This is a genomic window from Mesorhizobium sp. ANAO-SY3R2 (assembly GCF_042466635.1).
In the GTDB taxonomy this organism is placed as follows: Bacteria; Pseudomonadota; Alphaproteobacteria; order Rhizobiales; family Rhizobiaceae; genus Aminobacter.
Window position 1 is genome coordinate 114,704 of sequence record NZ_CP159952.1, and the last position, 56,788, is coordinate 171,491.

53 protein-coding genes and 2 pseudogenes (2 of these 55 cut by a window edge) are annotated in these 56,788 nt (G+C 62.1%); 31 read left to right on the top strand and 24 right to left on the bottom strand.

Annotated elements, in window-relative coordinates; translation table 11 throughout:
• Together ABSY17_RS00915 and ABSY17_RS00920 are read right to left on the bottom strand one after the other, a co-directional pair.
• On the bottom strand, positions 1-814 hold the 5' portion of the coding sequence (locus ABSY17_RS00915; protein ID WP_378940862.1) for a lipid II:glycine glycyltransferase FemX. Its footprint begins 332 nt before the window's first position; only the first 814 of its 1,146 coding nucleotides appear in the window; its start codon is at positions 812-814; its stop codon lies off the left edge, out of view.
• 93 nt (positions 815-907) lie between these two features.
• The gene (locus tag ABSY17_RS00920; RefSeq protein ID WP_378940864.1) at positions 908-1,186 is read right to left on the bottom strand and encodes a polysaccharide biosynthesis C-terminal domain-containing protein; all 279 of its coding nucleotides are present in this window, start codon (positions 1,184-1,186) and stop codon (positions 908-910) included.
• A 14-nt stretch (positions 1,187-1,200) separates the two neighbouring features.
• Here ABSY17_RS00920 and ABSY17_RS00925 point away from each other — a divergent pair.
• Positions 1,201-1,900 (top strand): IS6 family transposase gene (locus ABSY17_RS00925; protein ID WP_378940866.1). Its coding sequence is split into 2 segments (ribosomal slippage): positions 1,201-1,455 and positions 1,457-1,900, totalling 699 coding nucleotides; the frame shifts between segments, so codons are not numbered across the junction.
• A 73-nt stretch (positions 1,901-1,973) separates the two neighbouring features.
• On the opposite strand, the gene ABSY17_RS00930 is transcribed toward ABSY17_RS00925, so the two are convergent.
• A complete protein-coding gene (locus ABSY17_RS00930; protein ID WP_378940868.1) occupies positions 1,974-2,699 on the bottom strand; it encodes a copper homeostasis protein CutC in 726 nt (241 codons plus the stop codon).
• A complete protein-coding gene (locus ABSY17_RS00935) occupies positions 2,692-3,606 on the bottom strand; it encodes an ROK family protein (RefSeq protein WP_378940870.1) in 915 nt (304 codons plus the stop codon). The genes ABSY17_RS00930 and ABSY17_RS00935 overlap by 8 nt, the downstream gene beginning before the upstream one ends.
• An 84-nt stretch (positions 3,607-3,690) precedes the next feature.
• On the opposite strand from ABSY17_RS00935, the gene ABSY17_RS00940 reads away from it, so the two are divergent.
• Positions 3,691-4,689: a LacI family DNA-binding transcriptional regulator gene (locus ABSY17_RS00940; protein ID WP_378940872.1), complete on the top strand. Its 999-nt coding sequence runs from the start codon at positions 3,691-3,693 to the stop codon at positions 4,687-4,689.
• A gap of 273 nt (positions 4,690-4,962) precedes the next feature.
• On the opposite strand, the gene ABSY17_RS00945 is transcribed toward ABSY17_RS00940, so the two are convergent.
• Genes ABSY17_RS00945 through ABSY17_RS00965 form a run of 5 tightly spaced genes read right to left on the bottom strand, consistent with a single transcriptional unit; the run spans position 4,963 to position 8,806 of the window.
• The gene (locus ABSY17_RS00945) at positions 4,963-5,760 is read right to left on the bottom strand and encodes a transporter substrate-binding domain-containing protein (RefSeq protein WP_378940874.1); all 798 of its coding nucleotides are present in this window, start codon (positions 5,758-5,760) and stop codon (positions 4,963-4,965) included.
• A gap of 36 nt (positions 5,761-5,796) precedes the next feature.
• Positions 5,797-6,720: an isoaspartyl peptidase/L-asparaginase gene (locus tag ABSY17_RS00950; RefSeq protein WP_378940876.1), complete on the bottom strand. Its 924-nt coding sequence runs from the start codon at positions 6,718-6,720 to the stop codon at positions 5,797-5,799.
• An 11-nt stretch (positions 6,721-6,731) separates the two neighbouring features.
• Positions 6,732-7,463 carry an amino acid ABC transporter ATP-binding protein gene (locus ABSY17_RS00955; RefSeq protein WP_378940878.1) on the bottom strand — a complete coding sequence of 244 codons (732 nt, stop codon included), beginning with the start codon at positions 7,461-7,463 and terminating at the stop codon, positions 6,732-6,734.
• Positions 7,464-8,135, bottom strand: a complete 672-nt coding sequence (locus tag ABSY17_RS00960; RefSeq protein ID WP_378940880.1) for an amino acid ABC transporter permease — start codon at positions 8,133-8,135, stop codon at positions 7,464-7,466.
• On the bottom strand, positions 8,135-8,806 hold the full coding sequence (locus ABSY17_RS00965; protein ID WP_378940882.1) for an amino acid ABC transporter permease: 672 nt from the start codon (positions 8,804-8,806) through the stop codon (positions 8,135-8,137). The genes ABSY17_RS00960 and ABSY17_RS00965 overlap by 1 nt, the downstream gene beginning before the upstream one ends.
• A gap of 462 nt (positions 8,807-9,268) precedes the next feature.
• Here ABSY17_RS00965 and ABSY17_RS00970 point away from each other — a divergent pair, with 462 nt between their 5' ends.
• Positions 9,269-10,945, top strand: coding sequence for an arylsulfatase (locus ABSY17_RS00970; protein WP_378940884.1), 1,677 nt, complete (start codon positions 9,269-9,271; stop codon positions 10,943-10,945).
• 42 nt (positions 10,946-10,987) lie between these two features.
• Here the strand turns inward: ABSY17_RS00970 and ABSY17_RS00975 are convergent, their stop codons facing one another.
• The gene (locus ABSY17_RS00975) at positions 10,988-11,533 is read right to left on the bottom strand and encodes a helix-turn-helix domain-containing protein (protein ID WP_378940886.1); all 546 of its coding nucleotides are present in this window, start codon (positions 11,531-11,533) and stop codon (positions 10,988-10,990) included.
• 258 nt (positions 11,534-11,791) lie between these two features.
• Here ABSY17_RS00975 and ABSY17_RS00980 point away from each other — a divergent pair, with 258 nt between their 5' ends.
• The 7 genes from ABSY17_RS00980 to ABSY17_RS01010 all read left to right on the top strand — a co-directional run bounded on the left by ABSY17_RS00980 (position 11,792) and on the right by ABSY17_RS01010 (position 20,725).
• Positions 11,792-13,534 (top strand): ABC transporter substrate-binding protein, encoded by a 1,743-nt coding sequence (locus tag ABSY17_RS00980; RefSeq protein ID WP_378940888.1) that lies wholly within the window; start codon positions 11,792-11,794, stop codon positions 13,532-13,534.
• 109 nt (positions 13,535-13,643) lie between these two features.
• Positions 13,644-15,491, top strand: coding sequence for an ABC transporter ATP-binding protein (locus ABSY17_RS00985; RefSeq protein WP_378940890.1), 1,848 nt, complete (start codon positions 13,644-13,646; stop codon positions 15,489-15,491).
• A complete protein-coding gene (locus ABSY17_RS00990; protein WP_378940892.1) occupies positions 15,488-16,456 on the top strand; it encodes an ABC transporter permease in 969 nt (322 codons plus the stop codon). Before ABSY17_RS00985 ends, ABSY17_RS00990 begins: the two co-directional genes overlap by 4 nt.
• Positions 16,453-17,406 carry an ABC transporter permease gene (locus ABSY17_RS00995; RefSeq protein WP_378940894.1) on the top strand — a complete coding sequence of 318 codons (954 nt, stop codon included), beginning with the start codon at positions 16,453-16,455 and terminating at the stop codon, positions 17,404-17,406. Before ABSY17_RS00990 ends, ABSY17_RS00995 begins: the two co-directional genes overlap by 4 nt.
• A gap of 9 nt (positions 17,407-17,415) precedes the next feature.
• Complete coding sequence (locus ABSY17_RS01000; protein ID WP_378940896.1) at positions 17,416-18,723, top strand: alpha/beta fold hydrolase; 1,308 nt, start codon at positions 17,416-17,418, stop codon at positions 18,721-18,723.
• Positions 18,724-18,739: 16 nt separating this feature from the next.
• Positions 18,740-20,542 (top strand): aminopeptidase P family protein, encoded by a 1,803-nt coding sequence (locus ABSY17_RS01005; RefSeq protein ID WP_378940898.1) that lies wholly within the window; start codon positions 18,740-18,742, stop codon positions 20,540-20,542.
• A 9-nt stretch (positions 20,543-20,551) separates the two neighbouring features.
• Positions 20,552-20,725: a hypothetical protein gene (locus ABSY17_RS01010; RefSeq protein WP_378941143.1), complete on the top strand. Its 174-nt coding sequence runs from the start codon at positions 20,552-20,554 to the stop codon at positions 20,723-20,725.
• A 103-nt stretch (positions 20,726-20,828) separates the two neighbouring features.
• Here ABSY17_RS01010 and ABSY17_RS01015 read toward each other — a convergent pair.
• Both ABSY17_RS01015 and ABSY17_RS01020 read right to left on the bottom strand, forming a co-directional pair.
• Positions 20,829-21,520, bottom strand: a pseudogene (locus ABSY17_RS01015) (IS6 family transposase); the annotation flags it as partial.
• A gap of 129 nt (positions 21,521-21,649) precedes the next feature.
• Positions 21,650-22,240, bottom strand: coding sequence for a TetR/AcrR family transcriptional regulator (locus ABSY17_RS01020; RefSeq protein WP_378940900.1), 591 nt, complete (start codon positions 22,238-22,240; stop codon positions 21,650-21,652).
• Positions 22,241-22,345: 105 nt separating this feature from the next.
• On the opposite strand from ABSY17_RS01020, the gene ABSY17_RS01025 reads away from it, so the two are divergent.
• The 5 genes from ABSY17_RS01025 to ABSY17_RS01045 all read left to right on the top strand — a co-directional run bounded on the left by ABSY17_RS01025 (position 22,346) and on the right by ABSY17_RS01045 (position 26,840).
• Positions 22,346-23,398, top strand: a complete 1,053-nt coding sequence (locus tag ABSY17_RS01025; RefSeq protein WP_378940902.1) for an SDR family oxidoreductase — start codon at positions 22,346-22,348, stop codon at positions 23,396-23,398.
• Between the two features lie 25 nt (positions 23,399-23,423).
• Entirely contained in the window at positions 23,424-23,828 is a 405-nt protein-coding gene (locus ABSY17_RS01030; RefSeq protein WP_378940904.1) for a nuclear transport factor 2 family protein, read from the top strand.
• A 500-nt stretch (positions 23,829-24,328) separates the two neighbouring features.
• Positions 24,329-25,363, top strand: coding sequence for a methionine ABC transporter ATP-binding protein (locus ABSY17_RS01035; protein WP_378941135.1), 1,035 nt, complete (start codon positions 24,329-24,331; stop codon positions 25,361-25,363).
• On the top strand, positions 25,353-26,021 hold the full coding sequence (locus ABSY17_RS01040) for a methionine ABC transporter permease (protein ID WP_378940906.1): 669 nt from the start codon (positions 25,353-25,355) through the stop codon (positions 26,019-26,021). Before ABSY17_RS01035 ends, ABSY17_RS01040 begins: the two co-directional genes overlap by 11 nt.
• Positions 26,022-26,063: 42 nt before the next feature.
• Positions 26,064-26,840, top strand: a complete 777-nt coding sequence (locus ABSY17_RS01045) for a MetQ/NlpA family ABC transporter substrate-binding protein (RefSeq protein WP_378940908.1) — start codon at positions 26,064-26,066, stop codon at positions 26,838-26,840.
• 446 nt (positions 26,841-27,286) lie between these two features.
• On the opposite strand, the gene ABSY17_RS01050 is transcribed toward ABSY17_RS01045, so the two are convergent.
• The 3 genes from ABSY17_RS01050 to ABSY17_RS01060 form a co-directional block, all read right to left on the bottom strand.
• Positions 27,287-31,135, bottom strand: a complete 3,849-nt coding sequence (locus ABSY17_RS01050; protein WP_378940910.1) for a putative Ig domain-containing protein — start codon at positions 31,133-31,135, stop codon at positions 27,287-27,289.
• Positions 31,136-31,537: 402 nt separating this feature from the next.
• A complete protein-coding gene (locus ABSY17_RS01055; RefSeq protein WP_378941137.1) occupies positions 31,538-32,767 on the bottom strand; it encodes a Fic family protein in 1,230 nt (409 codons plus the stop codon).
• Positions 32,768-32,956: 189 nt separating this feature from the next.
• Positions 32,957-34,504 (bottom strand): FAD-dependent oxidoreductase, encoded by a 1,548-nt coding sequence (locus tag ABSY17_RS01060; RefSeq protein ID WP_378940912.1) that lies wholly within the window; start codon positions 34,502-34,504, stop codon positions 32,957-32,959.
• 190 nt (positions 34,505-34,694) lie between these two features.
• On the opposite strand from ABSY17_RS01060, the gene folE reads away from it, so the two are divergent.
• The 5 genes and pseudogenes from folE to ABSY17_RS01085 all read left to right on the top strand — a co-directional run bounded on the left by folE (position 34,695) and on the right by ABSY17_RS01085 (position 37,203).
• Positions 34,695-35,357, top strand: coding sequence for a GTP cyclohydrolase I FolE (folE, locus tag ABSY17_RS01065; RefSeq protein WP_378940914.1), 663 nt, complete (start codon positions 34,695-34,697; stop codon positions 35,355-35,357).
• 68 nt (positions 35,358-35,425) lie between these two features.
• Positions 35,426-35,524, top strand: a pseudogene (locus ABSY17_RS01070) (sigma factor-like helix-turn-helix DNA-binding protein); the annotation flags it as partial.
• 417 nt (positions 35,525-35,941) lie between these two features.
• A complete protein-coding gene (locus tag ABSY17_RS01075) occupies positions 35,942-36,400 on the top strand; it encodes an RrF2 family transcriptional regulator (protein WP_378940916.1) in 459 nt (152 codons plus the stop codon).
• Complete coding sequence (locus ABSY17_RS01080) at positions 36,397-36,861, top strand: group III truncated hemoglobin (RefSeq protein WP_378940918.1); 465 nt, start codon at positions 36,397-36,399, stop codon at positions 36,859-36,861. Before ABSY17_RS01075 ends, ABSY17_RS01080 begins: the two co-directional genes overlap by 4 nt.
• A 141-nt stretch (positions 36,862-37,002) precedes the next feature.
• Positions 37,003-37,203: a DUF1858 domain-containing protein gene (locus ABSY17_RS01085; protein WP_378940920.1), complete on the top strand. Its 201-nt coding sequence runs from the start codon at positions 37,003-37,005 to the stop codon at positions 37,201-37,203.
• Positions 37,204-37,213: 10 nt separating this feature from the next.
• Here ABSY17_RS01085 and ABSY17_RS01090 read toward each other — a convergent pair whose 3' ends face one another.
• On the bottom strand, positions 37,214-37,918 hold the full coding sequence (locus ABSY17_RS01090) for a Crp/Fnr family transcriptional regulator (protein ID WP_378940922.1): 705 nt from the start codon (positions 37,916-37,918) through the stop codon (positions 37,214-37,216).
• Positions 37,919-38,068: 150 nt separating this feature from the next.
• On the opposite strand from ABSY17_RS01090, the gene ABSY17_RS01095 reads away from it, so the two are divergent.
• Both ABSY17_RS01095 and ABSY17_RS01100 read left to right on the top strand, forming a co-directional pair.
• Entirely contained in the window at positions 38,069-38,512 is a 444-nt protein-coding gene (locus tag ABSY17_RS01095) for a pseudoazurin (RefSeq protein WP_378940924.1), read from the top strand.
• Between the two features lie 84 nt (positions 38,513-38,596).
• Entirely contained in the window at positions 38,597-39,802 is a 1,206-nt protein-coding gene (locus ABSY17_RS01100) for an NnrS family protein (RefSeq protein WP_378940926.1), read from the top strand.
• Between the two features lie 127 nt (positions 39,803-39,929).
• Here the strand turns inward: ABSY17_RS01100 and ABSY17_RS01105 are convergent, their stop codons facing one another.
• The 4 genes from ABSY17_RS01105 to ABSY17_RS01120 form a co-directional block, all read right to left on the bottom strand.
• Complete coding sequence (locus tag ABSY17_RS01105) at positions 39,930-40,796, bottom strand: SUMF1/EgtB/PvdO family nonheme iron enzyme (protein WP_378940928.1); 867 nt, start codon at positions 40,794-40,796, stop codon at positions 39,930-39,932.
• Positions 40,797-40,869: 73 nt separating this feature from the next.
• On the bottom strand, positions 40,870-41,988 hold the full coding sequence (gene nirK / locus ABSY17_RS01110) for a copper-containing nitrite reductase (protein ID WP_378940930.1): 1,119 nt from the start codon (positions 41,986-41,988) through the stop codon (positions 40,870-40,872).
• A 203-nt stretch (positions 41,989-42,191) separates the two neighbouring features.
• Entirely contained in the window at positions 42,192-42,641 is a 450-nt protein-coding gene (locus ABSY17_RS01115; protein ID WP_378940932.1) for a hemerythrin domain-containing protein, read from the bottom strand.
• A 20-nt stretch (positions 42,642-42,661) separates the two neighbouring features.
• Complete coding sequence (locus tag ABSY17_RS01120) at positions 42,662-42,850, bottom strand: hypothetical protein (RefSeq protein WP_378941145.1); 189 nt, start codon at positions 42,848-42,850, stop codon at positions 42,662-42,664.
• A gap of 82 nt (positions 42,851-42,932) precedes the next feature.
• Between ABSY17_RS01120 and ABSY17_RS01125 the strand changes: the two genes are divergently transcribed.
• From ABSY17_RS01125 to ABSY17_RS01150, 6 genes are all read left to right on the top strand, one after another.
• Positions 42,933-43,487: a cytochrome c oxidase subunit 3 gene (locus tag ABSY17_RS01125; protein ID WP_378941139.1), complete on the top strand. Its 555-nt coding sequence runs from the start codon at positions 42,933-42,935 to the stop codon at positions 43,485-43,487.
• Between the two features lie 5 nt (positions 43,488-43,492).
• Entirely contained in the window at positions 43,493-43,771 is a 279-nt protein-coding gene (locus ABSY17_RS01130) for a cytochrome C oxidase subunit IV family protein (RefSeq protein WP_378940934.1), read from the top strand.
• A 159-nt stretch (positions 43,772-43,930) separates the two neighbouring features.
• Positions 43,931-44,383 carry a c-type cytochrome gene (locus tag ABSY17_RS01135; RefSeq protein WP_378940936.1) on the top strand — a complete coding sequence of 151 codons (453 nt, stop codon included), beginning with the start codon at positions 43,931-43,933 and terminating at the stop codon, positions 44,381-44,383.
• 18 nt (positions 44,384-44,401) lie between these two features.
• Positions 44,402-45,748 (top strand): cbb3-type cytochrome c oxidase subunit I, encoded by a 1,347-nt coding sequence (locus ABSY17_RS01140; protein ID WP_378940938.1) that lies wholly within the window; start codon positions 44,402-44,404, stop codon positions 45,746-45,748.
• Positions 45,749-45,816: 68 nt separating this feature from the next.
• Positions 45,817-46,629, top strand: a complete 813-nt coding sequence (locus ABSY17_RS01145; RefSeq protein WP_378940940.1) for a CbbQ/NirQ/NorQ/GpvN family protein — start codon at positions 45,817-45,819, stop codon at positions 46,627-46,629.
• 10 nt (positions 46,630-46,639) lie between these two features.
• Complete coding sequence (locus ABSY17_RS01150) at positions 46,640-48,541, top strand: nitric oxide reductase activation protein NorD (protein WP_378940942.1); 1,902 nt, start codon at positions 46,640-46,642, stop codon at positions 48,539-48,541.
• Positions 48,542-48,615: 74 nt separating this feature from the next.
• On the opposite strand, the gene hemN is transcribed toward ABSY17_RS01150, so the two are convergent.
• Positions 48,616-49,968 carry an oxygen-independent coproporphyrinogen III oxidase gene (hemN, locus tag ABSY17_RS01155; protein WP_378940944.1) on the bottom strand — a complete coding sequence of 451 codons (1,353 nt, stop codon included), beginning with the start codon at positions 49,966-49,968 and terminating at the stop codon, positions 48,616-48,618.
• 221 nt (positions 49,969-50,189) lie between these two features.
• On the opposite strand from hemN, the gene ABSY17_RS01160 reads away from it, so the two are divergent.
• Both ABSY17_RS01160 and ABSY17_RS01165 read left to right on the top strand, forming a co-directional pair.
• Positions 50,190-50,471: a DUF2249 domain-containing protein gene (locus tag ABSY17_RS01160; protein WP_378940946.1), complete on the top strand. Its 282-nt coding sequence runs from the start codon at positions 50,190-50,192 to the stop codon at positions 50,469-50,471.
• Between the two features lie 494 nt (positions 50,472-50,965).
• The gene (locus ABSY17_RS01165) at positions 50,966-51,955 is read left to right on the top strand and encodes an ankyrin repeat domain-containing protein (RefSeq protein ID WP_378940948.1); all 990 of its coding nucleotides are present in this window, start codon (positions 50,966-50,968) and stop codon (positions 51,953-51,955) included.
• Here ABSY17_RS01165 and ABSY17_RS01170 read toward each other — a convergent pair.
• The 3 genes from ABSY17_RS01170 to ABSY17_RS01180 all read right to left on the bottom strand — a co-directional run bounded on the left by ABSY17_RS01170 (position 51,937) and on the right by ABSY17_RS01180 (position 56,190).
• Positions 51,937-52,536: a c-type cytochrome gene (locus tag ABSY17_RS01170; protein ID WP_378940950.1), complete on the bottom strand. Its 600-nt coding sequence runs from the start codon at positions 52,534-52,536 to the stop codon at positions 51,937-51,939. The genes ABSY17_RS01165 and ABSY17_RS01170 overlap by 19 nt on opposite strands.
• Positions 52,537-52,600: 64 nt before the next feature.
• Positions 52,601-54,262: a pyrroloquinoline quinone-dependent dehydrogenase gene (locus ABSY17_RS01175; RefSeq protein ID WP_378941141.1), complete on the bottom strand. Its 1,662-nt coding sequence runs from the start codon at positions 54,260-54,262 to the stop codon at positions 52,601-52,603.
• 440 nt (positions 54,263-54,702) lie between these two features.
• Complete coding sequence (locus tag ABSY17_RS01180) at positions 54,703-56,190, bottom strand: PLP-dependent aminotransferase family protein (RefSeq protein WP_378940952.1); 1,488 nt, start codon at positions 56,188-56,190, stop codon at positions 54,703-54,705.
• A gap of 288 nt (positions 56,191-56,478) precedes the next feature.
• On the opposite strand from ABSY17_RS01180, the gene ABSY17_RS01185 reads away from it, so the two are divergent.
• Positions 56,479-56,788: the 5' end (the start) of an ABC transporter substrate-binding protein gene (locus ABSY17_RS01185; RefSeq protein WP_378940954.1), read on the top strand. Its footprint extends 809 nt past the window's final position; the window shows 310 of its 1,119 coding nt (coding positions 1-310); its start codon is at positions 56,479-56,481; the stop codon falls past the right edge of the window.

The following is a 56,788-nucleotide window of genomic DNA, read 5'->3' on the forward strand; positions in this document are numbered from 1 at the left end:
CTCCGAACAGGCCTACCGTTGCTCCGGCCACCAGCTTATCCCCATGATAGGCAACCACCAGCTTCGGCTTGAGCTTTTCGGGCAGTTTGGCGATCAACTCTCCGGTAAGATGGACCGGCGTGGTGCTGGAAAATTGCTTTCGCTCCATCATGGACACGTATAGTGCCTGAAAGGCTGCAATCTCCTCGGGGGCCTCAGTGATGTGGACATCGAGGGAATTGGCGAGCGCCTGACGCAGATTGTAGCGCCATTTCTGCGCAAGACTCTGCCGCTGGGCATCACCATCGAGAGTCGTGTTGACGATATAGCGTTCCGCGTCCTCGAGCTTGCGCCTTTGCACGAATCCCAGATCACGCAGCCAACCGCATTCCAGCGCGTGATAATCCGGATGCGGGCGGGTGAGGACGGTCAGGCAATGACCACGAGCCACGCAATATTCTTCGACCAGGGCTGCGATCATGGCGTGGTAGATTTCCGGGTCAGCCGTCTGCCCTTGCCGTCGCCAGAACGGGCCGAAGCGAAGGAATGCGAGACCGCGTCCGATCAGCGGCAGGCTGACGAGAGCAACGCGGGCCCCGGCAACCGGTTCACCGTTGCGGCGAAGGAGAAGATGGCTGTCGCGTCCCTTCCAATGGTTGCCAGCAAAGGTGGCGGTCTGTTCGGGGTGGATGTCGGCAAAATTGCTCGCGATCTCATCCCAATCCTCATCGGCAATGTTGTCGACCTCGACGCTATAGGATTTGCAAGTCGACCTCGAAACAATGCTGTTCGGCACAATGGCGTCATCGGGATAAATATTAGTTTTCTGAAACATTGCGATGGTTCCGGAGCATCCATGATGCATATACAGCGTCTCGGCACCTTTGGCCTGACTGATTGAATTCCGGTTAACCCTTATGGCGAGACTTTATGCAGCAGGCTCGCCAAAGGAATTTAATGCCCTGATGCCGAATTTCCTTCTAATAGTGAGATAGATCATCACGGATTCCAGCACGATACAGACAGTGGGGGCGAGAGCCGCACCTATGACGCCCCATACGGGAATGGGTGCGAAGCAGAGTACAAGGCTGCAGGCGAAGGCTGTGGCATAGATCGCGGCACAGGTACGTTGCAGGCCCATCATGTTCAGGAGGTTGTGCTGCAACGTTTTGAATACCGGCACTGTGGCAAGAGGAGCCTCCGACATTGTCGGAGGATTGAATGTTCAGGGGCCGCCAGTTCGACCCGTCCGTGATCCTGCTTTGCGTGCGCTGGTACCTGGCCTACTGTCTGAGCCTACGTGATCTGGAAGCGATAATGGCCGAGCGGGGCATTGCCGTCGACCACACGACCATTCGCCGTTGGACCGTCCGTTACGCACCGCTACTGCTGGAGCGTTTCAACCGACGCAAGCGTTGCGTGACCGGCAAATGGCATATCGACGAAACCTACATCAAGGTCCGCGGCCAGTGGATGTAGCTTTACCCGCGCCATCGACAGTGTCGGCGACACAGTCGAATTCTGGTTCAGCGAGCAGCGAGACCTGCCGTCGGCCAAGCAGTTTTTCCGAAAAGCGCTGGCGCGTCATGGCAGTCCCGACCGCGTCGTCATCGACGGTAGCCAGACCAATCAGGAGGCGATCGTTTCCTGTGACACCACAAATCGCTTGCAGGATCGCTCTCGGCGCCGGCTGAAGCCGATCCGGATCCGCAAGAGTAAATACCTGAACAACCGGATCGAACAGGACCATCGGCGCATCAAGCGCCGCGTCCGGCCAATGCTCGGCTTCAAATCACCAAGATCAGCCGCGATCATCCTGTCCGGTATCGAAATGGTTCACATGATGCGCAAGCGACAGGCGAGATATGCCTTCAATCCGAATCCGTCCCTGGCCGAGCAGCTCGAAATTCTTGCCGCATAATTGACCTCGGATAGCGCCACTTTGCGCTTCCAGTCAGCCGTTGCAACAAAACCCGAAATCCAGCCCGATTGTCTCAGGCGAGCCTCGCCTTCATTGTCCGGACGATCTCTTCGTCGGTGCGCTTTGGACGCTGCGAGACGAAGCCGAGGTCCAGCGCCTTTCCTGCAGTCGCGTCAGCGGCGACGGAGCAGGACGAGTGGATCTCGCGGAAGGGCAGCTGCGCCTGGATTGCACTGAGAGTTTCGAGATTGACCCCCGACCCAGGCATCATGGCAATGCGGCTGCCGGCGTGAGCAAAACAGGCGGCAAGCGCATCGAGCCCTTTCAGCGCCGTCGTTTCGCCGCCCGAAGTCAGGATGCGCTCGAAGCCCAGTTCGACAGCGAGGTCTATGGCCGGCGCAAAGTCGGGGCCGGCGAGGTCGAAGGCGCGGTGCAGCGTCATGCCCAGCCCCTGGGCATGTGCAACCAGCCTGGCGAGCACATCACGGTCGAGGCTGCCATCGGCGCGGCTGGCGCCGAGCACGACCCCTTCGAGACCCGATGCGCGCACCGCATCAATATCGGCCAGCATCGCGGTGAGATCGGCGTCGTCATAGATGAAATCGCCGGGCCGCGAACGGATCATGGCGTAGACCGGGATCGGCGCCTTGGCCGCCAGCGCCATCAGGCCCGGCGACGGGGTCAGCCCGCCGGTCTCGAGCGCCGAGCAGAGTTCAATGCGATCGGCGCCGCCTGATATCGCCGCTGCAAGACCCTGGGGGCTGTCGACGCAGACTTCGAGCAGGATGTTGTCAGACATGGGCAAGCTCCTGATGACCAAGCGCTGCCGCGCCGATCAGGCCGGGTTCGGTGGCGAGCGCCGCCTTGACCAGAAGCGGGTTGGCGGCGCGGCGCAGCGTGCGGCCGCGTACTTCGCGGTCGAGCGCTTCGATGAAATCGGGCGCATTGGACAGGCCGCCGCCGACCGGCACGACGGACGAACCGATGATGTTGAGCGTCAGCGCCAGCGGCACGCTGACCAGTTCGAGATAGATGTCGATGGTGCGGTTGGCCTTCGCCTCGCCTTCGCGCCAGCGCTCGATGATGTCGGTGCTCGACAGCACCTCGCCGCAGAGAAACTTGTGCAGCTTTTCCATACCGCGCGCGCCACCGATGGTGTCGACGCAGCCGGACTGGCCGCAGCCGCAGGCAAAGTGCGGCACGTCGACGGGCGGCTGGCCAACGCGTGTCTGCAGCGCCTTGCCATGCCCCCACTCGCCGGCATAACCGCCGGCGCCCGCAACGATGCGGCCGTCGATGACCAGCCCGCCGCCGACGCCGGTGCCCAAGATGACGCCGAAAACGTTGCGGTGGCCCTTGCCGGCGCCGCTGGTCGCTTCCGCCAGCGCGAAGCAATCGGCATCGTTGGCGATCCAGACCGGCAGGCTGATCACTCGCGCGAGGTCATCGGCGATCAGGCGGCCGTCGACGCAAGGGATGTTGGCGCATTTCAAGCTGCCGGAGGCGGGATCGACGACGCCGGCGATGGAGATGGATACACCTTTCGAGCGCCCCTCGCCGGTCGCGACGCGCTCGGCGATGACAGCGGCGAAGGCGTCGAAATCGTCGAGCGGTGTCGCCACCCGATCGAAGATCTCGATTTCGCCGGCCGATCGGGCGCGGGCGCTTTTTATCGTTGAACCGCCAATGTCGAAGCAGGTAATCATCAAATCAGTTCCCGATTGAATTCTGCGGCGGGGCGCCCCGGCCAGGACGCCGGATTTCAAGACCGACACTTAGCAAAGGCAGCAATGGACAGTTCGCGCAAACGACGCACTTTGCCGACCATCGCCGATGTCGCCGAGCTTGCCGGCGTATCGCGCGCCATCGCCTCGCGGGCGCTGTCGAGCGAAAGCCGCCCGGTCTCTGCCGACAAGCGCGCGCGCGTGCTTGAAGCAGCAGAAAAGCTCGGCTTCAAGCCCAATCTGCTGGCGCGCAGCCTGACCACCAAGACCGTCAATCTGATCGCGGTCATCGTCAACCACATCCACGACTTCTCCGACCTCGACCTGTTCGACCTGCTGATCGGCGAAATCCAGTCGATCGGCAAGCAGGTCATCTTCCTGCGCGTCGGCTCGGTCGAGCGCATTGAAGAGTTCCTGCGCAACGGCGTCGCCTACCATGTCGATGCAGCCCTAGTGTTCTCCGACTTCGCCGACGCCGAAAGCGTGCGCAAGATGTTCCGCAGCGACGACGTGCTGATGCTCAACGGCATGCATGACGGCTCCTCGCCCTCGGTCGTGCCCGATGAGGCCATCGGCATCGCCGAAGCGGTTGCCGACGCCGCCGGCAAGGGTGTCGGCACCGCGGCGCTCGTTACAGGTCGCGTGTCCTCGCCCGTCGAACAGAGCCGCATCGCCGCCTACAAGGCCGAAATGCAGCGGCACGGCATCCGCCTCGTTGCCGAACTGCGCGGCGATTATTCCTATGCCAGCGGCCGCCAGATGGCCCAGTCGGGCGACTGGCCCGATGTCGATGCAGTGTTCTGCACGTCGGACGCCATGGCCATGGGCGTGATGGACGTTCATCGCGCAGCACTCCCGCAAAACCGGCCCGTGCGCTTCAGGCTCTACGGCTTCGACAATCTGTCTCTGACCGATTTCGAAGCCTATCCGATCTCGTCCATCGGCTACGACAAGAAGGTCTATGTCGCCGAGATCCTGCGTTTCCTCACCCGACCGGACGAATTCGCCAACGGCAAGGCCGACGTGACGGTGCCGACCTTCTTCGTGCCGCGCTCGACGTCTTAGGTATTGTCGGTGCGTCCTTCGAGGCTCGCCCGCGAAACAATTCGATCCGGTCCGAATGGTCTGCGGGCTCGCACCTCAGGATGAGGACCGTGGGCGCCACCGGCGCTATTTGGGTAGAGCGAGAAAGTTCCGTCGGTGATCAAAGACAGCCCTTACAGGATAAAGCCGGGCTGGCACCCACGGTCCTCATCCTGAAGTGCGAGCGAAGCGAGCCTCGAAGGACGCACCACCTACCCCTCCCCCGATAGGGAGAGGGGCCTGGTTGGTAGCCGCTTACCAGAGCGGGGTCAGTGCCGGCGGGTTGGCGGTTTCGCCCCACCACTTCTTGTAGTTGGTCTCGTAGGCGCCGCTCTGGATGTAGTCTGACACGAACATGTCGATCCAGCGCACGAAACCATCGTCGCCCTTGGCAACCGCAATGCCGATCGGGTCGTTGGAGTGCAGGCCCGGCAGCGTCACCAGGTTTTCGTTCTTGGTGGCGAGATAGTCGAGCAGCGAGGAGTCCTCGATGGCCGCGTCGACACGCTTCTGCTGGAGCAGCAGCACGCCTTCGGGCGAGAAGTTGTCGGTGTAGACGAGCTCTGCCTGGGGAGCCGCCTTCTTGATGAAGGTTTCGCCGGTCGAGCCGCGGCCGACGACGATCTTCTTGCCGGCGAGGCCCTCAAGCGAGGTGATGCCGGCGTCCTTCTGGACGATGATGCGCAGGCCAGCGCGGTTGTAGGGGATCGAGAAATCCACCGACTTGGCGCGTTCGAGCGTCGCCGAGGTGTTGGCAACAGCAATGTCGATCTGGCCCGAGACCAGCATCGAGATGCGGGCGTCGCCCGACACGTCGACGAACTCGACCGGCACGCCGAGCTTCTCGGCGATCATGGTCGCGACGTCGACGTCATAGCCGACGGGGTTGTTCTGGGCGTCGCGGAAGCCGATCGGCTCGCCGCCGAGCGACACGCCGATGCGGACCGTGCCGCGCTCGCGGATCTCGTCGATCTTGCCGGCCTGGGCAGCGCCCGTGGCCGCGAGGCCGATGGCAAGCGCTGCGCCCGCCAGTTTCGCAATCAGGTTCTTCATTTTCCTCTCCCTTGAGTTTTAGAATGTAGATTCGTTTCAGGATGTGAACGGTTCGGCGAAGCGGTGTTCCGGTTCCGGCAGGCTTTCGTCCCAGTACCAGTAGCGGATCTGTTCTTCGCAATTCAGGCTGACGACCTTGTGGTTGCCATGAGCGTCGAGCGCGTGGATGACGACACCGGCCAGGAAGCCCTGCTTGAGCTCAAGCAGTTCCTCGACGGCAAGCGCGATTGCCGCGTCGAGCGAATAACCTAGCCGCATGGCAAGCACGATGGTGCGCGCGGTGCCGCAGCGCATGGTCATCTCGCCGGTGTGGGTGCAGGCGGCAGCGCCAAATCGGCTGTCGGCATAGAAGCCGGCGCCGGGAATGGGCGAATCGCCGAGACGGCCGGGATATTTCCACGCCCAGCCGGAGGTCGAGGTGACGACGTTGAGGCCGGCAGCATTGTCCTTGGACAGGAACACAGTGGTGTCGCGCACCCGCTCGGGGTCGGTGATGGTGCGGCTCAACGGCGCCAGCGGAATATCGGGGAACTTCGCCAGCTCGTCCGGCGAAAGCTCCTTTTCCAACCGCTCCCACCAGACGCGCTTGCTGTCCTCGTAGAGCGTCTCGTCGATGCCAAAGCCGATCTCGGTGGCGAAGCGGCGGGCGCCGTCGCCGGTGAGCATGACATGCGGCAGGCGCTTCAGCACCTCATGGGCGAGCGCCGACACAGGCAGCGTGTCGGGAACGGCGCCGACGGCGCCCACCTCGCGGGTGGTGCCGTCCATGACGCCGGCGTCGAACTCCATGCGGCCGAGCATGTTCGGCCAGCCGCCGAAGCCGACGGAACGCACCTTCACTTCACGCTCGACCTCGCCGATGCCGGCGACCATGGCGTCGAGGCCGTGGCTGCCGCCCTTCAGAAGGTCGACGCTCTTGGAGAAGCCGGGCCAGGCCTCGGAATTGGCAAGCAGGATCATTTCGGTCTTTTTCAGTCTTTGCGCATCTTGGAGAGGAACTGGGCGACGCGCGGCAGCGCCATGCCCTTGTCGGAGAAGAAGTCTTCGGTTGGCAGGTCGGCGATCATCTGCCCCTTGTCGAGGAAGGCGATGCGCGTGGAGATGGAACGGGCGAACTCGATCTCGTGAGTGACGAAGACCATGGTCGTGCCGCCCTTGGCGAGGTTGGCCAGGATCGACAGCACCTCCGCCGTCATCTCGGGATCGAGCGCGCTGGTGACCTCGTCGAGCAGCAGATAGCTCGGCTTCATGGCGAGCGCCCGGCAGATGCCGACACGCTGGCGCTGGCCGCCCGAGAGCTGCGCCGGATAGGCGTCGGCGCGATCGGAAAGCCCGACCGAACGCAGCAATTCGCGTGCCTCGGCCTCGGCCTGCTTGCGTGGGACCTTGAGCACCTCGACTGGGGCGAGCGCGATGTTCTGCACAGCGGTCATATGCGGATAGAGGTTGAACAGCTGGAACACCGTGCCCGAGCGTTTGCGCGCTTCGGCAAGCTCGCGCGGCTGGGAGACGTCGAAGCCGTCGACCGTGATCTTGCCGGCGTCGATCTTCTCGAGCCCGTTGATGCAGCGGATGAGCGTCGACTTGCCCGAACCGGACGAGCCGAGCACCGATACGACCTCGCCCTGGCGGATCTCGAGGTCGATGCCGTTGAGGACCGTGACGGCGCCGAAGGCTTTGCGCAGGCCGGCGATGCTGATCATTTACAGACCCTTCCAGGCGGTATGGGCGCGAAGCCGCTTCTCGAAGCGGGCACCGGCATAAGCCACCAGCTTGGCGGTGAGATAGTAGAGCGCGCCGACGGCGGCCCAGACGGCGAAGGGCTTCAGCGTGCGCAGGTTGAGGATGTTGCCGACCTTGGTGAGGTCCATCACGCCGATGACCGAGATCAGCGAGGTGACCTGCAACTGGTTGACCAGGAGGCCGGTCAGCGGGCCGATGGCGAAGGCCGCCGCCTGAGGCGCGATGACCCGGCGCAGGATCTGCCAGCGGGTGAGACCAAACACACGCGCGGCCTCGATCTGGTCGCGGCCGACCGACTCGATGGCCGAAACCGCGATGACATAGATGAAGGCCGCACTGTTGCCGGACAGGGTGATGACGGCGGCTTCCGTCGGCGTGACGTTGATCTTGAGGAAGGCCGGCAGGCCGAAGAAGACCAGGAACAGTTGCACCAGCACAGGCGAGTTCTTGAGCAATTCGGCGACAAAGGCGACGAGCTGAGCCAGCACCGGCACGCGGTAGAAGCGGATCACCGCCCAGAGCGTGCCGATGACCAGGCCGATCAGCGTGGTCGACACGAACAGCGCCACAGAAACGCCGAGCCCCTGCAGCAGGAGCACGAGATCGTAGGGCGTGAAATCGCCATAGCGCATCAGACCGCCCCTTCCGCCCGGTTGCGATTGAGGTGGCGGTGCAGCAAGCCGATCAGGATCGAGACGAACCAGGTCAGCGCCGCATAGGCGACGAGCAGGACGAAATAGACTTCGAAGGGCCTGAAGGTGTTGGACGCGACGATCTTGGCCGAGCCGGTCAGTTCGTTGAGCGTGATGGTGGAGAGGATCGACGAGGTCAGGATCAGGTTGATGAACACCGAGCCCAGCGGCCGAACCGAGGCGCGAAGCGCAAGGGGCATAACGATCTTGCGGAAAATCGTGCTCTTCTTCAGTCCGCTGACCTCAGCAGCCTCGATGATTCCAGGGTCGATCGCGAGGATGCCCGAGCGAATGACGTCAGAGGAGAAGGCGCCGCCGGCGATCGACATGGCGACCACGCCAGTGGTGAAGGCATCGATGTAGATGCCGATCTCGGGCAGCCCGAAATAGAAGAAGAACAGTTGCACGATGAAGGGGATGTTGCGGAAGATGTCGACATAAACAGCCGCCAGCCGTTTGAGCAGCGGCGAGGCCGAGGTGCGTGCAGCCGCGACCAGCAGGCCGATGACGAGGCTGCCAACGACGGCAAGCAGGCAGACCTGAAAGGTCAGCCACGCCCCTTCCAGCAGGAAGGGGATATGCTTGGCGAGGATCGACAGGTCGAACTTCAAGCAGCATGCATCCAAAAAGTGAAACCGGTTTCACTCTGGAGAAGGCCAAACAGGATGTCAACGGCCACCGGGCGACGCAAAGGCAGTTTTTCACATCGCGCTGGGCGTTGGTGCTGGTTAGCGCGCAGAGAACGAACAGCCCAGAGCGCGCAGTAACTGAAGTAACTGAGATGATCCTCGCCATTGCGGCCGCCACGGGAATTGCATCCGCACAGCACAGGACGCGCGCGTATGTAAACGCGGGCGAACCCAGACCTTCCGGTCGCTGAAGGGCAATAAGCGTACGCGCGGAAAATCTGGCAATTCGCGATCTGTCTCCTTGCCGATGCACGACAGCGGCACATCTACCAGCGTTTACGACCAAGCTCACGCATCCAACCAGTCTGGCCGGCCCTGGCCGGCAGTCTTGATAGGGAGATCAGTGACATGCGACCAGCAGCAAAAACTTGCATAGCAGCCGCAATGACACTCGGCACCTCACTGCTAGGCAGCACGGCGATGGTCCACGCACAGGACCAAGCCAAGCCCAACATCCTGTTCATCATGGGTGATGACATTGGCTGGATGCAACCGAGCATCTACCATCAAGGCCTCATGGTCGGCGAAACGCCTAACATCGACCGCATCGGCCAAGAGGGTGCGAAATTCATGACCTATTACGCCGAGCAGAGCTGCACGGCTGGTCGTACCGCCTTCATCACCGGCATGCAGCCGGTGCGTGTTGGCATGGTCCTACCGGAAATTCCGGGAAGCCCGTCCTATCTTCGGACCGGCACACCGACGATCGCTCGTTTCCTGCGCGATCTTGGCTACAACACCGGCGAGTTCGGCAAGAACCATCTCGGCGACCACACGGAGTCTCTGCCGACCGCACATGGCTTTCAGGAGTTTTGGGGATATCTCTATCACCTCGATGCCATGCAGGGTGTGAGCTTCCCCGACATCAACAAGACGCCGACCAAGCAGACCCTTGCGCCGCCTTGCAAGAACACACCGGTGCCGGGGCTTACCGAAGATCCGACGGCAGTCGACCCGGCGACCACAACATGCCTGACGCCGCCGCGCCCGATGCTGTCGTGCACATCCGCCGATGGGACTGCGGCCAATCAGACATGCAAGGACGAAGGGCCGCTTACACTTGAGCGCTCCAAGACGATTGACGAGGAGATTTCAGGCAAGGTCATCGACTTCCTTGACAGGAACGATCCCGAGAAAACCAAGAAGCCGTTCTTTGTCTGGTACAACCCGGCCCGCATGCACATCACCACGGTATTACCGGACAAGTATCTGGCTATGGTCGGCGAGCCCGGCGGCAAGGACTGGGGCGTCAACGAAGCCGGCATGAAGCAGATGGACGACAACATCGGCTACGTCTTGAAGAAGCTCGAGGAGATGGGAGAACTCGACAACACCATCGTCGTCTTCACCACAGACAACGGCGCCGAGACGATCACCTTTCCCGACGGCGGCACGACTCCGTTCAAGGGCGGCAAGCTGAGCACCTGGGAAGGTGGCATGCGGGCACCGCTGGTCGTGCGCTGGCCCGGCCATATCAAACCCGGAACGGTGAAGAATGACATCTTCGCGTCGCTTGACTGGCTGCCCACCTTCGTCGACATCGCCGGCGGTCCCAAGGGCAATGAGCTGAAGGCACAGATCGAGAAGGGCGAGTATCCCGGCATCGTGAAGACCACGCTCGACGGCGTCAATCAGCGCGCCTACCTCGAAGGAAAGTCGGAAAAGTCGGCACGCGATACGTTCCTCTACTATTCCGGCAAGGAGCCGTCCGCGGTCCGCTACAAGAACTGGAAGATGTATTTCGCCATGGTGTCTGACGCGCCGGCTGGCTTCATCTCAGGCGTGCAGCCATACTCCTGGACCCAGATCGTGAACATCAAACGTGACCCGTTCGAAACCTCGATCGGCCAGCAGATCAAGACGCTGTTCGGCATGGGCGGCGCGATCGCCTCTCCGTCGACGGCTTATGTCTATGACTGGAATATGCTGCCCATCGGGCAACAGTTGTGGCTCAAGGAACTCGAGACCTACGTCAAGTTTCCACCGATGCAAAATCCTGCAAGCTATAATCTCGAGCAGGTCATGCAGCAGGTCCGGGAAATGAAGACAGGTAGCGACTGACGTGGCCAGCCGCTCTGAACCTGCCAAAGTGCTGCCAGCACCTTACGGGAAGAGCGGCTGGGTTCGTACCCAGAGTTCCGCCGTTGGCTCATTGCCCAATGTCGTGGAACGATGGGGAAGATGCGACTGGAAATGCATCGAGTCGCCTTTGTTCAGGATGTGACGCTCGCCGGCCACCTCAAGCAGCATGCTTCCCTCCAGAACGTAGACGAAATCCTCGCCTTCGTTGTGCATCAGTTCCGACACATGGCCAGGCGGACGGCGCACCAGCGTGGGGTGTAGCTTGGCGCCCGGAAAGCCCCGCCCCAGAAGTTCATAGGTTCGTCTTGCATCGCCCAAACTAAATGATTGTCGCTCGCTCTGGCGTGAAACCGCGCCGGATTGAGGCGGCGTCTTGACGAAGGCGTCGACGCTGGTGCCGAGCGCCTCGGCTATATTGCACAGAGACGATAGCGACGGCGTCGACATCTCGCGTTCGATCTGGGACAGGAAACTGATCGACAGTCCCGCGCGCTCGGACACCTGCTGCAACGTCATGTCGATGGCGCGCCGCCGCTTCCGGATTTTTTTGCCGAGAGATTCGTCCACGCCTCTATCCATCGCCGTCGGCCTTGAAGACATTTCGAAACCCATTGTGCATGTTGGACTGCCAACCGAAACAAGGGGGACTACCCGAGAATTCGATGAGCGGCCGCGATGCAAGCAGCGTCTACCGCACCTTGGCCCAGCCTGCCACATTTCGTCACTGCAAAAATTTCACCAGCCACTTCAATTTCTTTTGCATTGGTTCAATTTTTACGCAAGGATTATGAACTTGAAGCTGATGCTCAATGGGAGGAGGAGCGTATGCGCATTCATAAAGGTTTGATGTCTCTTTTGACGACGGCTGCCCTGATCGGTGCCCTTCAGGTCGGAGAGGTACAAGCGCAGGAGCCGCAAAAAGGCGGCACGCTGCGCATTCTCGCCACGGGTGAACCGGATCACATGGACCCGGCGCTCGCGGGCATGGTTCCGACGAACAATCTGATGCGTGCCATTTCCCGGCAGCTGGTCAGCTACGAGGCTTCGAACGATCCGGACGTCGCGATCAAGCCTGTCGGCGATCTGGCGACGGAGGTGCCCCAGCCTACGGACGACGGCCTCACCTACACGTTCAAGCTGCGCCAGGGCGCCATGTGGGATGCGCCGTCCGGCCCGCGCCAGATCACCTCGGCGGACGTCGAGCGTGGCTTCAAGCGGCTGTGCAACCCGCACATGCAGGCGTCGACGCTCACCTATTTCACCGCGCTCATCTCGGGGCTTTCCGAATTCTGCGACGGTTTCGCGAAGGTCGAGCCGACCGCTGACGCGATGAAGAAATTCATCGAGGAAAACGACGTCGCCGGAATTGAGACCCCGGACGATGAGACCGTGGTCATCAAGCTCAAGGAGCGGGCCGGCGATTTCATCTACATGCTGTCGTTGCCCATGCCTGCGCCGGCACCGGTCGAAATCCTCGACTATATTCCGGACAGCCCGGAATACCGCACCCACTACATCGGCAGCAGTCCCTATACGATCGGCGACTACACGCCGGACACCAGCCTCAAGCTGGTGCGCAATCCTGCCTGGAAAGCCGAGAGCGATCCGCTCCGCAAGGCCCATGTGGACGAAATCGAGATCACCATGGGTCTCCAGGCCGATGCCATCATGCAGCAGCTTCAGTCGGGCGACGCCGATCTCGCATATGACATCAATGTCCCGACCGCGATCCTGGCGACGCTTGCCGCCGCCGGCGATGAGAAGCTGACCGCCATGTCGGCAGGCAATACCAACTTCCTGTTCATCAACACCGTCTCCGACAACAACAACGGAGCGCTGAAGGACCTGCGGGTTCGGCAGGCATTGCAATATGCCATCGACAAGGCCGCGATCGTGCAGCAGTGGGGCGGCTCGACGGTCGCACAGCCCGCCACCGGCATCTTCGGCATCGGCGTGCTGGGCCACCACAAGTTCGATCTCTATCCGTCGACGGATTCGAAGGGCGATCCCGAAAAGGCCAAGGCCCTGCTCGCCGAGGCCGGGTTCCCAGACGGCATCACGCTGAAGATGCCCTATCGCAACAAGGACCTGGAAGTCGCCACCGCCGCCACGATCCAGGCAAGCATGGCGCGGGCGGGCATCAAGCTGGAACTCACTCCGGTGACCGCTGCCGACTACTATTCCAAGTTCATGACGAACCCGGTCACCACCAAGGAAGGCAAGTGGGACATCGCGCCGGTGGGCTGGACGCCGGACTGGGTTGGCGGTGCTGCGCGCTCGGTGTTCCAGCCACAGTTCACCTTCGACGGCACCCACCAGACTTACAACTACACCGACTACAACAACGCCAAGGCGAACGAGATTGCCGCGCAGGCGATCAATGCCACCACGCCCGAGGAAACCGGAAAGCTGTGGGCACAGGTCGACGAAATGGTGATGGCGGATGCGCCGGTGGTTCCGCTCATTGCCAACATGAACCCGCGCTATCGCAGTGAGGCGGTGAAGAACTATCTGCCCTACGCACTCGGCGTCGAGGGAGACTGGACGAGCATCTGGCTCGAGCGTTGAGACCATTGAGTAAAGCGGGCGCCGCGATTGCGCGGCGCCCGAACCATTTGCGCGTCGCGGCATTCCGCGACGCCTGAACCACAATGAGTTGCGGGTAGCGAGGTTTGTCTTGGTAGTCCTGGAAGCCAGGAATCTCACGGTCGATATCCCGACCGAGGATGGGGTCGTCCACGCGGTCCGCAATGTATCGTTCTCGATCCAACCGGGTTCGCTGTTCGGTATCGCCGGCGAGTCCGGGTCTGGCAAGAGCGTCATGACCCAGGCAATGATGGGGCTGCTGCCGAATGCTGATATCCGCGGCGAGGTCCGGTTCGACGGACGCAACCTGATCGGGCTGCCCGCTTCCGAAATGCGCAAGCTGCGCGGCGGCCGCATCGGCATGATTTTCCAGGACCCGCTGTCCAGCCTGCATCCCTACTATACGATCGGCTCGCAGATCGCCGAGGTCCTTCACGCGCATGAAAGAATCTCCGCCGCAGACGCGCGCGCCAAGGTGGTCGACATGTTGGGCAGGGTCGGCATTCCGTCCCCCGCCGACCGCTACGACGACTATCCGCACCAGTTCTCGGGGGGCATGCGGCAGCGTGTGATGATCGCGATGGCGCTCATCTTGAAGCCTGCGCTTATCATCGCGGACGAGCCGACGACGGCGCTGGACGTGACTGTGCAGGCGCAGATCGTGGCCTTGCTCGACGCCATGCGCCGCGATTTCGGCACCACTGTCATCCTGATCACTCACGACCTGGGCCTGCTGTCGAGCGTCGCCGACGACGTGATGGTGATGTATGCAGGGCACCGGCTGGAATGCGGAAAAGGGGCGAGCGTGTTCCGCTCGCCGGCCCATCCTTATACGGCCGGCCTGCTGCGCTCGACACCGGCAAGCTACAGGCCCGGCTCCGAACTCGCGCCGATCAAGGGGCGGCCGCCCAGCCTGCTTGCGACTCCATCGGGATGCGTGTTTGCGCCGCGTTGCACCGAGGCGCTTTCGCATTGCGCCACGCAGCTACCGCCGCTGCGCGTTTACAGCGATGGGATGGAATCTCTGTGCTGGCTGGAGAAGGGCGCGGGTGCCGCACCACCAGCCATTGCCGCTCCGGAAGTTGCCCCGCGCGCTGGTGACTCCGAGCCGGTCGCGACGGTCGAGGACGTGCACCTGACCTACCATGTCGGCAGTTTCTTCGGGCAGAAGCGCAAGCTCGACGTGCTCAAGGGCATCGACCTTGTCATCGGCAAGGGCGAGACCGTCGGGCTGGTGGGAGAGAGCGGCTGTGGCAAATCCACCCTGGCGCGGGTCATCGCCGGGCTGACGCCGGCAACCTCCGGCACCGTCAAGGTGCTCGATCGCGACATGGGTGCCCTCGACGCTTCGCAATGGCGGGAGATGCGGCGGCAGATCCAGGTCGTGTTCCAGGACCCGTTCGGGTCGCTCAATCCACGCCGCCGCGTCGGCTCCATCATCGGCGATCCATTCCGCTTGCACGGGATAGCGTCGGGAGACGAGCGCAAGCAAAAGGTGCGGCACCTGATGGAGATCGTCGGGCTCAACCCAGAGCACTACAACCGTTTCCCGTCCGAATTTTCCGGCGGCCAGCGCCAGCGCATCGGCATTGCCCGTGCCCTGGCGCTCAACCCGGCGCTGATCATTTGCGACGAGCCGGTTTCGGCGCTCGACGTGTCGATCCAGGCGCAGGTGCTCAACTTGCTGCGCCACCTGCAGCGCGAACTCGGGCTGACCTATCTTTTCATCTCGCATGACCTTTCCGTTGTGCGCCATGTCTGCGACCGCATCGCCGTGATGCAGGGCGGCAAGATCGTCGAGCTGGCCAGTGCCGAGCGCCTGTTCGCCGATCCGCAGCATCCCTATACACGCACGCTGCTGGCAGCTTCCAAGGTCCCGCTCGCGCCGCGTGGCGGCGAGGATCGGGTTCTGACCGAAACGCGGCTGGTGGCATCATGAGCGATGTTGCGGAAAACCAGGCCTTCCTGGCTACCGAGATTGTCCAGCGCGGTTCGCTGGAGCTGACGCTGCGACGGCTTCGGCGGGACCCTGCGAGCATCGCGGCACTGGGCATCATCCTCGGCGTCGTCCTGCTGGCGATCGCAGCTCCCTGGATCGCCGCCGTCACCGGCCATTCGCCGATCGAGCAGTTCCGCGACATCGGCCTCTCGCCCACCGGCATCCCGGTTGGGCCGGGCGCGGATTTCTGGCTGGGCACGGACCAGCTCGGCCGCGACGTTCTGGTCCGCCTCGCCTATGGGGCGCGGGTGTCGCTACTGGTGGGCGTTTTCGCCTCCATCCTGGCTTCGATGATCGCAGTCACCGTAGGCGTCACGGCCGGTTATTTCGGCGGCATGGTCGACATGGCCCTCAGCCGCCTGACGGACCTTGTCATGAGCGTGCCCTTCCTGCTGTGCGCGCTCGCGCTGGTGTCGGCCTTCGGCCCGAGCATGATGCTGAGTGTGTCGGTGATCGTCTTCTTCAGTTGGGCGCCAATGGCGCGCGTCATTCGCGGCCAGGTGATCTCGCTGAGCCGCCAAGATTTCGTCCAAGCCAGCCGTTCGCTGGGCGCTGGGCCGCTTTCGATCATGGTGGTCGACATCCTGCCCAACCTGACAGTGCCGATCATCGTTTACACGACCATGCAGATCCCGAACTCCATCGTCTTCGAGGCAACCCTGTCCTTTCTCGGCATGGGCATCGTGCCGCCGACGCCCAGTTGGGGCGGCATGCTGGCCGACGCCTCGTCGAACTCCCTCTACCTCGTCGCCTGGTGGATGGTTTTCGTGCCGGGCACCGCACTGCTTTTGACGACGCTCGCCTTCAACATCCTGGGCGATGGGCTGCGCGACGCCCTCGATCCGAAGAGTGCGCGCACGGCGCGCCATCTCAAGCGCAAGCAAAAGGGAGCGGCAAAGCCATGATCCGCTTCCTCGCACGTCGCATCGCCTTCGGGGCCGGTGTTCTGCTGGTGCTGTCGGCCTTTGTGTTCTTCCTGTTCTTCGTCGCCCCGGGCGATCCCGCGCGTATGATCGCGGGCGACAAGGCGACCGAGGCTCAGCTCGCGATGGTCCGCAAGAACCTGGGCGTGGACCGTCCCATCATTGTCCAGTATGGCACGTTCCTCAGCCGGGCGCTGACCGGTGACCTCGGCTTCTCCTATCGCAATCAGCAGCCGGTGGCTAAAATCATCGTGCGCCGCATTCCCGCAACGCTCTCCCTGGTTGCTGGGGCGGCCCTTCTGTGGCTTGCGATCGGCGTACCGATCGGCATCATGTCGGCGCGGCATCCGGGCAGCCTGCGCGACCGTATAGGGCAGGCATTTATCCTGACCGGGCTCAGTTTTCCGACCTTCGTGCTTGGCATGATGTCGCTCTATCTCCTCTATTTCCTGCCCAAGCAGGCGGGCCTGACCCTGTTTCCGCCAGGCGGATACAAGGCTCTGACCGGCAACCCCGCGCTATGGGCCTGGCATCTCGTCCTGCCCTGGAGCACGCTGGCGCTCACCATGGCGGCCGTCTATGCGCGGCTGACGCGGGGCCAGATGCTCGACGTGATGGGCGAGGACTATATCCGCACGGCCCGCGCCAAGGGCCTGAGCGAGCGGCGCGTGGTGTGGAAGCACGGCATGCGCGCGGCGCTCACCCCGCTTGTTACGCAACTCGGCGCCGATATCGCGCTCATGCTCGGTGGCGTGATCGTCATCGAACAGGTCTATGGCCTGCAGGGCGTTGGCGCGCTGGCCGTTCAGGCGGTGACCAATCAGGACCGCCCGATCATCATTGGCGTCGTGCTGCTCGGCGGTCTGTTCATCGTCGCCGCCAACATCGTCGTCGATCTTCTCTATGTGCTGCTCGACCCGCGTGTTCGCTGAAGGAAACCCATGATCATCTCGCAATACACGATCCCCGGAATGCACATGCGCGACCACGTGCTCACCGTGCCGCTCGACTGGTCGAACCCGTCCGGGCCGACCATAGAGGTTTTCGCCCGCGAGGTGGTTGATCCCGCGCGCAAGGATGAGGACCTGCCGCTGTTGTGCTTCCTGCAGGGTGGGCCGGGAGGCAGGTCTCCCCGGCCGACCCGCAGCGGACCGCCTTGGCTCAAGGCAGCGCTGAAGACCCATCGCGTCATATTACCGGATCAACGCGGCACCGGCCGCTCGACTCCGGTCGAAGCCGCGACCATGGCTGCCTTTGCCGATGCGGAGGCGGGTGCGGATTACCTGGCCTGCTTTCGCGCCGACTCGATCGTCGCCGACCTGGAGCACTTGCGCAAAACGGCATTCGGCGGGACGCGCTGGCAGACCCTCGGCCAGAGCTATGGCGGTTTCCTGACGCTGACCTATCTGAGCCGCGCGCCGGAGGGCCTGTCTGCCTGCTTCATCGCCGGAGGCATTCCGAGCCTGACCCCTTCGGCGGACGAGGTCTATCGCCGGACCTATCCTCGCGTCCGGGCAAAAAACGCCGGCTACTACAAGCGCTACCCTGACAACGTCGCACGGGTGGGAGCTCTGGCCGATTTCATCGCTTCGAACGATGTGCGCCTGCCCGACGGCGACCGCCTGACGGTCCGGCGCCTGCAGACGGTCGGCCTCGACTTCGGCATGGCGCACGGCTTCGAGAACATCCACTGGCTGATCGACGAGGCCTTCGCCGGATCGGGTCACGACCGCCTGTCCGATCACTTCCTGTCGAGCGTCATGGCCTTGACGTCGTATCACGGCAACCCGCTCTTCGCCGCAATACACGAGGCTATCTACGGCGATGGCGACGGGGCAACCGCCTGGTCCGCCGAGCGGTTGCGTGCGCAGTTCCCCGAATTCGCCTCCGACGCGCGGCCGCTGCTGTTCACCGGCGAGATGATCTATCCGTGGATGTTCGATGAAATTGCCTCGCTGCGGCCTTTCAAGGCCGCGGCTGAAGCATTGGCCGGTCGTCCGAGCCACAGCCGTCTCTACGAACCTGCCCGCCTTGCTTCGAACGAAGTTCCGATCGCGGCGGCCATCTATCACGACGACGTGTATGTCGATGCCGAAATGTCGCTGGCGACGGCGCGCGTGATTGGCAACCTGGATTTCTGGATCACCAACGAATTCGAGCATGACGGTATCCGCCAGTCGGGCGCCGTCTTCGAGCGCCTTGCGGCCATGGTGATGGAGAAGGGCGGCCCGCTGGCCGCCGATCGTTAGACACCGGAGGCGTGCAGTGACGAGGAATGATTGTGCCGGCAACATCGCCCGGTTGCGCAGTTGGCTGGACGAACAGGGGCTGGACGGGCTGATCGTTCCGCGTACCGATGCACATCAGAGCGAAGTCACCGCCCCGCATGACAATTGCCTGGAATATATAAGCGGCTTCACCGGCTCGGCCGGCATGGCGCTGGTTCTGCGCGGACAGGCGCTGATCTTTGTGGATGGCCGCTATCAGGTGCAAGTGCTCCAGGAGGTCGATCTTGCGCTGTTTGCAGTGCATCACCTCCACGACGATCCGCTTGATCGCTGGCTGAGGGACAACGCAAGGCCGGGTTGGCGCGTCGGCGTTCCTGCGATGCGGGTCAGCGGCGGTTCATACGACGCGCTGGCACAGGCTTGCGCGGCTGCCGGCGGCGAACTCATCCCGATCGCCGATGATCCTTTCGATGTCGTCTGGAGCGGCCGTCCGGAAAAGCCTCTCGGTATCATCAGGGCCATGCCGGTTTCCGTGGCTGGCGGAACCTCGTTGGACAAGCGGGCTCGCATTGCCGAGCAATTGCGCACCGCCGGGGCGGATTTGCTGGTGGAAACACTGCCCGATAATATCGCGTGGCTGCTCAACGTGCGCGGCTCGGACGTGGCGATGAACCCGGTACCGCATTCCTTCCTGGTTCTCGATGCGGATAACCGCATCGAATGGTTCGTGGACCGGCGCAAGCTGGGCAACGATCTCGCCGCGTTCGAGCTTTCAGATGTCGCGTTGGCGGAGCCGGAGCATTTCCCGGGCCGTGTGGCTCAGATGTCGGCGAACCGCAGCGTCCTGATCGATCCCGATTTCACACCGTTTGCAGTGTGCGCACCTATCGAGGCGGCGAATGGAAGGGCGGTGATGCAGACCAGCCCTGTCACCCTTGCCAAAGCGATCAAGAATGCCACCGAACTGGCGGGATTTCGCGCCTGCCATGTCGAGGATGGGATCGCGCTTACCAACTTCCTCGCGTGGCTTGAGCGCGAATGGCGCGCGCGCTGTGATCGGAACTTGCCCCTGACCGAACTGGAGGCGGAGGAGCGCCTGATTGCTTTCCGTGCTGACCGGCCGGGTTTTCTGGAGCCCAGCTTCCGCGCGATTTCTGCGGCCGGCGCCAATGCCGCCATGTGCCACTACAATGTGCGGCCCGATACCAACGCGGCGATCGGTGCGGACAGCCCCTATCTCATCGATTCAGGCGGGCAGTATGCCAACGGTACGACGGACGCGACGCGCACGCTGATCTTCGGCAACGCCAGCGCCGAGATGCGCGACGCCTACACCGCAGTCCTCAAGGGGTTCCTGTCGCTGTCCATGGCGCGCTTCCCGACCGGCACACAAGGACACCAGCTTGATGCTTTCGCGCGACGCGCGCTATGGGATATCGGCCTCGACTATGACCATGGTACGGGCCACAGCGTCGGTCACAACCTGCTGATCCACGAGTACCCGCATCGCTTCGCCAAGAAGCCCAATCTGCACGGCCTGGAGCCGGGCAACGTCATGACCATCGAGCCTGGCTATTACAAGTCTGGCGCATTCGGGATCCGTATCGAGAACCAGGTGGAAGTGGTGGCCGACCGGCCCGGCTTTTGCCGTTTCTCCAGCCTGACCCTGGCGCCGATCGATCTCGCAATGGCCAGGCTTGACGCGTTGAATGGCGAAGAGACCGCCTTCCTTGACGCCTACCATGCTGAGGTTCGCGCAGTTCTGATGGACCGTGTGCTGCCGGAGACGCGATCGTATCTGCTGGCGCATACACGTCCGGTCGGCGAGCGCCCGACCTAAATGGTCCGTATGGATATGCATTATGCGGGCGCTTCAGTTCGCCAGAACTGCCGATGGGCGGAGCAAGCCGCAACACTTGTTGACCAGGTGCCGTTTCTGCAACATCTGGCGGGAAAGGTCTCGATCCGCACCGGCTATGCTGAGCTCGACAAGCTTTTCGCGCTTGCACCGGCGCAAGGATGAACTGCTGAAAGAGCTGGAGCGGCCGGAGGTTGCACTTCACACCAAGGTTTTGTTGCAACGGCTGACTGGAAGCGCAAAGCGGCCCGATCCGAGGCCAATTATGCGACAAGATTTCGAGCTGCTCGGCCAGGGACGGGTTCGGATTGAAGGCATATCTCGCCTGTCGCTGCGCATCATGTGAACCATTTCGATACCGGACAGGATGATCGCGGCTGATCTTGGTGATTTGAAGCCGAGCATTGGCCGGACGCGGCACTTGATGCGCCGATGGTCCTGTTCGATCCGGTTGTTCAGGTATTTACTCTTGCGGATCCGGATCGGCTTCAGCCGGCGCCGAGAGCGATCCTGCAAGCGATTTGTGGTGTCACAGGAAACGATCGCCTCCTGGTTGGTCTGGCTACCGTCGATGACGACGCGGTCGGGACGGCCATGACGCGCCAGCGCTTTTCGGAAGAACTGCTTGGCCGACGGCAGGTCTCGCTGCTCGCTGAACCAGAATTCGATCGTTTCGCCGACACTGTCCATGGCGCGGTAAAGCTACATCCATTGGCCGCGGACCTTGATGTGTGTTTCGTCGATATGCCATTTGCCGGTCACGCTACGCTTGCGTCGGTAGAAACGCTCCAGCATTAGCGGCGCAAAACGAACGGTCCAACGGCGAATGGTCGTGTGGTCGACGGCGATGCCCCGCTCGGCCATTTTCGCTTCCAGATCACGCAAGCTCAGACAGTAGGCCAGGTACCAGCGCACGCAAAGCAGGATCACGGACGGGTCGAACTGGCGGCCCCTGAACATTCAATCCTCCGACAATGTCGGAGGCTCCTCTTGCCACAGTGCCGGTATTCAAAACGTTGCAACATAACCGACCATAGCGGACGCTGCCATATTTGTGAGCTGTAAGCAGGGTTGCGGCGCAAGGTCGCTCTAATTTCTGTCGGGCATTGTGGCTGCCCGTAGGATGCGCATGAACAGCCGCATTCCATCTTCCAGCGCTGCGCCGGCGCCTCGCACATGCTTGATACCATCCATTGCGGAGACAATCATGTCCGCCAAATCCTTCGGTCCAGCGCCGACGTTCGACAGATTGATCTCTCCGTTCTGTGCCGCCTTCGACAGATGAGACGCCAGTTGCTCCAATAGCCGGGCGCGGGTGTCGAGGGTGATGTCTTCGGCCAACGCCATATTGGCGGTAAACAGTTCCGCAGCCTCGGCACTGCCACCAAACGGGGCAATCAGACTGGACTGAAAGGCGGTAATTGCGGCTTCGATACGGGCGACGACGTCACCCTCGCCCGATAGCGCAAGACCGACCTCGTCCATGGCCTTGGCATGCGCGCGTGCAGAGCCTGCCCGAAACAATTGCTCCTTGTTGCTGAAGGCCAAATAGAGGGATGCGCGCGAGATACCGGCAGCCTGCGCAATGTCCGCCATCGACGTTTTGCGAAAGCCATATCGGATAAAGACGGGCAATGCCGCGTCCAGAATCCAGGCGGTTTTCTGATCGTTTTGAACCATTTGTACATATTGACAGCAGCCGTCCATACTGTCAAAAGACGATTAGACAAGTTTTGTCATTTTGTCTAATTCGAGCGTGTCGATACGCTCGCAGGAGGAAGCGTCATGGTGCCGGCTGAGCGGAAAATTACGACCATACTGGTGACGGGCATCGGCGGTTTTCTGGCGGGACATATTGCGCAACAGTTGCTTGAGCAGGGTCATGCGGTACGCGGGACGGTGCGGCGCATCGACACCGCTCCACAGATAGCGGCCAGGCTTTGCCGGCAGCTGTCCGGCGATAAATCGCGGCTTGAATTCGCAAAAGCCGATCTTTGCCAGGATGATGGCTGGGCTCAGGCGGTTGAGGGATGCGACTATGTCATCCACACCGCATCGCCGTTTCCGGCAGGCCTGCCAACCCATGAGGATGATCTTGTCGTGCCCGCGCGGGACGGCGCATTGCGCGTGCTCCGTACGGCGCACGAAGCACGGGTCAGGCGCGTCGTCATGACGTCCTCCATCGCCGCAACCAATCATGGCAGCGGAACGCCGCCCTTTACGGAAGCGGATTGGACAGACCCGCATAGCCCGCGTGCGACGCCATACTACAAGGCGAAGACGCTGGCCGAACGAGCGGCATGGGAATTCGCCAGAAGCAATGCTCTCGAGTTGGCAGTGATAAATCCCGGCATGATATTCGGTCCGTTATCGGGTGCGAATTTCGGCACGTCTATCGGGCTTCTCCTGCAACTGATGAATGGCAAGTTTAGGCGCCTGCCGCGCTTTGGCTTTCCTGTGGTCGATGTCCGGGATGTGGCGGACGCTCATATCAAGGCAATAACCCACCCGGCCGCATCCGGTCAGCGATTTCTCGTTGCCGGCAAGTTTCTTTGGCTGAAGGACATCAGCGAAATTCTGGCCAGGGATTTCCCTGAATATGCATCACGGCTGCCGACCAAAGAGATGCCGGACTGGCTGGTTCGCGTCATGGCAACCATCAGCCCGATGTCGCGCATGATTGTCCATGAACTTGGCCGTGATCTGAGCGTCGATTCATCCAAGGCGCGCCGCCTGCTGGGGTGGAGTTCGCGAGACGAGGCAGAATGCATCCGCGCCGGCGTCCAAAGCCTGATCGATCTGAAACTGATCAAACCAACGAGCAAGGGTTCAAAATGATGGCCGGCCGTTATGGAGATGGAAAATGAGCCCTGAAACCCCAGGTTCGTCCCGGGACGAGAGTGAAACAGATCGTCTCCGGTACATTGAACGAAGCAGGCTTCGTGCTTTGGTGGATGCGGATATCGAAACCGCGCGGCACCTGCACGCCCCTGACTTTCAGCTTATTACTCCTATAGGCAGACCGCTTTCCAAGGATGAGTATCTGGGCGCCATCGCGGCAGGACATATCAACTATCTGCAATGGGAGCCTGAAGCTATCGCAGTTCGGCTGCAAGGAGAATGCGCCGTCATCCGCTATCGCGCCCAACTCGAAGTGATCTTCGGCGGCCATAAAGTACCGCTGAGTTCCTATTGGCATACAGATACGTATGAATGCAGAGACGGGCAGTGGATGGTCGTCTGGTCGCAGGCGACTGCCGTTCAGTAGGGCACGGTCCCACCCGTTACCTACGTCACTGGGTTAATGCGGCATCGCCAGATCATGCCGACACGCCGATCGAGATCGGCGAAAAGTCGGCAGACATGATCTTGGGCCATGAGCCCCTGCCGATGTCGCAAGTGCCGCTACCTGCGGCGCGATGCCCGCTTTTGCCCGCGGTGCCTACCGGAGAGGTCGAGATTCGGCAGATGATGGTCCGGGCGGGCACTTTGCAGAGATATTTTCCTGAACCGCCGATTGTGAGAATTCGATTCCTGTCGCATCCCGTCAATTCGGGGCAATAGTGCATCTATTGGACCCCCGACTGTCGAGACCAAGGCCGATTGCATGCTACGATTAGTCACCTGTCATCGAATGTGCAGCGTCTTCGAATGACGCGGCGGCGATGCTATCTCGCCCGGATGACTTGACTGAAACGTGAGCTGAAAATGACATTCCCAACTGTAGCGGCCGAGGCGGGTCGGCATGAGCGCGCGCAAGCCGCGCCCATGGTCACGTTCGCGGGCGTGACCAAACGCTACGGCGACGGCGCGAAATCCTTCACCGCGCTCGATGGCGTAGACCTGACCGTCGGCCGCGGGGAGATCACCGGCATCATCGGCCGCTCCGGCGCCGGCAAATCCACGCTCATCAGGCTCGTCAACGGCCTTGAAAAGGCGAGTTCGGGCAGAGTGGTGGTCGACGGCACCGAGGTTGGCGGACTGAACGAGGCGGGCCTGCGCGGCCTGCGGCGCGAGATCGGGATGATCTTCCAGCATTTCAACCTGCTGTCGTCGCGCACTGCCTTCGACAATGTCGCACTACCGCTGGAGATTGCCGATCTCGACCGCGCGGCGATCAAGGAGAAAGTCGAGCCGCTTCTCGATCTCGTCGGCCTCGGCGACAAGGCGGTGCGCTATCCGTCCGAACTATCGGGCGGGCAGAAGCAGCGCGTGGGCATCGCTCGGGCGCTGGCCACGTCGCCGAAGCTACTGCTCTCCGACGAGGCCACCTCCGCGCTCGACCCGGAAACGACGCAGTCGATCCTGGCTCTCCTGAAGCAGATCAATGCCGAACTCGGCCTGACGGTTCTGCTGATCACGCATGAGATGGAGGTCGTGAAGGCCATTGCCACGCATGTCGCGGTTATCGATCACGGCCGCATCGTCGAGCAGGGCCGTACCTTCGACGTCTTCACCGCCCCGCAGCACGAGACGACGCGGATCCTGCTGTCGTCCACGCTGGGCACCAGCCTGCCGGAATGGCTGCGCTCCGGCCTGAAGCCCGAGCCATCCACCGGTGACCGCATTCTCGTGCGGCTCACCTTCTTCGGCGCGACGGCCTTCCAGCCGCTGACGGCGCGGCTGGTCACCGAGATCGGCGGCGACGTCAATATTCTCGCCGGCGCCATCGACGAGATCACCGGCGAACCTTTCGGCACCCTCGTCGTCTCCTATCCGGCCACGCCGGAAATTGTCGAGCGCGCCAACCGCTTCTATGCCGCAACCGGCCTGTCCACGGAGGTGCTCGGCTATGTCGCCTGAGATGCTTTTCAGCCTGCTCTGGAAGTCGCTGCTGCAGACGCTGCACATGGTGGCCGTGTCCGGCCTGGCCGGATCATTGATCGGCCTGCCGATCGGCGTCTTCCTGGCCACCAGCGGCAAGGACGAGCTTTTCCCGGCGCCGAAGCTCAACTACGTGATCGGGCTCGTCGTCAATGCGGCCCGTTCCACCCCGTTCATCATCCTGGTCGTGGCGATCATCCCGTTCACGCGGCTTTTGACCGGCACGTCGATCGGCACCACGGCGGCCATCGTGCCCTTGACCATCGCCACCATTCCCTTCTTCGCCCGCCTGGTCGAGGCGGCGATCCGCGAGATCGACAAGGGGCTGATCGAGGCCGCCCGGGCCATGGGCGCGACGCCGATGCAGATCGTCCGCAAGGTGCTTCTGGCCGAGGCCCGGCCGGCCATCCTGCTTGCCTTCACCATGACCATCGTCAGCCTGATCGGCTATTCGGCAATGGTCGGCGCGGTCGGCGGCGGCGGCCTCGGCGATCTCGGCATCCGCTACGGCTACCAGCGCTTCATGCCGGAGGTGATGCTGGCTGTGGTGATCGTGCTGATCGTTCTCGTGCAACTGGTGCAGAGCGCAGGCGATGCACTTGCCCGGCGCTTCGACAAGCGCAACCGCAAGAGCTGATTTCAACCCCTCCCAAGTCGTGTCATCATTAAGGAGAAACACATGATGAAGTTCCTCGTCTCGGCGGCGCTTGCCGCCCTCATCAGCGTCCCGGCGCTCGCCGAAGACATCAAGGTCGGCGTCACACCCGGCGAGCACGCGCAGATCATGGAAAAGGTCAAGGAAGTCGCCGCCAAAAAGGGCCTCAATATCGAGATCCTGGAATTCTCCGACTATGTGGTGCCGAACCAGGCGCTCGCCGATGGCGACCTGAACGCCAACTCCTTCCAGCACCAGCCCTATCTCGACAACCAGATCGCCGATCGCGGTTTCGATCTCGTCAGCGTCGGCAAGACCATCACCACACCCATGGGCGTCTATTCCAAGAAGGTGAAAAGCCTCGGCGAGCTTGCCGAAGGCGCAACCGTCGCCATCCCGAACGACCCGACCAACGGCGGCCGCGCGCTTCTGGTTCTCGCCAAGGAAGGCCTCATCAAGGTCAATCCGGAAGCCGGTCTGAAGGCTGGTCCCGCAGACGTCACCGAAAACCCGAAGAACATCAAGTTCTCCGAACTCGACGCCGCCCAGCTTCCCCGCTCGCTCGACGACGTCGATGCGGCGGTCATCAACACCAACTTCGCGCTGGAAGCGGGCCTGCATCCGAAGGCCGACGCCATCGCCATCGAAGGCCAGGAATCGCCCTATGCCAACGTGATCGTCGTGCGCAGTGCTGACAAGGACGCGCCGTGGGTCAAGACGCTGGTCGAATCCTACCATGATGACAGCATCAAGGCGTTCATCAACGACCAGTTCAAGGGCGCGCTGATCCCGTCCTGGTAAGCAGCCCACGGGCATCGCCCGATGCTGCAAGACTGCACGAACTGCGACGCCCGGCTGGCCAGCGCCCGCCGGGCGGCGCGCATGGTTTTCGGATTTGCGAGGCTGATGCCGCAAATGGTTTCGGGCTTATAGAAACACTGACCTCAGGCACGCCTAGACCAAGCGAAAGCTGCCGGTACGGCGTCTGATAGTCTGCAATGCCGATACTGGGTCCTGAACAGAACGGCTGCTTCCTGATCCATTCGACTGGAAGCGGACCGACCGGTTATAGCGGGAAGGCTTCTTGTGAAGCAGTTGCCGTGCCCAGGCAGACCGTCAAGCCAAGAACAATGCGATAGCACCTAAGTCATTGTTATTTAACGCAAATAGCCGTTCAAACTTGAACCCGCCAGAGGCTGGTGAGGGGAGGTCAATGTAGCCATTGTCCTGCCCTCGCAATTTCGTGGTCAGAACCTGCCGCCAACCCCAACCTTCGCACCGACGGATTTGGCACCGTCACCTTCGATGTCGAACAGCATTCCAGCGTCTATCAACAAGCTCTCCGTGGCTTCCAGCGACAGGCCCGCCGAGACCGAGCTGAACAGGCCAGGACCATCAAGACCGGAAAAGCCAACCTCACCCCCAAGCTTGGGCGTCAGGGTCATGCCGTTTTCTAGCGTGAACTGACGCGCGATCCCGGCCCCGAGGCTCATGCGCAACTGCTCTTCGGTGAAGCCCTTCAGGTCGATGCTGTCGCCAGCACTGTTCTCCACGGCATAGTCATCGCCCGTCTCAGATAGGTAGACGGCCCTCAGTTCTGGCGTGAACACGGTCACATCGTCCAGATTCCACTGGCCCTTGATCGACGTATCGAACAGCCAACGGCGCGTGTCGAATGTTCCGTCCCAGAACTGCGTGTCAATGGTGTTGGAGGAGCCTCCATAAAGCAGTCTGGTATCCCAAAACACGCCCTTGCCAATTTCGAGGGAGGCGTATGGACCGACCAGCCAGCCATTGCCCGTCAGTTCCGCGTCCTCATCGGTTGGGTCGGTCATTCGGTCATAGTGGAAGGACAGGCCGAGCAGCGCCATTTCCGATAGCAGGTAGTCGGCACCGAGCGAGATCATGGCAAAGCTGCCCCATTTATTGCCGTTCTCCTCGCGGTTATGGGCCATGAACGTGCCATCGAGCCAGATGTTGAACGGAGACACCTCCGCCTGGACAACGCCGTCGAAGACGTTGCGGGCAGCCTCCACCTGGGCGAGGCTGGAGGCGAAGCCAAGCGTGACACCATCCGCAGAAGGGCTCATGCGGGCGGTGACCGGTCCGGTCGCGGCCGCCATCTGCCTGCGTTCGACAAGACCCGGAATCTTGATGGTCGAGGCAATCAGGTTCTGGCGGGTCTGCACGAAGTCATGCACCAGGGTGTCGACATCCCGCGCCACTTCGGCGGCATCATAGCCGAGGATATAGGTTATCGTTCCTGTGTTGGAGTTGCCAAGCGCACCGGTCAGGCGGAAGCCGACCTGAACCTTGCCGGAATAGGCCGGGTTTGGCGTGAACTTTAAATACCAGCCGACCGGTAAGATCGCCGGACCGGCCTGTGCCAGTTCGCCCTGTATGATCGTCGCGGTTCCAGCATCGGCCGGATTCACAAAAGCCACGTGGGCCGCTGAGAAGGGGCCGCCCGTTGCCCCGCGATCGAGGTTGACATTGTTCGGCGTCGACCCGACCGGAACACTGACGACTTGATCGACGACGGTGACGGCGCGGGCCTTGACCTTTAGGGTATATGTCGCTGCTCCGGTGGAACCGTTGCCGTCTTGGACCTGAATGGTGAAAGAGTAATCGCCTTCGGTATCCGCCGCTAGCGGGCCGGTGAGCTCGCCGGTCGAGATGTTGAGGACCATGCCATCCGGCAAGGTTCCCGGGTCAACGCTGTAAATCAATGTGCCGGTTCCACCCGTGGCGGAGATCGGCTGGCTGTATTCTTCGCCGGCCATTGCTTCGGTCAGCGCTCCCCCGGCTGGCGAGAAGACGAAGGAGGTCGGTGCCGCCGCGACGGCGATCGTATATGCGGCCGATCCGGTTGCACCGTTGGCGTCGGTCGCGGTGACGGTGAAGCCGGCGGTGCCGCTTGCTGTCGGCGCGCCGGAGATTGTCCCTGCGTTCCACGTCAGGCCGGGCGCCAAACCGCCGCTGGTGATCGCGTAACTGTAGGGCGCGGTGCCCCCAGTGGCGGTGATCGTCTGACTATAGGCCGTGCCGACGGTTCCACCGGCCAGGGCGCCAGCCGCTGGCGACAGGACGAGGGTCGGCGCCGACACGGTGATGGTCACGGTCGCCGGCGAAGACGTGCCGGAGGCATTGGTTGCGGTGTAGGTGAAGCTGTCGGAGCCGGAATAGCCTGCCGTTGGGGTGTAGGTGATCGTCGTGCCTGATGCCGTGGCGGTGCCATGAGCAGCCGCCGTCGAAACGGCAACCGAAGTGGCCGCGCCGCCGCTGAGGCTCAGGGTGATCGGATTGGCCGAGGAATTGGCCGCAACCGTTGCGCTGACAGCGCTGGCGACGGGCGGAGCGCCGCTGATGGTGAGGGAATAGGCCGCGGCTCCGGTGGCGCCATTGGTGTCGGTCGCGGTGACGGTGAAGTTGGCCGTGCCGCTTGCTGTCGGCGTGCCGGAGATCTTTCCGGTCGACGTGTTCAAAGTCAGACCCGCGGGGACTGCGCCGCTGGTGATCGCGTAACTGTAGGGCGCGGTGCCCGCGGAGGTGGTGATCGTCTGGCTAAAGGCCGTGCCGACGGTTCCACCGGCCAGGGCGCCGGCCGCTGGCAAGAGGGCGAGGGTCGGAGCCGACACGGTGATCGTCACGGTTGCCGGCGAAGACGTGCCGGAGGCATTGGTTGCGGTGTAGGCGAAGGTGTCGGAGCCGGAATAGCCTGAGGTCGGGGTGTAAGTGATCGACGTGCCTGACGCCGTGGCGGTGCCATGGGCAGCCGCCGTGGAAACGGCAACCGAAGTGGCCGCGCCGCCGCTGAGGCTCAGGGTGATCGGATTGGCCGAGGAATTGGCCGCAACCGTTGCGCTGACAGCGCTGGCGACGGGCGGAGCGCCGCTGATGGTGAGGGAATAGGCCGCGGCTCCGGTGGCGCCATTGGTGTCGGTCGCGGTGACGGTGAAGTTGGCCGTGCCGCTTGCTGTCGGCGTGCCGGAGATCTTTCCGGTCGACGTGTTCAAAGTCAGACCCGCGGGGACTGCGCCGCTGGTGATCGCGTAACTGTAGGGCGCGGTGCCCCCAGTGGCGGTGATCGTCTGACTATAGGCCGTGCCGACGGTTCCACCGGCCAGGGCGCCGGCCGCTGGCGAGAGGGCGAGGGTCGGAGCCGACACGGTGATCGTCACGGTTGCCGGCGAAGACGTGCCGGAGGCATTGGTTGCGGTGTAGGCGAAGGTGTCGGAGCCGGAATAGCCTGAGGTCGGGGTGTAAGTGATCGACGTGCCTGACGCCGTGGCGGTGCCATGGGCAGCCGCCGTGGAAACGGCAACCGAAGTGGCCGCGCCGCCGCCGAGGCTCAATGTGATCGGATTGGCCGAGGAATTGGCCGCAACCGTTGCGCTGACAACGCCGGTGGTTGGTGCCGGCACCGCATAGGTGTAGCCATTGGTGAGCGTGGCCGTACCGTTCGGCGTGCTGACCACGACATTGACTGCGCCTGCCGCATGAGCAGGTGTGGTGGCGGTAATCTTCGTGGCGTCGTTGACGGTAAACAAACTTGCCGCAGTTCCGCCGAATGAGACAGCCGTGGCGCCCGTCAGGTTGGTGCCTGTCAACGTAACCGAGGTGCCGCCTGCGGTGCTGCCCGTGTTCGGGCTGGCAGAGGTCAGCGTCGGTGTGGCACCGGCCGTGACGACCAGGGTATAGGTGGCGACTCCGGCCAGATTCCAGCCGTCATTGATCGAGACGGAAAAAGTGTAGGTGCCGGCCGTGGTCGGGGCGCCGTGGAGAGTCGTGTTCAGGCTACGGGGCGATGGGTCCAGGACCAGGCCCGGCGGCAGGCATGGAGTAACTCCATCATAATCGGGATCGTCGATATCGCATTGGAACCACTGGTCGATGATGTCGGTACTCGTGGCCGTGATGGAAATGCTCATCGATTGCCCGACCGCGATGGATGGCAGGGTGGTCCCGGAGGCCGGGCTGGTGATCGTGGGGCGAGCCAAGGCTTGGGTCGCCAATGTCAGTGTGAGAAGCAACAAGCAGATGGACATCAGCCTGCGCGCCAGCCGGGCGCCAAAGGAATAGAACATTGTTTTCATTGCAATTTCCTGATGTCCGGCCGCACAAAGCGGCCGAGCAGCTAATTGCTGCCCGGAAGGACACGCTGAATGACGTTAAATGAAACGATCGAAAATTTGAGCTATCTTGGCGATGCCCGCGCGAAGCGAAGTCGGGGGCGGGCGATAGCGCGAAGATTTTCCGAAACCTGAAGCCGTCCAGAGATTTGACGGCGCAAACACGACTGTTGTTTGAGACAATGCCGGCAGGTGCATGCGTCTGAATTCCATTTCATTCCAAGCAGAGATTGCCCCGAGCTTCAGTGCTTCGCGAACCAACCCTTCAGCTTTCGTAACAAAGATGGGTTTGCTTGTCTCGCAGTATCCGCACGGTAAACCGGCGTGCAAAGTCGACCTCTCGGTGTGAAGGCCTGCCACCAGCCGTCATCTGAAATTGACTGCAGGTGCTTGCGGCACACTGACCTCAGCATCCGTAAACAGATTCGGAAACAGGCGCTCCCTGTAGTCGAGCGGGAAGGCGATCCGCACTGGGGATTTCGGACTGTCAGACTTCAGGAAGCCATGCTTCACCATATCATTCAGCGTCGTGCGGGCAGTCCGTTCCGAGGTTTTGAGGACAAGGTTCGCCTCTCCTCGAGCCAGCGATCCATGCTTCAAGACGGCCGTGATCAGATCGGGGGCACGCTTGTCGTCGGAGGTGTCGCGCACGAGAGAGCGATAGCGATCCTCAAGGCGTTCAAGGTCAAACATGGTCGCAGAGAAGCGGACCTGGTCAAGGGCGACAGTCAGGAACCAGGCGCAGAAATCCTTGAGCGCGGCTTCCGACAGATTGCCTCGACCATCACGGTCACCCTGTCTCGGACTGTCGGCGTGATCCATCATCCGCTTGTACTCACCACGGTCCTTCAGGCCCCGAGCCAAACCGCGCGAGATCGACCACAGGCCCTGCCCGCCAATGCCTGCTTTCAATGCCATTGCATGAGACATCAAACGGCTGACACGGCCGTTGCCATCGGAAAATGGATGCACAAAATTGAGGCGGTGGTGGGCAGACGCCATGGCGATGATGCGCGAACTGGCCTGCCTCTCAGCCATTGCAAAGCGCTTCTGAAACCATTCCATGAACGTTTGCACCCTGTCGGAAGATGGGGGGTGGTGTCGGCCGACGGTGACATCCTGACCGGCTGAGTTTCGGAATTCACCGGGCACGATCTCCATCCTGGTGCCGTCTGGCCGTTCAAGGGATCGGAACTCGTCAGGCATCTCGGCGTAAAAGCGCTCATGGATCCATTTGATGAAATCGATCGATGTCGGGCTGGGCAGTTCACCGCGCCGATACATTGCATCGATTTCGCGCTGCACTTCGACATGGGCTTTCGCCTCGAGAGCCAATGCCCGCCGTTCGGGTTCAACCTCGGTACCGGCCAGTGCAAGCTCGATGTCCTTGGGACGGGTGTTGTGGCCTTCGATCAGGTTGCTGTAATAGCTGTTCATCATTCTGACGAGATCGGCCAGCTCACCAGCAGATTCAGGATGAAGGCCGCGACCGAGGTTGCCTGCCTCACGCTGCAGCTCAACGGTGAGGTCGGCCAGCCCAGCGGGGATGCTGTCCTCGAAAAATAGCGGTTCAATCCGCGACGGGGTTTCGATCACGCTCATTTTTTGCCGATCTTCGCAAGCTCTCAAAGCCTTGCATAAAAAGCACTTGTGGCCTTCAATATCAAGTTTTTGCCGATATCGATTGCCGATGTTTGCTGCTGATATTGGGCAGAACAGGAAACGGAAGAAAGAGCATCATTGCTTTCGCTTGCAACGGGGTCTTGGTCAATTCGACACCCGGTCTCACGACCCTTTCCGAGCCCTACTAGCCATGGACGCCTCGCATTCAAGCGCTCGGGCGTCGCGACCGATGGCAGCGATAGCGACGATCGTGCCATCCTTCTTGTAGCCGACCAGGCAATCGCGATTGGCGATGCTTCCGTCGATTTCGATGTCGTCCCACGTCCGGGCGTAGCCGACATAACGGATCGACACGTTGTAATGCTGGCTCCAGAAGAACGGAACGCTCAGGAATGGCTGCCGAGCGCCGAGCATATTTTCCGCCGCGACCTGCCCCTGGCGTTGCGCCACGACCCAGTGCTCGACGCGACGCGTTTCAGCCGTATGCACATCATGCCACTGCGCGACGTCACCGGCGGCAAATACGCCTGCCACGTTCGTCTCGAGGAATTCGTTGACCAGTACACCCCGATCGACAGCAATGCCGGCGTCGACCGCAAGCGAGATGCGTGGTGTCACCCCGACGCCCATGACGACAAGATCGGCATCAAGCATACGACCGTCGTTCAGCGTCACCGCCTGCCCGGTGATCCCCTTGACCGTTGCTCCCATATGGAAAACCACGCCATGTTCTTCGTGCAGCGAGCGGATGAATGCGCCAAGTTCAGCGCCGAGGATCGCACCGAGCGGATGGCCTTCCGGCGCGACGACATGAACCGAGATGCCGCGGCGACGAAGGGCGGCGGCGACTTCCAGTCCGATGAACCCCGCCCCCAGGATGACCGCCGTCTTCGCGTGCCGGGCACGCTCGATTATCGCGCGGCTGTCGGCCAGCGATCGCAATGTGAAGACATGGTCGCGATCGGCGCCGGCAATCGGCAAGCGAACCGGTTCAGCTCCTGTAGCCAGCAGCAGGCGGTCGAAGGGGAATACTCTTCCGTCGGCCGCAATCACCGCACGGCTCATGACATCGATACGCTCAACCGTCGTTCGCAACTGGAGATCGATCTTGTTCTCGGCGTAGAATTCAAGCGTGCGTAGCGGAACCCACGCCTCCGGCGCGGTTCCGGCAAGATAGTCCTTGGACAGGTTGGGGCGGTCGTAGGGCCCGTCCTGGTCCGAACTGAGCATGGTGATTTCGCCAGCGAACTGGCGGCGACGAAGCATCTCGGCTGCGGCGAAGCCAGCCGCACCGCCACCGACAATGACAAAGCGGCCCTGCTGGCAGGCCGCATCGCTTTGCGACAACGGTGCGTCGTGTTCTTCAGTCGGAAGCTTGCCGGTCACGAAAACCCGATCGTCGCGGCGTTCCACTCGCCACCGCTGCAGCGGATCAAAGGCAGGCGCGCCGAGCGCCTCACCGGTACGGAGATCGAAGCAGGCGTGGTGCCAGGGGCAGCGAACGGTATCGCCGACCACGATCCCATGCCCTAGCGGCGCGCCGTAGTGGGTGCACAGACCTCCGACCGCCAGCACATCGTCGCCGACACGCGCCAAAAGCACAGCCTCGCCGCCGACATGCCCTTGAAGCAGCCCTTTGCCGTCAAATGCGGCGATCGGCACGCCGATCGCAAAGTCAGGGCCCATGTCCGGATTTTTCTGAGCAGCCATTGGTGGCTCTCCTTCACGACCTTGCCGACGATCCGCCGATCGGGTGTCGGATGCAGAATTGACGCCGCACGGCCCAAAAGGTTCCCAGGACTGGTGGCCGGCACACTCCTTTGTCGCGCGTCGCGAATGGCTGGAACCATTTCGCCGCTGCCGCATCCAATGGTTCTCACATCAACGCCAGGAGAAACCTATGGACAGGCATGCGGAATTGCCAAGCGACACCGGAGAAGACACGGCCGCCGCCGTACCCCAACCGACATCGGGGCTATCCAAGCTCCTGCTTGCCACCCGACCAACTCGGGTGGAGGCCGAGGCGGCGGTGCGAACGCTGATCCGTTGGGCGGGCGACAATCCCGCACGGCCCGGTCTCCTGGATACACCGTCACGCGTCGCCCGCGCCTACGAGGAATGGTTCGGCGGTTACGATCTGGATCCCGTCGCCCTGCTTGGACGAACCTTCGACGAGATCGGCGGCTACAATCACGCTGTCGAGCTTCGCGACATCCCGTTTGACTCGTTCTGCGAACACCACATGGCAGCAATTCGCGGCAAGGCGCATATCGCCTACATGCCTGTCAACCGGGTGGTCGGCATCTCCAAACTGGTGAGGGTCGTCGACGCTTGCGCGCGGCGCCTGCAAATCCAGGAACGCCTGACCGACGACATCGCCAATGCAATCGATGATGCCCTGCAGCCGTTAGGTGTCGCCGTCGTCATCGAGGCAGAGCATGGCTGCATGAGCACGCGTGGCGTCCATGCGCATGGCACGCGAATGGTCACCAAACGCATGTCGGGTGTGTTCGACAAGGATGCCGATCTCAGACGCGAATTCCTCGCTTCGATCGGCATGTGACGATCCCCGGGAACCTTTCGCGTTAAACGCCTCCCCAGCGACAAGGCCCTCAAAGCGCAGATCCTGCGTATCGAACCGTCTTAGTCGCTCACGTTTTCGAGGGCATGACCATCGAAGAGACGACGAAGCTTCTTGGCGTGCGCCCTGAGACTGTCAAGACTCGGCTACCTGCCCCAGATTGCGTGCTTGATGACTGGCCTCCAACGGGTGCTGCCGGACAATTCGATAGCAGCCGTCGTTCGAACTCAGACGAACGTCATCACTATGACGTATCCGACAATGACCAATAAGAGGCCGCCGATAAGCATGGGTACGAGCGTGCTCCCCGACTGTTGATCATTCACGATTGGGTCTCCCAAGGTTCTTGCCGTCGCATCCGCACCGGGTGCTTGGCGTGGCTTTCCCGAATTTGCCTGAACGGCTGCGACCGGCCGTGGCGTGGCGTGGCGTGGCAAAGTTGCACCGCCGCTATAAGTGGCTTGTCAAATACCACTAATAACGGCAGTTTGTCGCCGTGACAATCACCAGCTGGAGATTGCGTCGACGAGGATCGCGGCGGCGCATTTTGGAAAGGGCGACATCCCATGCGGATGACACTGCACACGGACTATGCACTCAGGATGCTCATCTATGTCGCGGTGCGGCAGGAGCAGACATGCACGGTCATGGATGTCGCCGAGGCCTACGGCCTCTCGCGCAACCACCTTCTAAAGGTCGCAATGAGGCTCCGCGATCTTGGCATCCTCGCGACCACCCGCGGAAGGACCGGTGGGATTCGGATCACCCGGCGCCCCGAAGAAATCAACATCGGCATGGTGGTGCGGGCGACCGAAGAGGATTTCTCGCTTGTCGAGTGCCTGCAGAGCAGTGGCGGTGCTTGCGCCATCTCTCCTGCGTGCCGGCTCAAGGGCATGTTCGCAGAGGCATTGCGCGCCTATCTCGCGGTTCTGGACAAATACACGCTGGCAGACGTTGTGCATGACGGGACGGTCATGCGTTCGCTGCTGGGCATCGACTTCGTCAGCAATGGAAGGCACGCATGAGCAAACATGAAACAGCCAATGCAACCATGGTTGTGGACGGCCGGGTGTTGCCGGAGCAGCTAGACGAGCGGATGGTCCATGACGTGGTCCACGGCTTCTATGACGAGATCCGCAAGGACGCGCTGCTCGGGCCGGTGTTCAATGGGGCCATTAAGCCGCAAGACTGGCCGAAACATCTGATGAAGATGTGCGACTTCTGGTCGTCGATGATGCTGCGCACTGGCCGCTACGACGGCCGCCCGCTACCGCCGCACCTGGCGATCCCTGGCCTGGGCGAACAGCATTTCCGGCGCTGGCTGGAACTCTTTCGCACCACGGTGACCAGTCTCTGCCCGCAGGAGATTGCGGCGTTGTTCATGGAGCGGGCTTTTCGCATCGCACATTCGTTTCGCCTTGCGCTGGCCTACAGTCGCGGTGAGAACACGCTGGAAATCGAGCCGATCACGACCAACAGCCTGTGAGTTTGCGGGGGCATCCGGGAATTCCATTTGGTGACATGGCGCTGGACTGAAATCGGCGCGATCGCCTTTCTGTTTGTCCGCGCGCAATGACCGCGCTGCCGGGCGCGCCCATCATGATGGCTTCAAAAGCGGACAGCGACGATGAAGCCACGTTTCAACGACGACATGACAATGGACACCATCATGCGCCAATGGCCGGGAACCATACGGGTCATCCTCGGCCACGGTCTCATTTGCGTTGGCTGTCCCATCGCTTCGTTCCACACGGTTTCGGATGCGGCGAGGGAGCATGGCCTGAACGAAGACGCGCTTGTTCGCGACCTGATGACGGCGATGAAATGAGCCTGGGCGGTCAGCTCTTGTCGGCACGCCCCTCGGCCAGAACGAACAGGCGGTGCGGTTCGACGACCGTCACCTTTTGACGGCCGCTCTTGACCAGTCCCTTCTCCTCCCAGGCCGTGAGCAACCGGCTGACCGTGTGGAGCGTCGTTCCCGTCATCTCGGCGATGTCCTGGCGTGAAATCGGGAAATCGATGAGAATGCCTTCGTCGGTCTTCCTTCCCGTCTGCTTGACCAGCCGGAGCAGCGCGTGGGCGACACGCTGCTCGACCTGTTCTGTAGCCAACTCGACGACGCGGGCCTGTGCCTCCTGGAGCCTGGACCCGACAGTCTTGTAGGTACTCGCTCCAAAGCTCGGAAAGGACCCCACCAACTCCGGCCATAGATTTCCGGGCCAGGCGAGTACGACGCAGTCGACGGCAGCTATGGCACTGGCCGGATAAGTGGTGCGCCCGAGCGCGTGCGCTATGCCCATCAGTTCCCCGGGGCTGATGTAACGCACGATGACCTGTTGGCCATCGGGGGTCGTCTTGACGACGCGGACGTGGCCATCGAGCAACAGGAAGAAGGAATGCGCTTCTCCTTCCTGTTCGAAGACGGACTGGTCCTTGGCGATGCGTAGCGAACGCGCCTGCACAAGAACGCGGTCGAGATCGGTCAGAGCCATGCCCTGGAATACGGTCAAGCCGGCGATTAACGAGCGGTCAAGACGGCTCATTTCAGTTGCTCCCTGCGATTGCCCAATGCTGCCCCCCCCGAAACCACAGATCATCGCCGTCCGGTTTGCGTTGGATCAAAGTGTCCCCGGCAAAATCACCTTACGCAAGGCCCAACGGCTCGGAGCCGTCGATTAAGGATAGGACAAATCATGAAATACGCCATTGCCACTGCAGCCGCGTTCGCAGCCGTCCTTCTGGCCGGTGCCGCCCAGGCCGCCGATCACCAGATCCAGATGCTCAACAAGGGTGAAAAGGGGGCCATGGTGTTCCAGCCCGATTTCGTGGTGGCAGCGCCCGGCGACACCATCACCTTCGTGCCGACCGACAAGTCCCATGATGCCGAAAGCATCAAGGACATGATCCCTGAGGGTGCTACGCCCTTCAAGGGCAAGATGAACGAGCAGATCACCGTCACGCTCGACAAGGAGGGCGTCTACGGCGTCAAATGCACGCCGCACTACGGCATGGGCATGGTTGCGCTGATCGTGGTCGGCAAGCCAACCAACCTGGAGCAGGCGAAGGCCGTCAAGCAGGTGGGCAAGGCCAAGAAGTCGTTCGAAGCGCTGTTGGCGCAGGTTCCCGCGGCCAACTGAGTGGCGAGGCGAGACTACTCAATTCGTCTCTAAATCAGCCGGGTGGACGGGCTCCATCCGGCCTTTCCCGTTGAAGGGGATGTCATGGCTATTCCACGCGTTCGGCCGGGCAACTATCCCGCAGTACTCTCCTACGGTTTCCGTCCATTTTTCCTGCTCGGCTCACTTTATGCCGACATCACCATCCTGTTCTGGCTGCCCCTGCTTTACGGCCGGCTCGACACGGCGAGTGCACTGGCGCCTGTGGACTGGCACATCCACGAGATGCTTTTCGGCTATCTCGCCGCCATCGTGACCGGGTTTCTGCTGACCGCCATTCCAAACTGGACCGGCCGGCTGCCTGTTCAGGGACTGCCGTTGCTCGCATTGGTTCTCCTGTGGTTGGCTGGGCGCCTGGCAACGTTCTTTTCGGCGGACATTGGCTGGCTCGCGGCAGCCGTCATCGACAGCGCGTTCCTGCTGGCGGTTGCTGTCGCCGCGGCGATCGAAATCATCGCCGGGCGCAACTGGAAGAATCTCAAGGTGCTGGCGCCAGTGGCGGTGCTCCTTGCCGCCAACGTCGTCTTCCATGTCGAGGCGCACTATCAGGGCGCAGCCGACGTCGGACGCCGACTTGGCATCGGGGCGGGCATAGTGCTCATCATGGTCATTGGCGGACGCATCATCCCGAGCTTCACCCGCAATTGGCTGGCGCGCGAAAATCCGGGGCGGCTGCCGGTTCCGTTCAATCGCTTCGATGTGGCGACGATCGCGCTCTCGGGCTTTGCGCTTGCCGCCTGGGCCTGTTTCCCCGAGCAGCCGGTTACAGGCGCGATGCTTTTGGTGGCTGCGCTTCTCAACACAGTACGTCTTGTCCGCTGGGCGGGCGACCGCACGCTGCGCGACCCACTGGTTCTCGTCTTGCATGTCGCCTACGCCTTCGTGCCGCTGGGGCTTGCGTTGGCAGGCCTGGCAGCGCTCTTGCCAGAGACTGTCCCGCAAGCGGCTGCCCTCCATGCGTTCGGCGTCGGCGCGATCGGCTTGATGACGCTGGCCGTCATGGCGCGGGCAACACGGGGACACACCGGGCGCGAATTGCAGGCCGGTGCCGGCTCTTGCCTGATCTTCGCCGCCGTCGTCGTTTCGGCGGTGATGCGCATAGCTGCGGCATTTCTGCCAGGCGAGCCGGCGCTGCTGCATGGATCGGCGGCGGCGTGGACCGTGGCGTTTCTGGGCTATGCCTTGCTGTATGGCGGCATGCTCATGCGTCCTAAGCTGCGCGCGCGGCAGCCCAACGCCGCACCCTCCTGAGCAGGGATCTTATGGTTGCAGCATCTGCCTCATACAGCGGGAAGAAATAAGGCCCAGATCTCCGAATGAAATCTGGGCCTTCTGCTGATTGGTCTCTTGATCGAGTGGGGATTTGCCAGATCCGGTTCTAACCGGCAGCGCTGCGCCAGAAGGCCTTGAGCGTTGCGAACAACGACGGGCGCTCTTTCACCAGCCGGATACCGAGATTGTCGGGCGCCATACCGGCAGCACAGCCGCCGCTTTTGCCGTCACGGATGAAGAACGACATGTAGCCGCGGTGCTGACCGCCGGTGACCCGGACGCCGCAATTGTCGGTGCTGTTATCGACGTCACCTTGATGGTTCACGGAAGCGCGGCGGTAGCAGGTCGAGGTCCACTCCCAGACATTGCCGGCAAGATCATATACGCCCTTCGAATTCGCTCCGAAATGGCCATGGGGCTTGGGCTCCGGATCACGTCCCTTTGCCGCCTCGGCTTCACGACGATAGCGCGCCAGCCAGCGTGTGGCCGGGTTGTTGGCGTCTTCAACCCCAAGCGTGTCGCTGGTGAACCGCTCGGCTGCTGCGAACGCCCATTCCTCGTCGGTGGGCAGCCGCCATGTCTCACCGGTTCGATCCGACAGCCATTTTGCATAAGCGGTCGCGTCGCGGAAGCTGACACCGGTTACCGGAAGATCGGCTGTGCCAGCCCTTGTACTTTCGGCTGTCTCGCAAGCGCCGTCGGCAACACAAAGGGCATAGTCACCGGCACTGACTTGATAGGCCATGATCTCGAAGGAGCTGCGGAAGCGCACGTCCTTGGCTGGCGCGTCTACCGGGCGTTCGGCCTTCAGGAATTCCCCAGGTAGCCGATAGGCCAATGTTCCGGCGGTGATCGTGACTGTTGAAGGCCCCGTTGGCGCCTCCAGCCTGTTGGGCCCGCCTGTGCGGGAATAGACGGCTAGAGCGATGGCGGGGGCCACGATGGCCGTGGCCAGGAGAATGCCTGGTTTCATCGATCTCATCCTTTAAAAAACGGCCCGCAGGCATGCCGGCGGGCCGAGTTGGACAGTGAAAGGTGCCTGCCGGTCAGTTGGTCGGGATCGGGCCGGGGGCTTGGACCTGCTTCATCAGGTCGTCATTCCATTCACCCTCGACCATCACATGCGCGGTGGCACCGAGTTCCGCCGCCTCGATGAGATTGTGATTGACGTAGGCGTAAACGCCGGGCTGCAGGAAGGTGTAGAGTGCAGCTCCCGCCGATCCGCCGCGGATGAACCAGGTCTCCAGGTCCTTGGCCGGGGGATTGGTGAACTTGCCCTCTTCCCAGACATGGTCGCCATGGCCGCCGATCAGATGGGGCCGGGTATCCCGGTTCGCCTGAGCATGAATGAACAGCACCGTCTCACCGACCTTGGCCTTTAGCGCGTTGTCACCGGTCAATGCACCGACCTTTCCGTTGAACACGACGTGCGTCGGGATCAAGCCACGCATCACCTTCAGCGTTTCATCATAGCTGTCGCCGAGCGACTCGTAGTTCTTGTACTTGCCGTTCTCGTCGCGCGGCACGTAGAGGTCGTGTTCGCCGATATAGAAGAGACGGTCATACTTCAGCGGCTTGCCGGCCTCGTCCTTCAGACCGTCACGCGGCAGCACCATGACGGCGCCGCTCATGCCAGACACCACATGCCACGGGATCATACCCGTCGGCGCGCAGTGGTAGACGAAGGTTCCGGTTCGCGTCGCTTTCCAGCGCAGCACCGCCTGTTCGCCCGGATTGACATGGGTCAGCGCCCCACCGCCCAGCGCGCCGGTGGCAGCGTGGAAGTCGATGTTGTGCGGCATCTCGTTGGTCTCGGGATTGACGAGGGTGAGTTCGACATAGTCGCCTTCATGAACGATCATCAACGGGCCGGGCATCGAGCCTTCATAGGTCATGGCCCTGAGTGTCGTTCCCTCGTCGTCGATCACCATCGGCTGCTCCTTGATGACCATCTTGAATTCGACCACCTTCGGTCCGCCCTTCGCGATCTGGTCGTGGGCGTGGGCATAGGGTGGCGCGACGAGATCGACCTTGACCCGCGGCAGGGTGGCGACATCGGCTACGCGCGCCTCAGCCAGAGCCGGCGTTGCAACCATAGAGCCGAAGATCGCAGCTGCAGCCGCACCAGTGGCTGTACCCAAGAGTGCTTCGCGTCGCGTCAACATTTTCAATCTCCTTCGTGACGTTGCCCGTTACTACGATCAGGAGAATAGGAGCCTCGCGACAACCGGTCTTTGCTGCAGCGCAAACAGATACTGCAGTGCGACAATCTGGCATGTTCTCGAGAGAAACTTTTACGCTGGACGAAACGCAAGCCTTGAGTGCTTCACCAAGGCCGACAAAATACAGTCTCGCTCGATTGCAGTTTTCAGTGAGAGTTGGAGATCGTCCGCAGCGAGGCGAGCAAGCTCTGCTCGCACGCCACATGGCGGCGAACGGCCAGGAAATAGGCTCGCAACATGTAGCCTATGGCCTCCCAGGAGCGTCGTCCGCCGCCACGCGACAGAGTAACGAGGATGCGGACTATTTCATCGGCCGCGGCTCCATCCTGCGCATGTTCTTCACGCAACCGGCAGATTGTCGCCTGCATGCCCTCGTCCGGCAGGCGACTGAGGACGGCGGGGGAAAGCACCTGCTCTTCCAGCCGGTTTGCAGCTTCGATAGCCGGCTTGAGCGAGGCGGCAATCTGCCTGCAGCGTTTCCGGTCGGGTCGAGGAAGGGAATCCGCGACCGCTTCGAGGCTGTCACATATCTGCAGCGTCTGGCGATAGAGTTGGCTCAGTTCGCCAAAACCGACAGTCGGGCTGGGTTCGAACATCGCTTCCGGCCCTGCGGCTTCTATTGATTGAAGAAGAGCACGGCAGCGATGGCGACCGATGCAAGGACTGCCGATGCCGCCCCGGCACGCTGCAGAACCCCCATCCTATAGAGAAGCAGCGCAAAGCCGACGATGATCGGCGTGGCAACCGAAAGTCCGATCTGGGCATTGGTCATGGCGCGGGCTCCCGATAGCTTGATGGCGTTCACTGCCGCGATCCTGCAGATTTTCATGCTCGCCACCTTGCGCAATCGCAAAGAAGGCGATCGGGCACGTCCTTATGAAGCCGACATGGATGTGGCCGTATCGAACACGCGGGCCGGAGACGATCCGGATGCCGGCGAATTTCTGCTCTGGATATTGGTGTGGAGCGAGCTTGCCGCCTTCGGCATCCTGCTCGTGGCCTTCCAGGTTGCCGGCCTCGTTCAAGCGGACCAGTTCGCATCCGCGCGCCGGCACCTGAACGCGCCGCTTGCCGCCTTGAACACGGCCATGCTTCTCACCAGCGGCTGGCAGGCAGCGCGCGCGGCACGGCCTGACGCAACGCGCGGCCAGGCAAGGATCGCACTCATTGTGGCTGCACTTTTCGGTCTGGTGTTCGTCGCCATCAAGCTGTTCGAATACAGTGGCGAGATCGTGCATGCAGGAGATGAAGCCTATGGCGTGTTCTTCGAGCTCTATTTCCTGCTGACAGGCTTCCACCTGTTGCACGTCGCCTTCGGAGCGTTGGTGCTGCTGCTCGTCAGTTTGCGGATGGAGCGCTCGAACATGGTGCTCATCACCACGCTTTGGCACATCTTCGATCTGATCTGGATCGTCATGTTCCCGCTTGTCTATCTGGCGTGAGCGACATGACTGAGGGCTCCGCACATCGGCTTGCCAGGACCTGGCTCATTCTTTTGGCGCTCACCGGCGCGAGCGTGCTGATCGTGCGGTTTGGCGGGGCGACGACGGCCATCGCGTTCGTCCTCGGCCTTGCCGTTCTCAAGGCTCGCCTCGTTATCCTCGATTTCATGGGCCTGCGCGGTGACGGCGAGGCGGTGATACGGCGCGCGCTGCTGGGCTGGTGCTTGATCCTTATGTGTGGAGCAGCGGCGAAGGCCATTGCGCTGGCGATGGCTGCCGGCTGAGCCGCAGACGAGTTGTTTGCCAAAACGCAAAGAACGTCTTCTCCAAACCCATAGAAGGTTCCGGTCCGGGTCAGCCGGAGACCGCCGGGATTACCCGTCGGGAGGGAAACGATTGGGCCGATCCGCTTATACGGTCACCTGCCTGGAAAGGATCACGTGATGGCAGAACGCCTCACAAAAACGGGGGCTCGAAACGTCTTTTACGGCGGTTCGATCTTCTTCTTCGCAATTTTCGTCGGGCTGACGGCCCACAGCCACTTTTACATTCGCACGACCTCCACGGACGAGACGACGCTCACGGACTCCGTCGTGCGCGGCAAACACGTCTGGGAGAGAAACTCCTGCATCAACTGCCACACCATCCTCGGCGAAGGGGCCTATTTCGCGCCTGAACTGGGCAATGTCTGGAAGCGCTACGGCGGCGAGAGCGACCCCGACGGCGCGCGCGAAACACTCAAGGCCTGGATGGCGGCGCAGCCCTCGGGGATCGAAGGGCGGCGCCAGATGCCCCAGTTCAACCTCACCGATCAGGAGCTGAACGATCTCGCCGATTTTCTCGAATGGACCAGCCGCATCAACACCCAGAAGTGGCCCCCAAACGAGGCAGGCTGAGGCGCCAAGGAGACAGACATGAAATACCAAACGCAAAAGGTCGCGATGACCTATTTCTACGGCGCGCTGGTCCTGTTCCTGGCCCAAGTCGCCTTCGGCGTGCTTGCCGGCCTCGTCTACGTTGTGCCCAACACGCTTTCCGAGTTACTGCCGTTCAACATCATTCGCATGATCCACACCAACGCGCTGGTGGTCTGGCTTTTGATGGGGTTCATGGGCGCAACCTACTATCTGCTGCCCGAGGAAACGGAGACCGAGCTTTACAGCCCGAAGCTGGCGATCATCCAGTTCTGGATGTTCTTCGTCGCGGCGGGCGTGGCCGTGGTCGGCTATCTGTTCCGCATCCACGAGGGCCGCGAGTTTCTCGAGCAGCCCTTCGTCATCAAGGTCGGTATCGTCGTCGTGGTCCTGATGTTCCTGTTCAACATCACCATGACAGCCCTCAAGGGCCGCAAGACGACGATCACCAACATCCTGCTGTTCGGCCTATGGGCGCTGGCGATCTTCTTCCTGTTTTCGTTCTACAACCCCTCCAACCTCGCGCTCGACAAGATGTACTGGTGGTATGTCATCCATCTCTGGGTCGAGGGCGTGTGGGAATTGATCATGGCGTCGGTGCTGGCGTTCCTGATGATCAAGCTCAACGGCGTCGACCGCGAGGTCGTCGAGAAATGGCTCTACATCATCGTTGGCCTGGCGCTGTTTTCCGGCATCCTCGGCACCGGCCATCACTACTACTGGATCGGCGCGCCGGGTTATTGGCAGTGGATCGGTTCGCTGTTTTCGACGCTCGAAGTCGCTCCCTTCTTCTCGATGGTGCTGTTCACCTTCCACATGACCTGGAAGGCCGGCCGCAACCATCCCAACAAGGCAGCATTGCTGTGGTCCATCGGCTGCTCCGTGATGGCATTCTTCGGCGCCGGCGTCTGGGGGTTCCTGCACACGCTGTCGTCGGTGAACTACTACACCCACGGCACGCAGGTGACGGCGGCACACGGCCATCTCGCCTTCTTCGGCGCCTATGTGATGCTCAATCTCGCCATGATGGCCTATGCCATTCCCGAGATCCGTGGTCGCGCACCGTATAACCAGTGGCTGAACATCGTCAGCTTCTGGATGATGGTGACTGCGATGTCGGTGATGACATTTGCGCTCACCTTCGCCGGTGTCGTCCAGGTGCATCTCCAGCGCGTGCTGGGCGAGAGCTACATGGACGTGCAGGACCAGCTGACCCTGTTCTACTGGGTGCGCCTTGGCTCCGGCGTCGTCGTGGTCATTTCCGCATTGATGTTCATGTGGGCCGTGCTCGCGCCGGGCCGCACACGCAGCGAAAAACTGGCCCGCGTCGTCCTACCCGCCGAGTAACGCCAGCCACATGGCCCCGGTCAGCCCGGGGCCATGTTTCCCGCACCTGCGCCCTCCACGGAGCTCCTATGACTATCGCCCTGCCAAATGTGCGCCCTGTTGCCGACAGCCCCGCCTATTACAGCCCCTCGGGCAATGAATGTTCCCTGTTCGAGCGCGCCTGGGCGCGCCGGCTGCCGCTGCTTCTCAAGGGGCCGACCGGATGCGGCAAGACCCGTTTCGTCAGCCATATGGCGGCGAAGCTAGGCCTGCCGCTTTCGACCGTTTCCTGCCACGACGACCTCGCCGCCGCCGATCTCACCGGACGCTATCTGCTCATGGGCGGCGATACGGTCTGGGTCGACGGACCGCTCACACGCGCCGTGCGCGACGGCAGCATCTGCTACCTCGACGAGATCGTCGAGGCCCGCAAGGACGTTGCCGTAGTACTGCATCCACTGACCGACGACCGCCGCATCCTGCCGCTGGAACGCACCGGCGAACAGCTGGTGGCGCCGGCGAGCTTCATGCTCGTCGTGTCCTACAATCCGGGCTATCAGAACTTGTTGAAGAGCCTTAAGCCGAGCACCCGCCAGCGCTTCATCGCCATCGAGTTCGATTTCCTGCCCAAGGCCGAGGAAATCGTCGTGGTGTCAGCTGAAAGCGGCCTCGCCGAAACCAAGGTCGGGCCTCTGGTCGAACTCGCCCGGCGCATTCGCGCGCTGAAAGGCCATGACCTCGAGGAAGGCGCGTCGACCCGGCTGCTCGTCTATTGCGCCAGCCTCATCGAGGCCGGCGTGCCGGCGCGCGAAGCAGTCCTTGCCGCGATGATCGAGCCGCTGACCGACGAGCCCGATGTCAAGACTGCGTTGCTCGAACTGGCCGATTCCCTGATCCGCTGAGGCGCCTATCATGCTGGACTTCCTAGAGCTGGAGGAAACTGTCGGCCGCGCCTGGCATCGCCTGATCGGACATGTGCAGACCTGGCCCCGCCACCCGGAACATGCGGTACGCCTTGCCGATGTTCAGCCGGTGCTTGCGGTTTGCTTCCGCGGCTTCGGCGGCGAGAGTGCGGTGCAGATTGCCACAGCGCGCGGCAAAACCTCCGGCCACAGGCTCGGATGGCGACAGCGCATAGGGCTCGGCGAGGAAAAGCTGGCCCAGCCTGGGCGCGACATGTCCTCACTGATCTTGCCTGGCGCGATCGAGCTTTTCCCCGACAGGGGCCTCAATCGCGACCTCTATGTCTGGCTGGTCGCCTATATGGCGGTGATGCCGCTGGAACCCGTTGCCGAAGCCGATCCGCTGTTGCGCGACCTTGTCGCGCTCAAGCGTGCCGAAGCCACCGTGGCCACCGTGCTTTCGAGCTTTCCGGGGCTTGAGCGTCGCTACCGTAGGCTTGCCACCGCAACACTTGCAGCGCGCCATCGCGGCCCGCTACCTTCCGTCGAGGCTCAGGTAGAGGGGCGCGTCGCGAGCCTGCTCAAGCAGGCATCGGATTTGGCCGATGATGCGCTGGAGATGATCTTTCCGCACCGCGCCCCAGCAGGCTACCTGCCGATGCTGCCGGTGCCGCTCTGGCCTGACGCGTTGCTGCGCCCGGAAACGGCGCCGCGCCGCGGCGAGGATGAGCCGGTTGCAGGTGGCCGCGACGTGGCTGGGGTCGAGACCGAGAGCCAGGTTGCAGTCCGCGAAAACGCCGATGCGCGCACCGACGAGCGCAGCCCTTTCATCCTCAATCGCTTCGAGAAGATCCTTGCCATGGCGGAGATGGTCAATGTCGATCGTCCGTCCGACGACAGCGACGACCAGGACGCCAAGGCTGCGGAAGACCTCGACGACATGACGCTGGGCGAGCGCAAGGGCCGGCCTGCCACGCGCTTCCGCTTCGACCTCGATTTGCCGCCGGAAGCGCTGGACCGCACGCCTTTGACGGCCGAGCGGACCTATCCGGAATGGGATTTCCGCTCGGGCACCTATCTTCCGGATCACTGCCGCGTGCTGGCCGCACCTGCTTCGGCCCTCGGCGAGTCCGCCGGGCTTGATGTCGAGACCAGGCGCCTCATTCGAAGGGTGCGGCGCCAGTTCGAGGTGCTGCGGCCGCGCCGCGAGGTCCTGCGGGCACAACTCGACGGCGCCGATCTCGATCTCGATGCGGTGGTGCGCGCTCGTACCGACCTGGCCGCGGGCGGGCAAGGCAGCGACCGCATCCACCTGATGAGTCGGCCGCAGGTGCATGACCTTGCAGTCACCATCCTTGTCGACGTGTCCTTGTCGACGGACGCCTGGTTCGACAATCGCCGCGTGCTCGACGTCGAGAAGGAAGCTCTGCTGATCCTGGCCAACGGGCTTGCCGCCTGTGGCGACAGTCACTCTATCCTGACTTTCACGTCGAGGCGGCGCGACTGGGTGCGCATCGAGGTGGTCAAGGCTTTCGAAGAGCCGATGAGTTCTGTGGTGGAGTCTCGTATCGCCGCGTTGAAGCCGGGCTATTACACGCGGATCGGAGCGGCGATCAGGCATGCGGCTGCCGAACTTGGCAAGCAGCCCAATCGCAAGAAGCTGCTTCTGGTGCTGACCGATGGCAAGCCCAACGACATCGATCATTATGAGGGACGGTTTGCGCTCGAAGATAGCCGCCGTGCGGTGATCGAAGCGCGACGGATGGGCCTGAGCGTCTTCGGTGTGACCGTGGACCGTGAGGCTAAATCCTATGTCCCGGCAATGTTCGGTCAGAACGGCTTCGCGCTGGTCGGCAATATCGGCCGGCTGCCCGCCGCACTTCCCGCCATTTATCGCAGCCTTGCAGGATAGGGGAACAAGGCCGCGATACTGAAAGGCCCGGTGCGCCAGAACCGGGCCTTTTTGCTGCTTGGGATTCGCGGCAGTCAGGCTGCCTTGCTATGCGTGCGGTTCGACTGTTCGAGATAGGCATCAAAGGCTGCCGCGACCGCACGTATGACGAAACGACGGTCCTGGCTGACGCGGATCGCACCGTCTTTCATGTCGAGCACACCGTCGTCCTCGAGTGCCGCCAATCTGTCGTTGCCGTCGAGAAGCTGGCATGCATCGAAGCCATGGACGCTGCATATCGCGGGCAGGTCGACTGCGAAGTCACACATCAGCCGCTCGATGATTTCAGCCCGCACGTGGTCCTCCGCGGTCAGGCGGTAGCCCTTGGCGGTTGCCAGTTGCCCCGATGCGATGTGTTGGGCGTAGAGCCCGGGAGCCACCTCGTTCTGCACATAGCCGTCGGTCATTCTGCCGATGGCCGATGCACCGAAGCCGATCAGCGTATCGCAGTTGTCCGTCGTGTAGCCCTGGAAATTGCGCCTCAACCTGCCAGTTTCCTGCACCTGGACGAGATCGTCTCCGGGCAGAGCGAAATGGTCGAGGCCGATCTGCCTGTAGCCGGCGGCAATAAGCGTTTCGCTGATTGCCTCCGCTTGCTCGTTACGAGCCGGCCCGTCGGGCAGCGCGTTCTCATCGATCATCCGCTGGTGCTTCTTGAACGAGGGGACGTGCGCATATCCGAACACCGCGAAGCGGTCGGGCAGCATGGCGATGGCGGCATTTGCCGTTTCGATGCACGACTGCACCGTCTGGTGCGGCAGGCCATAGATCAGGTCGAAATTGGTGCCGCCGACGCCGGCGCGGCGAAGGTGGTCGGTCGCTTCCGCCGTCTGCTTCTCGCTCTGGATACGGTTGGTCGCCTTCTGCACCACCGGATCGAAGCTCTGGACGCCGAGGCTGGCCCGGGTGACGCCGGCGGCCCCCAGCGCCTGGGCCATTTCCGCTGTCAGCCCGCGGGGATCGATCTCGACGGCGATGCCGGTTGCCTCGGCAAAGGAGAATTGCTCCCGCAGCAATGCCGTGAGAGCAAGGAACTCGGCTGGCGACATGATGGTCGGCGTACCACCGCCGAAATGCACTTCGCCAACCGGCATCCGCTGCGGTATGCGCTCGGCGACCATGCGGATTTCATCGCGTAGAACCGTGAGATAGTCGAGGATCGGCCTGTCCTGCCTCGTGATCGTGGTGTGGCAGCCGCAATACCAGCACATCGATCGGCAGAACGGGATGTGAAGGTAAAGCGACACAGGATCGCTTGCAGACAGTTGCTCCAGCCAGTCGCCATAGGCCCCAGCGCCGATCGACGGCGAAAAACGAGGTGCCGTGGGATAGCTGGTATAGCGAGGCAGCCGGGCTTCCCCATATTTTTGCAGGATGGATGCGGGCATGGCTTCTCCAGTTCTGTCGCGCGTGTTCGCGCGGGTTCTAGCCCGCTGTCCGCCCCGCCTCTTTGCGAAATGCCAAGCAACCGGCCACATGGCCCGTTTCCTGAAATTGTTTGCGATTTGGCAAATCGGATTGGCGCCCGACACCCTGGGGTTCGTCGCATCCGGGAAAGGGCGGCCACTTTTCCGGTCGCTGGTATTGGAGGCCGCAGGACAATACCGGAATGACAGTTACACAAACGGGAGCGAAGCCTTCCATCGACGTGCGGGCGATTGCGAGGGCGGAACGCCATCCGAGGATCTTCGGAATGGTTGGTGCGCTCACGCCTGGAGAAGCCCTTGTCATCGTCAGCGATCACGATCCGCGCCCGCTGCACTACCAGCTCGAGATGGCGCTACCGGGCCAACTGTCTTGGGACTATCTGGAGCAAGGCCCTGAAATCTGGCGCGTCGAAATCGCGCGACATAAAGAGACTGGCTGCGACTGCTGTTGCGGTGGGCACTGATCGACGCCGATCAGCAGCCGGCCGCCTTCAGCGCAAGGCGGCCGTTGGCACCCAGCACGGCCGCGGGAATAGCCGTCGACCATATCCGCAAGGTGACCATATGTCCTTGTAGCATTCAATGAGATCGTATCCCCCAAAGTGGTGTAGCTCGGCAGTGCCGATGCCGGTCGCGAGCGCGGCAATGGGCGGATTGGCCACCGTCATTGGCAATCCGCGGACGCTGATCGTTTTGGCGTGCTGGCCCAGCGTTCCCGCAATCCGCAATACATGCCAAGGTCGCTGCGATTGAAGCCGCACGCCAAGACGCGCAACTAGTGCTCGTGACCAAGGGCCGCCATTCGTGAGGGCTCAGGCCTTTCAGAAAGCCGGAAAAGTCGACGGTTTGGCTGGATCAGGACTCCTGAACCACCCGAGGCCTTCACGATTGCCGGCCCAGGCGACGGGAATCGTCGATCCGCAGAAACTGAGCCCAGACAAGCCACCCAACTTCATCTATGTTTGAGCAGGCCAAGAGTTCATGGGAGCGTACTGTGCGCGGTCGTGTAGTTCTTGCAACCGCATGCGTGCTCACCTGCAGTCAAATTGTTTCAGCCGCTGAGCGGGCCAGCGACTTCAACCCGCTGACCTGCGGCTGGCTGCAAGGGCGCATTGCGCAAGCCGAGAGCCAGCTCAATCCCGCGCGCCTCAACAGTTTCCTGTTTCGGGCAGCCGACGAGGGCTGCACGACGATCGTGCTGGAACTCCTGGACCGCGGCGCTTCGGTGTCCGCGCGCGACCGCGTGTCCAATACGGCGCTGCTTTACGCCGCACAGAGCGGCCACAAGGGTATGGTTGGATTGCTCCTCGACAGGGGGGCCGACATCAATCATGCCAATCTGGAGGGCTCGACGGCCTTGGCGCTTGCGATTGCGCGCCGGCGCCATGAAGTGGTGCGGCTTCTGCTGGAGCGGGGAGCTTCGACCACCGGCCTGGCTCCACGCGGATCGACTTTGCTGGCCACTGCTGCGTTCGAGGGCGACGAACAGCTTGTGCGCGTCCTGCTGGATCATGGCTCTGATCCGAACGAACCGGACGGCACCGGCAAAGGTCCGCTCGTCTATGCTGCGGCGAAGGGCCTTGTGCCGATCGTGCGCATGCTGCTCGATGCCGGCGCTGACGTGAATAGGGTGTATGCACATAAGCTGACGGCATTGATGTGGGCCGCCGGCTACCCGAATATCGTTGTAGCGCATGACGGCCTTGCCATGGCAGAGTTGCTGGTGGCGCGGGGCGCTAGCATCCACGCCGTGGACGACCGAGGCCGTTCGGCATTGATGATCGCGGCCGAGCGCGGCCATGCCGAAATGGTCGGATGGCTTTTGGCGCACGGCGCTGATGCGAGCCTGCGGGACGGGCAAGGCAAGACGGCAGCCGATCTTGCCTCGGATGCTGCCGTGCTCAATGCGTTACAGACGCAGCCAGCCGATCAGAGGCCGGCGAGATAGCGGCTCATCGCAGCTATGTCGGCGTCGGACCAGTCCTTGACAATCGCTGCCATGGCCGCGGCATTCTTGCGGATTCCCCCCCGGAAATCGCTCATCGTCTGGGCCAGATAGTCGGTCTTCTGGTGGTTCAGCCGAGGGTTGCGGCTGTCGCCCAGCATTCCTCCGAGGTGGCACTGGGTACACTGGCCCTCGACGGCGAGGCTGTGCGCGCGCGCATTGTCTTCTGCGCTACTGACCTCCGAATAGTTCGGCCAGGGCTGCGCTGCAAAATAGGTCGCAAGCGCCTTCATCTCGTCATCGGAAAGCTCGGAGGCGATCGGAGCCATGACCTCGTTGGCGCGGCGACCCGCCCGGTAATCCTTGAGTTGGGTGAGAAGATAGAACATGTGCTGGCCAAAGATGATCGGCACCTTTTCGACGACCGGTTTTCCGTCTGCGCCGTGGCAACTGACGCATAGTTGCACCTTTTCTGCGGTCTCTGGCGCAGGAGCTGTTGCTTGTTGCGCATCTGCGGACCGGCCGACCGACAAGGCGACGACCGCCGCAAATACTGACAAGCTTGCAAGGTGAACGGCTCGCATTGCTACTCCAGTATGGGTGCAAGGGAAGGCGAAGCGCCAAGGCGCTTCGCCCGTCCGGAGCTTCCTATCGAACAAGCTTGAATGCGATGATGTCGTTGCCGCGCTTGTAGTCTAGTTGCGTGTTGCCGCCCGCGGCCACGACGATGTACTGCTCGCCATCTATCGTGTAGGAGGCCGGCGGTGCATTGACCCCGGCGCCGGCGCGGAAGCTCCACAATACGGAGCCGGTTCCGGCATCATAGGCCTTGAACAGGCCGTTGCCTTCGCCTGTGAACACCAGGCCGCCAGCGGTGGCCAGAACGCCGCCGATCATCGGTTGCTCGGTCTTCACTTGCCAGCGGATCTTGCCGGTGTTGTAGTCGACCGCCGTGACGTTGCCCCACTGCTCTTCGGTGGGGATGACCTTGAAGGCGCCGCCGAGCCACAACTTGCCCTCGGGATAAGGTGTGCTCTCCACATGATAGGTCATCGGCTGGTGTAGATTGATTGCATAGGCAAGCGAATGGTCGGCGTCGATCGCCATCGGCGACCATTCCACGCCGCCATTGGCGCCGGGAAGCATTCGAGCGCCTTGGGCCGTAGGCAGCACCCACATATTCTCCTGCGGAACCATGGCCTCGGAAAAGCGGACAAGACTGCAGTCGTCCGCCTTGTTCACGTATATGTGCCCGGTCTTGCCACCATGCAGGATGCCCTTCACCGTCTCTCCGGTGTCGGTCTTTACCGGGGCGATGATCGGCGGGCTGACCGAGTCGAGATCCCACACGTCGTGGGGGATGTACTGGAAGTGGCAGACATATTCGCCGGTATCGAGGTTCACCGAGACGAGCGAGTCCGTATAGAGGTTGTCCCCAGGCCGGAGCGAGCCATCCAGATCGGGGGACGGGTTGCCGACCACGAAGTAGATGCGCCGTGTTTCCAGGTCGACCGCAGGGTTCTGCCACACGCCACCGCCCAGCGTCTTGTATGGATCGCCCGTTTTCTTGAGCGCGGCTTTTTCCGCTTCGATGTCGCGATGCATATCGCGGCCGGTCGCATCATGCGTGGCCCAGACACCGACGGTGTCTTCGGGGATTGTGTCGAACGTCCAAAGGAGGTCGCCAGTCTCGGCGTCATAGGCCTTCACAAAACCGCGGATGCCGTATTCCCCGCCATTGGTGCCGATGAGAATCTTGCCGTCGACGGCGGTCGGCGCCATCGTCTCGCTGTAGCCGAGTGCCGGGTCGGCGATGTCCTTCTTCCAGACGACCGATCCATTCTTGGCGTCGAGCGCTACGAGCTGGCCATCGAGTGTCCCCATGTACACCTTGTCACCATAGACAGCGACGCCTCGGTTGTTCGGGCCGCAGCAGAAAGTCGTGATCGGCCCCATTGGGTGCTTGTAGTGCCAGATCTGTTCGCCGGTGCGCGCATCCAGGGCATAGACATGGTTGAAGGCCGTCGTTGCATACATGATGCCATTGACGACAATCGGCGTGGTTTCCATCGTCTCGACCACGTCGGTCTGGAATATCCAGGCTGGCCGCAGGTATTTGACGTTGTCCGTATTGATCTGCCGATTGGGGTAGTAGCGGGTCTGGTTGTAGTTCGCATTTGTATGGAGGAAGTTGTTGCCGTCACTCTCGGCCCTGTTCATCATGTCTTGCGTGACCGAGTTCATGTTGCCGTACAGGGTCTGCGTCTTTACTTCCTGAGCCGACGCGGCCGATATGGTTCCGGCCAGCATGACAAATACGCCGGCAGCCGCGCCGCCAGCGCGTTTCTTCGACCAGTATGTCATGGTTTCCTCCTTCAGCACTTGGTGTGCTGACCACACGCTCACTCAGAGAGAATGCAGCGGACAAGCTATCACATTCCGCAACGGCAAGCGACGGCCACAGGGGTGCAAGCGATCTCTTTGCTCTTCGTGCGGGCGACATCGCTCTCTCCGGGGGGGGGCGAGGGGGGGGCGAGATCGCGGGGTTTTGATCCAGCGGAAGACCGGACGGCCCGGCCAGCTCGAAATCACCAAGCAGACTCGGATTGCCATCCAGGCATGGATTGGTCGCCGTGGACTCGGCGAGGGTGATTTCCTATTTCCCAGCTGAGTGCATTCAAAGCATGATCTGCGGCGGGAAACGATGGCGCTCGTAGCTGATGGCGGGAGCGAGCCCGTCGCAAAAATCCTTATCGGCTGCCTCTCATTGCCTCGGCCAATTTTCCAAAGTGAAATTTCATCTTGTCGGCCGGCACACCTGAAAACCCAAGAATGATGGCACTCGGCCTTTTGGCGCCTACAGTGTAATCCGACAAAGGAAAGCACTGGATTCCGGCAGCCCGTGCCGATCGATGCACAGCGGCATCGTCCAGACCACCTTCGAGCCAGGCCAGTGCGTTCATGCCGCTGTCCGGACAGTCGATCCTGGCAAGTCCGTCGAGGGCTGCCCTGCCGGCCTCGACGAAAGCGGCGCGCCGCAGCGTGTAGAGGTCCCTCATGCGCCTGAGATGGCTGGCGAAATGCCCGCCGCCGATGAACTCCGCAAGCGCCAGCTGGGTCTCGACAGTCACGCTGCGGCTCATCAGGCCGGCAAGGTTGCGGAAAGATCCAACAAGTTGCGGCGGCAATACCAGATAGCCCACGCGGAGCGCTGGATAGAGGGCCTTGCTGAAAGTACCCACATAAATGACCCTGTCGTGCTTGTCAGTGGATCGCATGGACGGCAGTGGCGGCCCGACATAGCGGAATTCGCTGTCGTAATCGTCCTCGATGATCCAGGATCGGTTCTGTTGCGCCCAGTCGAGCATGGCTTGGCGGCCCGCTGGCGAAAGCGTTACTCCAAGCGGATGGTGCCTGGACGGCATAGTGAAAGCCAACCGCGCATCAGGATATTGTTCGGCGGCGGAAGCCACGTCCATCCCGTCCGTGTCCACGTCCACTGGGCAGATCCGGAGGTCCAGCGTCCGGAACAGGTTGTAGACGGTGAGCGGTCCGGGATCCTCGAACCAGACCTTGTCACCGGGATTGGCGAGCACCATGGCGGCAAGCGCGAAGGCCGCATGCCCGCCCGGCGTGATGACGATCTGTTCGGGGTCGCAAGGGTCGCGGCGGTGCAGCGCGAGATATTCCGCGATCCGCTGGCGCAGCACCGCCTCCCCCGCGGGGTCGCCATAGCCCAGGCCGGCGGCGCGCCCGCCTCTGGTCGCAGCGTTCCAGCATTTACCCCAGACGGCGAAAGGGAACCGCTCGAAGGCCGGGTGATTGGGCAGGAAGGGTCGGTACTCGACCCTGCCGATGTCCGCAGACATCTGCCGTGACAAGTCGCCGATCCGTGACAGGCGCGGCGCGGAGCCGTCCGTCTCCTCGCCCACCGCCGACAGCCAGCGCCTTCGGGAAAGCGGACGCGGCAGATCCTTCGCCACGAAGGTGCCAGAGCCTTGCCGTGTCTCGAGATATCCTTCGGATTTCAGGTTCTCCAGCACCCTGACGATCGTAGGCCGCGACATCGCCAGCTCGTCGGCAAGCACGCGGCTCGCCGGAAGTCGGGAGCCGGCAGGCAGATGTCCCTTCAGGATCGCTGTGCGCAATTGGTCCTGAATCTGCCGAAACATGGGCACGGAGGCGCCGGGATCGACGCGAATGAACGGCAGGATCGCGCCTTCGTGCTGCTTGACCAATTGGGCAGTCCCCGCGTCAGGAATTGGTATGCTGAGACCCAGCGTAGTGGACATTGATAGTTCGTCCAATTGTTACACCCTTGGCATCAAAAAAGCACCGCCGATCCCCGGCGCCCGGTACGCGAAAGGCACCGTCAGCGACAGGGCGCACCAGGGGATCGCGCGCGAACGTCCTCGAACTTTTCTCGCATGTGGGCCTGCTCGAGGGGGAACTCGGCAACCCAGGCGCGAGAACGGGAACTGCCACGAAACCCGTCGCCGACCGGCGGCCTGAACTGGGAGACATCAATGAAGAACCTCGCAAGGAATGCGGGCGCAACCGCTCTTGCCTCGACGCTCACGTTGACATCGCTATTGCCCGGTATCGCTCATGCCGATGCAATGGATGATCTGGTAGCCGCCGCGAAGAAGGAAGGCATGCTGACCGTCATTGCGCTGCCGCATGACTGGTGCGGCTATGGCGACGTGATTGCCGGCTTCAAAGCCAAGTATCCTGGCATCACGGTAAACGAGTTGAACCCCGACGCCGGCACGGCCGACGAGGTCGAGGCGATCAGGGCCAACAAGGGCAACACCGGACCACAGGCGCCCGACGTCG

Coding starts and splice junctions, on each gene's coding strand:
- ABSY17_RS01085 (WP_378940920.1), top strand. CDS start 37,003: ATGAAGCCACGTTTCAACGACGACATGACAATGGACACCATCATGCGC.
- ABSY17_RS01060 (WP_378940912.1), bottom strand. CDS start 34,504: ATGGCTGCTCAGAAAAATCCGGACATGGGCCCTGACTTTGCGATCGGC.
- folE (WP_378940914.1), top strand. CDS start 34,695: ATGGACAGGCATGCGGAATTGCCAAGCGACACCGGAGAAGACACGGCC.
- ABSY17_RS01100 (WP_378940926.1), top strand. CDS start 38,597: ATGGCTATTCCACGCGTTCGGCCGGGCAACTATCCCGCAGTACTCTCC.
- ABSY17_RS01075 (WP_378940916.1), top strand. CDS start 35,942: ATGCGGATGACACTGCACACGGACTATGCACTCAGGATGCTCATCTAT.
- ABSY17_RS01170 (WP_378940950.1), bottom strand. CDS start 52,536: ATGCGAGCCGTTCACCTTGCAAGCTTGTCAGTATTTGCGGCGGTCGTC.
- ABSY17_RS01025 (WP_378940902.1), top strand. CDS start 22,346: ATGGTGCCGGCTGAGCGGAAAATTACGACCATACTGGTGACGGGCATC.
- ABSY17_RS00950 (WP_378940876.1), bottom strand. CDS start 6,720: ATGATCCTGCTTGCCAATTCCGAGGCCTGGCCCGGCTTCTCCAAGAGC.
- ABSY17_RS01040 (WP_378940906.1), top strand. CDS start 25,353: ATGTCGCCTGAGATGCTTTTCAGCCTGCTCTGGAAGTCGCTGCTGCAG.
- ABSY17_RS01090 (WP_378940922.1), bottom strand. CDS start 37,918: ATGAGCCGTCTTGACCGCTCGTTAATCGCCGGCTTGACCGTATTCCAG.
- ABSY17_RS00945 (WP_378940874.1), bottom strand. CDS start 5,760: ATGAAGAACCTGATTGCGAAACTGGCGGGCGCAGCGCTTGCCATCGGC.
- ABSY17_RS01050 (WP_378940910.1), bottom strand. CDS start 31,135: ATGAAAACAATGTTCTATTCCTTTGGCGCCCGGCTGGCGCGCAGGCTG.
- ABSY17_RS00930 (WP_378940868.1), bottom strand. CDS start 2,699: ATGTCTGACAACATCCTGCTCGAAGTCTGCGTCGACAGCCCCCAGGGT.
- ABSY17_RS00955 (WP_378940878.1), bottom strand. CDS start 7,463: ATGATCAGCATCGCCGGCCTGCGCAAAGCCTTCGGCGCCGTCACGGTC.
- ABSY17_RS01175 (WP_378941141.1), bottom strand. CDS start 54,262: ATGCTGGCCGGAACCATATCGGCCGCGTCGGCTCAGGAAGTAAAGACG.
- ABSY17_RS00970 (WP_378940884.1), top strand. CDS start 9,269: ATGACACTCGGCACCTCACTGCTAGGCAGCACGGCGATGGTCCACGCA.
- ABSY17_RS01105 (WP_378940928.1), bottom strand. CDS start 40,796: ATGAAACCAGGCATTCTCCTGGCCACGGCCATCGTGGCCCCCGCCATC.
- ABSY17_RS00935 (WP_378940870.1), bottom strand. CDS start 3,606: ATGATTACCTGCTTCGACATTGGCGGTTCAACGATAAAAAGCGCCCGC.
- ABSY17_RS01010 (WP_378941143.1), top strand. CDS start 20,552: ATGGATATGCATTATGCGGGCGCTTCAGTTCGCCAGAACTGCCGATGG.
- nirK (WP_378940930.1), bottom strand. CDS start 41,988: ATGTTGACGCGACGCGAAGCACTCTTGGGTACAGCCACTGGTGCGGCT.
- ABSY17_RS01145 (WP_378940940.1), top strand. CDS start 45,817: ATGACTATCGCCCTGCCAAATGTGCGCCCTGTTGCCGACAGCCCCGCC.
- ABSY17_RS01035 (WP_378941135.1), top strand. CDS start 24,329: ATGGTCACGTTCGCGGGCGTGACCAAACGCTACGGCGACGGCGCGAAA.
- ABSY17_RS01020 (WP_378940900.1), bottom strand. CDS start 22,240: ATGGTTCAAAACGATCAGAAAACCGCCTGGATTCTGGACGCGGCATTG.
- ABSY17_RS00940 (WP_378940872.1), top strand. CDS start 3,691: ATGGACAGTTCGCGCAAACGACGCACTTTGCCGACCATCGCCGATGTC.
- ABSY17_RS00980 (WP_378940888.1), top strand. CDS start 11,792: ATGCGCATTCATAAAGGTTTGATGTCTCTTTTGACGACGGCTGCCCTG.
- ABSY17_RS01125 (WP_378941139.1), top strand. CDS start 42,933: ATGGATGTGGCCGTATCGAACACGCGGGCCGGAGACGATCCGGATGCC.
- ABSY17_RS01080 (WP_378940918.1), top strand. CDS start 36,397: ATGAGCAAACATGAAACAGCCAATGCAACCATGGTTGTGGACGGCCGG.
- ABSY17_RS01000 (WP_378940896.1), top strand. CDS start 17,416: ATGATCATCTCGCAATACACGATCCCCGGAATGCACATGCGCGACCAC.
- ABSY17_RS01030 (WP_378940904.1), top strand. CDS start 23,424: ATGAGCCCTGAAACCCCAGGTTCGTCCCGGGACGAGAGTGAAACAGAT.
- ABSY17_RS01135 (WP_378940936.1), top strand. CDS start 43,931: ATGGCAGAACGCCTCACAAAAACGGGGGCTCGAAACGTCTTTTACGGC.
- ABSY17_RS01130 (WP_378940934.1), top strand. CDS start 43,493: ATGACTGAGGGCTCCGCACATCGGCTTGCCAGGACCTGGCTCATTCTT.
- ABSY17_RS01165 (WP_378940948.1), top strand. CDS start 50,966: ATGTTTGAGCAGGCCAAGAGTTCATGGGAGCGTACTGTGCGCGGTCGT.
- hemN (WP_378940944.1), bottom strand. CDS start 49,968: ATGCCCGCATCCATCCTGCAAAAATATGGGGAAGCCCGGCTGCCTCGC.
- ABSY17_RS01160 (WP_378940946.1), top strand. CDS start 50,190: ATGACAGTTACACAAACGGGAGCGAAGCCTTCCATCGACGTGCGGGCG.
- ABSY17_RS00995 (WP_378940894.1), top strand. CDS start 16,453: ATGATCCGCTTCCTCGCACGTCGCATCGCCTTCGGGGCCGGTGTTCTG.
- ABSY17_RS00990 (WP_378940892.1), top strand. CDS start 15,488: ATGAGCGATGTTGCGGAAAACCAGGCCTTCCTGGCTACCGAGATTGTC.
- ABSY17_RS01150 (WP_378940942.1), top strand. CDS start 46,640: ATGCTGGACTTCCTAGAGCTGGAGGAAACTGTCGGCCGCGCCTGGCAT.
- ABSY17_RS01115 (WP_378940932.1), bottom strand. CDS start 42,641: ATGTTCGAACCCAGCCCGACTGTCGGTTTTGGCGAACTGAGCCAACTC.
- ABSY17_RS00920 (WP_378940864.1), bottom strand. CDS start 1,186: ATGTCGGAGGCTCCTCTTGCCACAGTGCCGGTATTCAAAACGTTGCAG.
- ABSY17_RS00960 (WP_378940880.1), bottom strand. CDS start 8,135: ATGCGCTATGGCGATTTCACGCCCTACGATCTCGTGCTCCTGCTGCAG.
- ABSY17_RS01095 (WP_378940924.1), top strand. CDS start 38,069: ATGAAATACGCCATTGCCACTGCAGCCGCGTTCGCAGCCGTCCTTCTG.
- ABSY17_RS01140 (WP_378940938.1), top strand. CDS start 44,402: ATGAAATACCAAACGCAAAAGGTCGCGATGACCTATTTCTACGGCGCG.
- ABSY17_RS01045 (WP_378940908.1), top strand. CDS start 26,064: ATGATGAAGTTCCTCGTCTCGGCGGCGCTTGCCGCCCTCATCAGCGTC.